This window comes from Hansschlegelia plantiphila (genome assembly GCF_027922265.1).
Classification (GTDB): domain Bacteria; phylum Pseudomonadota; class Alphaproteobacteria; order Rhizobiales; family Methylopilaceae; genus Methylopila; species Methylopila plantiphila.
Genome location: NZ_BSFI01000008.1, coordinates 140,001 through 196,437, shown reverse-complemented (window position 1 = coordinate 196,437; position 56,437 = coordinate 140,001). Strand labels below are relative to the sequence as shown.

49 protein-coding genes (2 of these 49 only partly in view) are annotated in these 56,437 nt (G+C 68.1%); 33 read left to right on the top strand and 16 right to left on the bottom strand.

Annotated elements, in window-relative coordinates:
* The 3 genes from PKE75_RS10720 to PKE75_RS10710 all read right to left on the bottom strand — a co-directional run.
* Positions 1–703 carry the 5' end (the start) of an acyl-CoA dehydrogenase C-terminal domain-containing protein gene (locus PKE75_RS10720; RefSeq protein WP_271168721.1) on the bottom strand. Its footprint begins 1,082 nt before the window's first position, so the window shows 703 of its 1,785 coding nt (coding positions 1–703); its start codon is at positions 701–703; its stop codon lies off the left edge, out of view.
* A 135-nt stretch (positions 704–838) separates the two neighbouring features.
* Positions 839–1,489: a CAP domain-containing protein gene (locus PKE75_RS10715; protein WP_271168720.1), complete on the bottom strand. Its 651-nt coding sequence runs from the start codon at positions 1,487–1,489 to the stop codon at positions 839–841.
* A gap of 54 nt (positions 1,490–1,543) precedes the next feature.
* Positions 1,544–4,045, bottom strand: a complete 2,502-nt coding sequence (locus PKE75_RS10710; protein ID WP_271168719.1) for a DUF3772 domain-containing protein — start codon at positions 4,043–4,045, stop codon at positions 1,544–1,546.
* Between the two features lie 337 nt (positions 4,046–4,382).
* Here PKE75_RS10710 and PKE75_RS10705 point away from each other — a divergent pair, with 337 nt between their 5' ends.
* The 3 genes from PKE75_RS10705 to PKE75_RS10695 are packed head-to-tail and all read left to right on the top strand — an operon-like array spanning position 4,383 to position 7,134.
* Positions 4,383–6,320 (top strand): PAS domain-containing sensor histidine kinase, encoded by a 1,938-nt coding sequence (locus PKE75_RS10705; RefSeq protein ID WP_271168718.1) that lies wholly within the window; start codon positions 4,383–4,385, stop codon positions 6,318–6,320.
* Entirely contained in the window at positions 6,317–6,694 is a 378-nt protein-coding gene (locus tag PKE75_RS10700) for a response regulator (RefSeq protein ID WP_271168717.1), read from the top strand. The genes PKE75_RS10705 and PKE75_RS10700 overlap by 4 nt, the downstream gene beginning before the upstream one ends.
* A gap of 20 nt (positions 6,695–6,714) precedes the next feature.
* Complete coding sequence (locus PKE75_RS10695; protein ID WP_271168716.1) at positions 6,715–7,134, top strand: VOC family protein; 420 nt, start codon at positions 6,715–6,717, stop codon at positions 7,132–7,134.
* A 7-nt stretch (positions 7,135–7,141) separates the two neighbouring features.
* On the opposite strand, the gene PKE75_RS10690 is transcribed toward PKE75_RS10695, so the two are convergent.
* Positions 7,142–7,702: a NifU family protein gene (locus PKE75_RS10690; protein WP_271168715.1), complete on the bottom strand. Its 561-nt coding sequence runs from the start codon at positions 7,700–7,702 to the stop codon at positions 7,142–7,144.
* A 225-nt stretch (positions 7,703–7,927) separates the two neighbouring features.
* Between PKE75_RS10690 and PKE75_RS10685 the strand changes: the two genes are divergently transcribed.
* Positions 7,928–8,176 (top strand): DUF2798 domain-containing protein, encoded by a 249-nt coding sequence (locus PKE75_RS10685; RefSeq protein WP_271168714.1) that lies wholly within the window; start codon positions 7,928–7,930, stop codon positions 8,174–8,176.
* Between the two features lie 3 nt (positions 8,177–8,179).
* Here PKE75_RS10685 and PKE75_RS10680 read toward each other — a convergent pair whose 3' ends face one another.
* Together PKE75_RS10680 and trpS are read right to left on the bottom strand one after the other, a co-directional pair.
* Positions 8,180–8,671 (bottom strand): universal stress protein, encoded by a 492-nt coding sequence (locus tag PKE75_RS10680; RefSeq protein ID WP_271168713.1) that lies wholly within the window; start codon positions 8,669–8,671, stop codon positions 8,180–8,182.
* Between the two features lie 47 nt (positions 8,672–8,718).
* Positions 8,719–9,756, bottom strand: a complete 1,038-nt coding sequence (gene trpS / locus PKE75_RS10675) for a tryptophan--tRNA ligase (RefSeq protein ID WP_271168712.1) — start codon at positions 9,754–9,756, stop codon at positions 8,719–8,721.
* Positions 9,757–9,849: 93 nt separating this feature from the next.
* Here trpS and PKE75_RS10670 point away from each other — a divergent pair, with 93 nt between their 5' ends.
* The 6 genes from PKE75_RS10670 to pgm all read left to right on the top strand — a co-directional run bounded on the left by PKE75_RS10670 (position 9,850) and on the right by pgm (position 17,525).
* Positions 9,850–10,851 (top strand): adenosine kinase, encoded by a 1,002-nt coding sequence (locus PKE75_RS10670; RefSeq protein WP_271168711.1) that lies wholly within the window; start codon positions 9,850–9,852, stop codon positions 10,849–10,851.
* Between the two features lie 202 nt (positions 10,852–11,053).
* Positions 11,054–12,121: a dipeptidase gene (locus tag PKE75_RS10665; RefSeq protein ID WP_271168710.1), complete on the top strand. Its 1,068-nt coding sequence runs from the start codon at positions 11,054–11,056 to the stop codon at positions 12,119–12,121.
* 154 nt (positions 12,122–12,275) lie between these two features.
* On the top strand, positions 12,276–13,184 hold the full coding sequence (gene cysD, locus PKE75_RS10660; RefSeq protein ID WP_271168709.1) for a sulfate adenylyltransferase subunit CysD: 909 nt from the start codon (positions 12,276–12,278) through the stop codon (positions 13,182–13,184).
* A gap of 112 nt (positions 13,185–13,296) precedes the next feature.
* Positions 13,297–15,198, top strand: a complete 1,902-nt coding sequence (gene cysN / locus PKE75_RS10655) for a sulfate adenylyltransferase subunit CysN (RefSeq protein WP_271168708.1) — start codon at positions 13,297–13,299, stop codon at positions 15,196–15,198.
* Between the two features lie 100 nt (positions 15,199–15,298).
* Positions 15,299–15,790, top strand: a complete 492-nt coding sequence (locus PKE75_RS10650; RefSeq protein WP_271168707.1) for a retropepsin-like aspartic protease family protein — start codon at positions 15,299–15,301, stop codon at positions 15,788–15,790.
* 85 nt (positions 15,791–15,875) lie between these two features.
* Complete coding sequence (gene pgm / locus PKE75_RS10645) at positions 15,876–17,525, top strand: phosphoglucomutase (alpha-D-glucose-1,6-bisphosphate-dependent) (protein ID WP_271168706.1); 1,650 nt, start codon at positions 15,876–15,878, stop codon at positions 17,523–17,525.
* Positions 17,526–17,568: 43 nt separating this feature from the next.
* On the opposite strand, the gene PKE75_RS10640 is transcribed toward pgm, so the two are convergent.
* Together PKE75_RS10640 and PKE75_RS10635 are read right to left on the bottom strand one after the other, a co-directional pair.
* Entirely contained in the window at positions 17,569–20,838 is a 3,270-nt protein-coding gene (locus PKE75_RS10640) for an efflux RND transporter permease subunit (RefSeq protein ID WP_271168705.1), read from the bottom strand.
* 12 nt (positions 20,839–20,850) lie between these two features.
* On the bottom strand, positions 20,851–21,927 hold the full coding sequence (locus PKE75_RS10635) for an efflux RND transporter periplasmic adaptor subunit (protein WP_271168704.1): 1,077 nt from the start codon (positions 21,925–21,927) through the stop codon (positions 20,851–20,853).
* A gap of 388 nt (positions 21,928–22,315) precedes the next feature.
* Here PKE75_RS10635 and cysG point away from each other — a divergent pair, with 388 nt between their 5' ends.
* From cysG to PKE75_RS10610, 5 genes are all read left to right on the top strand, one after another.
* Entirely contained in the window at positions 22,316–23,734 is a 1,419-nt protein-coding gene (gene cysG / locus PKE75_RS10630; protein ID WP_271168703.1) for a siroheme synthase CysG, read from the top strand.
* A gap of 13 nt (positions 23,735–23,747) precedes the next feature.
* Positions 23,748–24,083: a DUF2849 domain-containing protein gene (locus PKE75_RS10625; protein ID WP_271168702.1), complete on the top strand. Its 336-nt coding sequence runs from the start codon at positions 23,748–23,750 to the stop codon at positions 24,081–24,083.
* An 11-nt stretch (positions 24,084–24,094) separates the two neighbouring features.
* A complete protein-coding gene (locus tag PKE75_RS10620) occupies positions 24,095–25,756 on the top strand; it encodes a nitrite/sulfite reductase (protein WP_271168701.1) in 1,662 nt (553 codons plus the stop codon).
* Positions 25,743–26,510: a phosphoadenylyl-sulfate reductase gene (locus tag PKE75_RS10615; protein ID WP_271168700.1), complete on the top strand. Its 768-nt coding sequence runs from the start codon at positions 25,743–25,745 to the stop codon at positions 26,508–26,510. Before PKE75_RS10620 ends, PKE75_RS10615 begins: the two co-directional genes overlap by 14 nt.
* 119 nt (positions 26,511–26,629) lie before the next feature.
* Positions 26,630–27,172, top strand: a complete 543-nt coding sequence (locus PKE75_RS10610) for a DUF934 domain-containing protein (RefSeq protein WP_271168699.1) — start codon at positions 26,630–26,632, stop codon at positions 27,170–27,172.
* A 13-nt stretch (positions 27,173–27,185) separates the two neighbouring features.
* Here PKE75_RS10610 and aroB read toward each other — a convergent pair whose 3' ends face one another.
* Both aroB and PKE75_RS10600 read right to left on the bottom strand, forming a co-directional pair.
* A complete protein-coding gene (gene aroB, locus PKE75_RS10605; protein WP_271168698.1) occupies positions 27,186–28,310 on the bottom strand; it encodes a 3-dehydroquinate synthase in 1,125 nt (374 codons plus the stop codon).
* Positions 28,307–28,957 carry a shikimate kinase gene (locus PKE75_RS10600; protein WP_271168697.1) on the bottom strand — a complete coding sequence of 217 codons (651 nt, stop codon included), beginning with the start codon at positions 28,955–28,957 and terminating at the stop codon, positions 28,307–28,309. The genes aroB and PKE75_RS10600 overlap by 4 nt, the downstream gene beginning before the upstream one ends.
* A 150-nt stretch (positions 28,958–29,107) precedes the next feature.
* Between PKE75_RS10600 and PKE75_RS10595 the strand changes: the two genes are divergently transcribed.
* From PKE75_RS10595 to PKE75_RS10580, 4 genes are all read left to right on the top strand, one after another.
* Positions 29,108–29,332 (top strand): hypothetical protein, encoded by a 225-nt coding sequence (locus PKE75_RS10595; protein WP_271168696.1) that lies wholly within the window; start codon positions 29,108–29,110, stop codon positions 29,330–29,332.
* Positions 29,329–30,273 (top strand): tyrosine recombinase, encoded by a 945-nt coding sequence (locus tag PKE75_RS10590; RefSeq protein WP_271168695.1) that lies wholly within the window; start codon positions 29,329–29,331, stop codon positions 30,271–30,273. Before PKE75_RS10595 ends, PKE75_RS10590 begins: the two co-directional genes overlap by 4 nt.
* Before the next feature lie 102 nt (positions 30,274–30,375).
* On the top strand, positions 30,376–31,329 hold the full coding sequence (locus PKE75_RS10585) for an acetyl-CoA carboxylase carboxyltransferase subunit alpha (RefSeq protein WP_271168694.1): 954 nt from the start codon (positions 30,376–30,378) through the stop codon (positions 31,327–31,329).
* A 99-nt stretch (positions 31,330–31,428) separates the two neighbouring features.
* Entirely contained in the window at positions 31,429–32,898 is a 1,470-nt protein-coding gene (locus tag PKE75_RS10580; protein ID WP_271168693.1) for a L,D-transpeptidase family protein, read from the top strand.
* Between the two features lie 218 nt (positions 32,899–33,116).
* Here the strand turns inward: PKE75_RS10580 and secA are convergent, their stop codons facing one another.
* Positions 33,117–35,840, bottom strand: coding sequence for a preprotein translocase subunit SecA (secA, locus tag PKE75_RS10575; protein WP_271168692.1), 2,724 nt, complete (start codon positions 35,838–35,840; stop codon positions 33,117–33,119).
* A 237-nt stretch (positions 35,841–36,077) separates the two neighbouring features.
* On the opposite strand from secA, the gene PKE75_RS10570 reads away from it, so the two are divergent.
* The 4 genes from PKE75_RS10570 (at position 36,078) to PKE75_RS10555 (ending at position 39,083) form a co-directional block, all read left to right on the top strand.
* Complete coding sequence (locus PKE75_RS10570) at positions 36,078–37,034, top strand: peptidylprolyl isomerase (protein WP_271168691.1); 957 nt, start codon at positions 36,078–36,080, stop codon at positions 37,032–37,034.
* 115 nt (positions 37,035–37,149) lie between these two features.
* Positions 37,150–38,382 (top strand): bifunctional glutamate N-acetyltransferase/amino-acid acetyltransferase ArgJ, encoded by a 1,233-nt coding sequence (gene argJ, locus PKE75_RS10565; RefSeq protein WP_271168690.1) that lies wholly within the window; start codon positions 37,150–37,152, stop codon positions 38,380–38,382.
* Positions 38,383–38,422: 40 nt separating this feature from the next.
* Positions 38,423–38,842, top strand: a complete 420-nt coding sequence (locus tag PKE75_RS10560) for a (deoxy)nucleoside triphosphate pyrophosphohydrolase (RefSeq protein WP_271168689.1) — start codon at positions 38,423–38,425, stop codon at positions 38,840–38,842.
* Between the two features lie 43 nt (positions 38,843–38,885).
* Complete coding sequence (locus PKE75_RS10555; protein ID WP_271168688.1) at positions 38,886–39,083, top strand: Flp family type IVb pilin; 198 nt, start codon at positions 38,886–38,888, stop codon at positions 39,081–39,083.
* Here the strand turns inward: PKE75_RS10555 and PKE75_RS10550 are convergent.
* Together PKE75_RS10550 and PKE75_RS10545 are read right to left on the bottom strand one after the other, a co-directional pair.
* Positions 39,055–39,957 (bottom strand): methyltransferase domain-containing protein, encoded by a 903-nt coding sequence (locus PKE75_RS10550; protein WP_271168687.1) that lies wholly within the window; start codon positions 39,955–39,957, stop codon positions 39,055–39,057. The genes PKE75_RS10555 and PKE75_RS10550 overlap by 29 nt on opposite strands.
* An 18-nt stretch (positions 39,958–39,975) precedes the next feature.
* Positions 39,976–41,214, bottom strand: a complete 1,239-nt coding sequence (locus PKE75_RS10545; RefSeq protein WP_271168686.1) for an SAM-dependent methyltransferase — start codon at positions 41,212–41,214, stop codon at positions 39,976–39,978.
* 67 nt (positions 41,215–41,281) lie between these two features.
* On the opposite strand from PKE75_RS10545, the gene PKE75_RS10540 reads away from it, so the two are divergent.
* The 4 genes from PKE75_RS10540 to PKE75_RS10525 are packed head-to-tail and all read left to right on the top strand — an operon-like array spanning position 41,282 to position 43,710.
* Positions 41,282–42,064: a ComF family protein gene (locus PKE75_RS10540; RefSeq protein WP_428979139.1), complete on the top strand. Its 783-nt coding sequence runs from the start codon at positions 41,282–41,284 to the stop codon at positions 42,062–42,064.
* Positions 42,065–42,108: 44 nt separating this feature from the next.
* A complete protein-coding gene (gene grxC / locus PKE75_RS10535) occupies positions 42,109–42,366 on the top strand; it encodes a glutaredoxin 3 (protein ID WP_271168684.1) in 258 nt (85 codons plus the stop codon).
* A complete protein-coding gene (locus tag PKE75_RS10530; protein ID WP_271168683.1) occupies positions 42,363–43,238 on the top strand; it encodes a carbon-nitrogen hydrolase family protein in 876 nt (291 codons plus the stop codon). Before grxC ends, PKE75_RS10530 begins: the two co-directional genes overlap by 4 nt.
* Positions 43,239–43,248: 10 nt before the next feature.
* The gene (locus PKE75_RS10525) at positions 43,249–43,710 is read left to right on the top strand and encodes a DUF1178 family protein (RefSeq protein WP_271168682.1); all 462 of its coding nucleotides are present in this window, start codon (positions 43,249–43,251) and stop codon (positions 43,708–43,710) included.
* A gap of 26 nt (positions 43,711–43,736) precedes the next feature.
* Here PKE75_RS10525 and ubiG read toward each other — a convergent pair whose 3' ends face one another.
* On the bottom strand, positions 43,737–44,483 hold the full coding sequence (gene ubiG / locus PKE75_RS10520; RefSeq protein WP_271169175.1) for a bifunctional 2-polyprenyl-6-hydroxyphenol methylase/3-demethylubiquinol 3-O-methyltransferase UbiG: 747 nt from the start codon (positions 44,481–44,483) through the stop codon (positions 43,737–43,739).
* A gap of 123 nt (positions 44,484–44,606) precedes the next feature.
* Here ubiG and PKE75_RS10515 point away from each other — a divergent pair, with 123 nt between their 5' ends.
* From PKE75_RS10515 to PKE75_RS10495, 5 genes are all read left to right on the top strand, one after another.
* A complete protein-coding gene (locus PKE75_RS10515) occupies positions 44,607–45,860 on the top strand; it encodes an aspartate kinase (RefSeq protein ID WP_271168681.1) in 1,254 nt (417 codons plus the stop codon).
* Between the two features lie 91 nt (positions 45,861–45,951).
* A complete protein-coding gene (gene ptsP, locus PKE75_RS10510; RefSeq protein ID WP_271168680.1) occupies positions 45,952–48,225 on the top strand; it encodes a phosphoenolpyruvate--protein phosphotransferase in 2,274 nt (757 codons plus the stop codon).
* Positions 48,226–48,257: 32 nt separating this feature from the next.
* Positions 48,258–49,310, top strand: coding sequence for a peptide chain release factor 1 (gene prfA, locus PKE75_RS10505; RefSeq protein WP_428979131.1), 1,053 nt, complete (start codon positions 48,258–48,260; stop codon positions 49,308–49,310).
* Entirely contained in the window at positions 49,307–50,170 is an 864-nt protein-coding gene (gene prmC / locus PKE75_RS10500) for a peptide chain release factor N(5)-glutamine methyltransferase (protein ID WP_271168678.1), read from the top strand. Before prfA ends, prmC begins: the two co-directional genes overlap by 4 nt.
* A gap of 371 nt (positions 50,171–50,541) precedes the next feature.
* The gene (locus PKE75_RS10495; protein ID WP_271168677.1) at positions 50,542–51,471 is read left to right on the top strand and encodes a DUF4167 domain-containing protein; all 930 of its coding nucleotides are present in this window, start codon (positions 50,542–50,544) and stop codon (positions 51,469–51,471) included.
* 95 nt (positions 51,472–51,566) lie between these two features.
* Here the strand turns inward: PKE75_RS10495 and PKE75_RS10490 are convergent, their stop codons facing one another.
* Positions 51,567–52,337: an MOSC domain-containing protein gene (locus tag PKE75_RS10490; RefSeq protein ID WP_271168676.1), complete on the bottom strand. Its 771-nt coding sequence runs from the start codon at positions 52,335–52,337 to the stop codon at positions 51,567–51,569.
* Positions 52,338–52,562: 225 nt separating this feature from the next.
* Here PKE75_RS10490 and clpB point away from each other — a divergent pair, with 225 nt between their 5' ends.
* Positions 52,563–55,163 carry an ATP-dependent chaperone ClpB gene (clpB, locus tag PKE75_RS10485; RefSeq protein WP_271168675.1) on the top strand — a complete coding sequence of 867 codons (2,601 nt, stop codon included), beginning with the start codon at positions 52,563–52,565 and terminating at the stop codon, positions 55,161–55,163.
* A gap of 194 nt (positions 55,164–55,357) precedes the next feature.
* On the opposite strand, the gene PKE75_RS10480 is transcribed toward clpB, so the two are convergent.
* Positions 55,358–56,437 carry the 3' portion of a M23 family metallopeptidase gene (locus PKE75_RS10480; RefSeq protein ID WP_271168674.1) on the bottom strand. It continues 915 nt past the right edge of the window, so 1,080 of the gene's 1,995 nt are visible here — the last part of the coding sequence; its start codon lies beyond the right edge, outside the window; its stop codon occupies positions 55,358–55,360.

The following is a 56,437-nucleotide window of genomic DNA, read 5'->3' as shown; positions in this document are numbered from 1 at the left end:
TCTTCGGCACGACGAACAGCGAGATGCCCTTGGTGCCATCCGGCGCCCCCTCGATGCGGGCCAGGACGAGGTGGACGATGTTCTCCGCCAGATCGTGCTCGCCCGCGGATATGAAGATCTTCGTGCCGGCGATGCGGTAGGAGCCGTCGGCCTGGGGGGCCGCCCTGGTCCTGATCAGCCCGAGGTCGGTGCCGCAATGCGGCTCGGTCAGGTTCATCGTGCCGGTCCATGTCCCGGCGACGAGGTTCGGCAGGTAGGCGCGCTTCTGCTCGTCCGAGCCGTGCAGCGTCAGCGCCGCGATCGCCCCTTGCGTCAGGCCCGGATACATCCCGAAGGCCATGTTGGCGGAGGAGATGAATTCGTTGACGGCGGTCGAGATGACGTGGGGCAGCCCCTGGCCGCCATACTGCGGATCGGCCGAAAGCCCGCCCCAGCCGGCGTCGGTCAGCGCCTTGTAGGCTTGCCTGAAGCCGTTCGGCGTCACGACGTCGCCGTTGGCGAGCCGCGTGCAGCCCTGCAGGTCGCCCGGCGCGTTGAGCGGCTGAAGCACGGTCTCGGAGAACTTCGCGGCCTCCGTCAGCACCGCGGAGACCAGGTCGCGGCTCAGTTCGGAGAAGCCGGGGAGGTTCGCGCGCCGCTCGACGCCGAGCACGTCGTAGAGCAGGAACAGCGTGTCGTCGACAGGCGCCCGATAACTCGGCATTCCGGATCCGGGTTGCGATCGTGTGCCTGCACAAGTGACACAGAACGAGCCGCCGGGAAACCGCGGCGCGCGGTTCTTGGTTACTCCTTCCGCAGGGGGTCGGCGGCGCGACGAGCCCACGGGAAGGACCAGGATTCAGCGCATTCCGCCGACATAGATGCCCGCCGGCGACGCGCCGATCGGGAAGGGCGGAATCGAATTGTTGATCTGCGCGGCCGTGACCGCCGGCCGGTCGGCCGAGGCCATCGGGCGCGGGTCGTTCGAGTTCGAAAGCTCCATCGCCCAGAACACCTCGTAGCGCGAGCCCGGCGCCCGGACCGCGGCGATGCCGACGCGGTCGGCCTTGGGCTGCAGCATGTTCTTCATGTGCGGAGGCGAGGAGCGCCAGCCGGTGAAGGCGTCGGCCAGATTGTCGTGGCCCGCGCCGATGTTCTCGTAAAAGCCGCCATTGCGGATGCCCGACGCCGCGATGCGTGATTTGAGCGAGCCGGCGACGTCGTGGCTGAGCTTGCCGGACGCCGCCATCGCGGAGGCCTGAGCCTCGGCGAAGCGGTTGAGCGACGCGTCGAGCGTCACCGGCGGCAGGCCCCGGCCGCGGCGGAATTCGCTCACCATGTCGGCTGCGGCCTGCTTGTCGAGCCGGGCCCCCGGCGCGGTCTGGCTCTGATAGACGCTGGGCGTGCCGCCGGGACGCGGGGCGGGGGCCTGCGAGGAGCAGCCGGCGAGCGCCGCCGCCGCGCCGAGAAGGCCGCAGCGCAGGGCGCGAAGCGTCGTCGAAGAAGTCATGAACGCAGGGTCTCCGGGTCTCGCGACAGGCGCCGACAATGCGCCTCCCTCTGGTTAACGCTTCGTTGACAGGAACCCCTGCGGCTCGGGCGGCGGCGGCTCGACGAGCGGGGCGTCCGCCGGATCGTGGGCGGGGGGCGCCGCCGGGCCGGCCTTCGTCGGCGGGGCGCCCCATTGCCTGAGCGCCTCGGCGACGCGGTCGACCGCGTCCGCCATGCTGGGCTCGCCCGGACCGCCGAGCGGCACCTGCGCCTCGGCGAACGCCTTCACCAGCGCGAAGTTCAGGTCGCTCTTCACGCTCGACGCCTGGCGGGGGCTCTGCACGCTGCAGAACAGCGCGAAGACGTTTTCGGCGTTGCCGAGCGTGTTGAACAGCAGCTGCGGCTCGGGAAAAGCGAGCACCGCCGGGTGGGCCTTGGCGGTGTCGATCGCGATGCGCCTCACCTCGGCGGGGTCGACCGCCGATGACACCGTGAGCTCGATCTGGACGCGGCCCATCGGCGAGCCATGGGTGACGTTCTTCACGCTCTTGGTGATGAAGTCGGAGTTCGGCACGATCAGCGTCGAGCGGTCGAAAAGCTCGATCTCGGTCGAGCGCACCGAGATCCGCCGCACATTGCCCTGATCGGTTCCGATCACGATCCAGTCGCCGGCCTTGATAGGCCGCTCGGCCAACAGAATCAGCCCCGAGACGAAGTTCGAGATGATCGCCTGCAGCCCGAAGCCGATGCCGACCGAGAGCGCGCCGGCGACGATGGCGAGGCGGTCGAGGCTGAAGCCCAGATAGGCGAGGGCGAGCACGATGACGGTTATGCCGCCGAGATAGCCGACGCCGGTGGAGATCGAGGCCTTCAGCCCCTGGTCCATCCGGGTCTTCGGCAGCAGGTCGCGATCAAGCCAGCGCTGGACGGCGCGGGTCAGCCCGACGCCGATCACGACCAGCGCGATCGCGCCGACGACGCCCGCCACCGAAACGGTGATGCCGCCGAGCTGGACGCCGTTGACGCCATAGCGGAGCCAGCCGAACACGTCGGTCGACTCCACCCCCCACGGCGCAAGGATGAACGACGCCGCGACGCCGATCATCATCACCCGGACGACCCCGGACAGCACGACGCCGATCTGCTCCAGCGATTCCGGCCGCACGCCGATCGCCTCGCTGACCGAGCGGCCGAACTTCGTCTCCGCCGAGAGGCCGGAGGTCAGCAGGTCGTCGACCACGATCAGCAGCAGCCAGGCGAGCGACACCACCGAGGTGATCCAGATCACCTGATTGGCGAGGAACTGGCCGAGCGCGACGTAGCCCGAGCCGACCGCGACCAGCACGATCCCGATCGCGATCCACGCCATCATCCGCGCGAGGCCGAGCAGCGGACGCGACGGGCTCTCGCCGCCCGACGCTTCCGCCGCCTCCACATGGCGCGCGGCGCGCACCCGGCGGAGCGCGACCGCATAGGCCGCGGCGTTCAGCGTCGCGAACACGCCGGCGGTGGCGATCGAGGCCGAGAGGCTCGCCACGATCGCGCCGTTGAAGCGCTCGGTGAGGTGGCCGAGCACGAAGATCGCCATGCACCAGAGCGGCTGGTTCTTGATCTCGGCGATCGCGGCGTCCGACATGTCGGACAACCGCCATGACGACCGTCCCGGGGCGAGCAGGGCCCGCATCATGCCTTGTGCGAAACCGAGGAAGCCGGCCGCCCACACAGCGCCGACGAAGATCGGCTCCAGCCTGGCGGGCATCCAGCCCGCGATCTTGAAGCTCCAGTACAAGGCGAGCGCCGCCAGCAGCGGCGCGAGCGTCGTCGCGGCCAGCCGGAACAGAGCGGTCGCCGACCGCTTCAGCCGCGATTTCGGCGTCTGCCGGGCGACGAGCCGCTCCCCGACGGTCGCGACCCAGTGGCGTATCGGGAACAGAAGAGCCCAGGCGGCGATCGCGGCGGCTGCGACCACGCCGATCGAGCCCGGACCCGAATTACGCGAGATCACGTTCGCCCAGTTCGCGCCGAGGGCCTGGATGCTGGCGAAATCGCGCGGCGCCTCCTCGACGAGGTCGATCCAGAGTGTCGGGTCGAGCAGCGAGCGGGAGCGTTCGAACAGGCGCTGGGCGAGCAGCGAGCGCCGGCGCTGGACGATCTCGTCGCCGGTCTGCGCCGCTTCCACCTGAAGCAGCCGGCCACGCTTGATGGCCTCGTCAATCTTCTGCCGGGCCGCGGTCTGCGCGTCGCGCTCGCGGCTGACGTCGGCGCTTTCCGGCGCGTCGTCCGCAGACGGCTTCGGCCCGATCTGCGCCAGCCGCTGGTCGGCGGCGTCGAGCTGAGGACTCAGCGTCGCGATCGCGGCGTCGATCGAGGCCGACAGCGGGTCAATGCGTTCACGCAGGGCGGCGAGATCGCGATCGTTGATGGCGGGATCGGCGAGCCGCGCCTCGATCTTGTCGAGCTCCGCGCGTGCGGCGTCGATCGCGCCGGTCGTCGTGTCGTCCTGCGCGAAGGCGGGCGCGAGCGCCCAGACCAGCGCGAAGGCGAACAGAAGGCAGCGGAGCGGCAGTCGGAACATTGGGCGGCGGCTCGATTTGAACGGGGCGGGCGTTTCATCTGCGAACAATGCGGCCAAGCGCAGGCGAGGGGGGCTTAAGAGCCCGTCCGAGCCGGCGACGGTATTAGGGCGCCCCGCATTCGGAACTTCGCAAGACCACCGGCAAAAAAAGCCGTCGCGGGGGAGCAACTCGCCCCTCCGCCCCCTGTACGAGACGCCGAGCCTGCCCATAACTCCCCGCGAGAGCGGTCGCCAGCCCGAAAGCGCTGGCGGCGCGTGTCCTGGGTCCCGCGTCGCCCAAGCGGGGCTCCTGAACTTCAGTGAATGGGGAACGGGGCTGTTCACCGGCGGCGGAGAAATGGCGGCGCGCCTGCAGGCGTTCAGCTGGGCGGACCATCCGCTCGGTCCGCCGGAGGCTTGGCCCAGCACGCTGAAGGTCGCGCTCGGAATCTGCCTGCATTCCAGCATGCCCACCGCGATCCACTGGGGACCGGAGCTCAGGCTGCTCTACAACGACGCGTGGATGCCGGTGCCCGCCGATCGGCACCCGGCGGCGATCGGCGAGCCGACAGCTCAGGTCTGGCGCGACATCTGGCCGATGGTAGGCCCGCAGTTCGACCGTGTCGTAAGCGAGGGCAAGGGCGTCTCCACCACCGACCAGATGCTCGCCCTCACGCGGCGGGACGTCGTGGAGCAGACCTACTGGAGCTACAGCCTGACCCCGATCCTCGACGACGACGGCAAGGTGGTCGGCGTCTTCAACCAGGGTCAGGAGACGACCGACCAGGTCGTCAAGTCGCGCAACCAGACGTTTCTTCTTCAGATCGGCGACCAGCTCCGCGACCTCGCCTCCGGCCAGTCCGGCCGCGCCGAGACGCTGTCCGCGGTGCTGGAGGCGATCGGACGGCATCTCGGTCTGGTTCGCACCGGCTATTCGGAGATCGAGGGCGAGGGAGTCGGGCGGGTGGTGGGCTGGTGGAGCCTCTCCGCGCCGGGCGACGCGCCGTCCGAACGTTTCACGCTCGCCGAGTTCGGCGCGCGGCCCATGGCCGAGATGCTGGCGGGCGGCGTGCTTTCGAGCGAGGCGGTCGGATCGGACCCGCTTTACACGGCCGAAGAGGCGAAGCGGCTCGCCGATTACGGGGTGGTCGCGCAGCTCATCGCGCCGGTCGTGCGCCAGGGCCGCACGATCGGCTTCCTGTTCCTCAACGCCGACCGCCCCCGCCGCTGGTCGGACCACGACCGCGACCTCGCGCGCGAAGCCGTCGAGCGGATCTGGCTCGCGCTCGACCGCGCCGACGCCGCGGCGCGGCTGCGCGAGAGCGAGCGCCGCTTCTCCGTGATCTTCGAGCAGGCCTCGGTCGGTCTTTCCGAGGTCGACCTCGATGGCCGTTTCGTGCGGGTCAACGAGAGCATGGGCCGCCTTCTCGCGCGTCCTCCCGCCGAGATCGTCGGGCTCAGCGTCTCCGAGATCACCCATCAGGAGGACGTCGCCGAGACCAGCCGGCGCGAGCTCGAGGCGGCTTCTGACGACGAGGATTCCTATACGCTGGAGAAGCGCTACCTCCGGCCGGACGGTTCGGCGGTCTGGGCCGTCACCAACGTGACGCGGATCGTCGACGAGGCGGGCGAGCCCGCGGGCTTCTTCAGCGTGACCACCGACGTCAGCGAGCGCGTCGAGCAGGAGCGCATCAGAGGCTGGCTCCTCGCCGAGCTCAACCACCGCGTCAGGAACAATCTCGCGACCGTGCAGGCGCTCGCCCATCAGACCCGGCTCGCGACCTCTTCGTCGGAAGAGTTCGAGGCGGTGTTCAACGCCCGATTGATGGCGCTGTCGCGCGCCCATGACGTGCTGACGCGCGAAACCTGGACGTCCGCCGGGCTCTCCGACCTCGTCAGCGGAACGCTCGCGCCCTATGTCGTCGAGGGGAAGGATCGAATCCGGATCACAGGCCCGGAGATCCGGCTGTCGCCGACGGCCGCCGTAACGCTCAACCTCGCGTTCCACGAACTCGCAACCAACGCTGCGAAGTTCGGCGCGCTGTCGAGTCCCGAGGGAAGGGTCGCCGTGACGTGGACCGTCGACGGCGCTCGCCCGGGGGGAGCGCTGCAGCTCGAATGGCGGGAGACCAACGGGCCGCCGGTGGGGCCGCCGGGCCGAAGGGGATTCGGCCTCCGCCTGATCGAGCGCGGCGCCCCGCGCGAGCTTGGCGGCGTCGCGACGCTCGCCTTCGATCCCGGCGGGATCGCATGCGCCTTCCAGCTGCCTCTCTCCCAGAAGATCATGACGCCATGACCGACGCCCCACTGACCGGCCTGAAGATTCTCGTGGTCGAGGACGAGGCGATGATCGCGATGCTGTTCGAGGACATGCTGCTCGACGGCGGGGCGGCGGTCGTCGGTCCGGCGAGCGGCGTGAAGGCCGCGCTCGCGGCGATTGCGGCCGAGCGCATCGACGGCGCGCTGCTCGACGTCAATCTCGGCGGAGAGCAGAGTTTCGAGGTTGCGGACGCGCTCGCGGCGCGCGGCGTTCCCTTCGTGTTCGTGACAGGCTATGGCGAGGCCGGCGTGCGCGATCGCTTCCCGGACGCGCCGACGCTGCAGAAGCCCTTTGTGACCGGCGACCTCCTGCGCGCGCTGTCGCAACTCGCCGCCGCCGCGCGGGCCTGAAGCTCCGAGACCTCAATCCCATGCGCCCATTCCACCTCGCCTTTCCCGTCTCCGACCTCGAAGCCACGCGGCGCTTCTATGGCGAGGTGATGGGATGCCGGATCGGCCGGGAGAGCCCCGGCGAATGGATCGACTTCGAGCTGTTCGGCCATCAGCTGTCGGCGCATCTGCGTCCCGCGGCCGCCGCGCCGGAAGTCTGCGGCGGCGTCGACGGCGACGCGGTGCCGATCCCGCACTTCGGCGTCGTGCTGACGATGGACGACTGGCGCGTTCTCGCGCGCCGGCTGGAGGCCGATCCTGCGACGGTGTGGCGGCTGAGGCCCAAGGTCCGCTTCGAGGGCCAGCCCGGCGAGCAGGCGACGATGTTCGTCGCCGACCCTTCGGGCAACGCGCTCGAGTTCAAGGGCTTCGCCGACGATTCCGGAATATTCGCGACGTAAGCGCCGCTCAGACCGGGCGGACTTCCTCGACTTCCGGAACGAAGTGGCGGAGCAGGTTCTCGATGCCCTGCTTCAGCGTCGCGGTCGACGACGGGCAGCCGGAGCACGAGCCCTTCATGTTGAGATAGACGACGCCTTCCCGGAAGCCGCGGAAGGTGATGTCGCCCCCGTCCTGCGCGACCGCCGGGCGCACCCGGGTCTCGAGCAGCTCCTTGATCGTGTCGACGGTCTCCGCGTCCGCCTCCTCGAAGAACTCGTCGTCGTCGGCGTTCGCCGGCGCCGCCTCGCCGCCGACGAGCGGCTCGCCCGTCAGGTAATGCTCCATGATCGCGCCGAGGATGGCGGGCTTCAGGTGCTGCCACTCGGGGCCGGCCTTGGTGACGGTGATGAAGTCCGAGCCGTAGAACACGCCCGTCACGCCGTCGATCGCGAACAGCTTCTGCGCGAGCGGCGAGTTGGCGGCGTCGGCCGGCGCCTTCATCTCCAGCGTGCCGCCGGGCAGCACGTCGCGGCCGGGCAGGAACTTCAGCGTCGCTGGGTTCGGGGTGGCTTCGGTCTGGATGAACATCGGGCAAAACCTTTCAGGCTCGCCCAAGAGATGGGGGTTTAGACCGGAACGGTCAATCGCGCTGCGGCGCCGCGTGCTCCGGAAGCCGGCGTTGCGGCCTCCGGGACGCGACGCTAGAACCGCGCCTGAAGCCGTGGGATTCGGCGGTTTCCGTAGGCGTTAACGTGACGCAACGCTTCTGACCGCAGGCCGCCCAAGGGGCGGCTGGGTTTGCCGAGACGCGCCATGTCGACTGTTCGAAAACTGCCCGCCTGCTTCAACGGCGTGGTGACTCCCTTCCTGCTGTCCCTTCTGATGTGCTTCATCGTCTCCGGCATCTCGACCGGGCGGGGGATCGGACTTGCGCCCGATCTTCCGGAACAGTGGCTGCGCGCCTGGGGACTCTCCTGGGTCATCGCGTTTCCGACGTTGCTGGTCGTCCTTCCGGCGGTGCGGCGCCTCGCTGGCCTCATCGTGGAGCAGCCGGGAAAGTGACGCCTAGGTGAGCGCGTCGATCTCGGCGTCGGTGAGATGCGCCGGCACGATCGCGATCGGGATCGGGAAATCGGCGATCGCCCTGCCGGCGATAGCGGCGACGAGCGGGCCGGGGCCGTCGGAGCCGGAGCTCGCGGCGAGCACCAGCAGGGCGATGTCCTCGTCCTCCGCGATCAGGGCCGCGATCTCCTCGGCCTCGACGCCCTGCCTCACCACCGGCTCTGCCTCGACCGCGATATCCCGGGCGCGGGCCACGAAGCGGGCGAGACGGGCGCGGGCCTCCGCCTCGGCCTCCTCGCGCATCACCTCGCCGACGCCGAACCAGTGCTGGAACTCGCCCGGCGCGATGGTCGCGAGCAGCGTGACGGTCGCGCCGACGCGGGACGCCCGCCGCGCCGCGAAATAGAGCGCGCGGTCGGCCTCCTCGCTGTCGTCGACCACGACGAGGAACTTGGGCCGGTGGCCGGCCTCGTAGCAGCGGCGGGGGGCGTTCATGGAGGCGAGGATGCGGGAGGAGGGCGCCGCCCGCAATACGCCTGGCCTCAGCGCCGGACGAAGCCGACGATGTCCTTCACCGCGTTCATCGTCTCGCGCGCGATCGTCTCGGCGCGCTCCGCGCCCTTGGCGAGCGTCGCGTCGATGTGCGCGGGGTCGGCGACCAGGCGCTTCATCTCGGCCGTGATCGGCGCGAGCTTCTCGACGGTGAGGTCGACCAGCGCCTGCTTGAACTGCGAGAACTGCGCGCCGCCATGGGCGTCGAGCACGCCGGCCGCGTCGGTGTCGGCGAGGGCTGCGTAGATGCCGACGAGGTTGTCGGCCTCGGGCCGCGCCTTGAGCGCCTCGACGGTCTCGGGCAGCGGGAACGGATCGGTCTTGGCGCGCCGGATCTTGTTCGCGATCTGGTCGGCGTCGTCGGTCAGGTTGATGCGGGAGGCGTCGGAGGGCTCGGACTTCGACATCTTCTTCGAGCCGTCGCGAAGGCTCATCACCCGCGTCGCGGGTCCCGCTATCAGCGGCTCCGGCAGCGGAAAGAACTTCTCCTCGAAGCCGTTCGTCGCGATCGACTGGGAAAAATCATTGTTGAACTTCTGCGCGATGTCGCGGGCGAGCTCGAGATGCTGCTTCTGGTCCTCGCCGACCGGCACATGGGTGGCGCGGTAGGCCAGGATGTCGGCCGCCATCAGGTCGGGATAGACGTAGAGGCCGACCGAGGCGTTCTCGCGGTCCTTGCCGGCCTTCTCCTTGAACTGCGTCATGCGGTTCAGCCAGCCGAGCCGGGCCACGCAGTTCAGCACCCAGGCGAGCTCGGCGTGGACCGAGACCTGGGACTGGTTGAAGACGATGTGGCGATCGCCGTCGACGCCGGCTGCAAGAAACGCCGCCGCCACCTCGCGGATCGACTTCTTGAGCTCCACGGGGTCCTGCCACACGGTGATCGCATGCAGGTCGACCACGCAGTAGATGCACTCGAAGCGGTCCTGCAGCTCGACGAAGCGCTTGATCGCGCCGAGATAGTTGCCGAGGTGCAGATTCCCGGTCGGCTGCACGCCGGAGAACACCCGCTGGGAAACGCTCGTCATCGTGTTCGATTGCCTCATGAAGGACGGCGCGTTATGGCGTCCACCTGACGGCCGCGCAAGGGCCGGCCCTTGTCCCCGTCAGGAGCCTTCCAAATGAGCGAAGCGAAGTACGACGTCGTCGGCATCGGCAACGCCATCGTCGACGTGATCGCCAAGACCGACGAGGCGTTCCTCGCCCGCGAAGGGCTCGCGAAAGGGTCGATGACGCTGATCGACGAGGCCCGCGCCGAGTCGCTCTACGGCATGATGGGCCCGGCGATCGAGGCCTCGGGCGGATCCGCCGCCAACACGCTCGCGGGCCTCGGCTCGTTCGGCGGCAAGGCCGCCTTCGTCGGCAAGGTGCGGGCCGACGCGCTGGGCGAGATCTTCCGCCACGACATCACCACCATCGGCGTCGATTTCGCGACCCGGGCCTCCTCCGACGGCGTCTCGACGGCGCGCTGTTTCGTGCTCGTGACGCCGGACGGCGAGCGCACAATGTCGACCTATCTCGGCGCCTGCCAGGGGCTCGGCGAGGGCGACATCGATCCCGAGGTGATCAAGTCGGCCAAGGTGGTCTATCTCGAAGGCTATCTCTGGGATCCGCCCGCGGCGAAGGACGCCTTCCGCAAGGCCGCGAAGGCCGCCCACGAGGCCGGCCGCAAGGTCGCGCTGTCGCTGTCGGATTCCTTCTGCGTGGACCGGTTCCGCCCCGAATTCCTCGCGCTGATGCGCGACGGCGACGTCGACATCCTGTTCGCCAACGACAGCGAGCTGAAGTCGCTCTACGAGACCTCGGACATCGAGGCCGCGATCTCGGCGGTGGCGTCGGACGCGAAGCTCGCGGCGGTGACGCTCGGCGCCGAGGGCTGCGTGGTGATCCAGGGCCCCGAGCGCATTCGCGTCCCCGCGGCTCCGGTCGACGGCGACATCGTCGACAAGACCGGCGCCGGCGATCTGTTCGCGGCGGGCTTCCTCTACGGCTACACGCAAGGGTTCGACCTCAAGCGCTCGGCCGAGCTCGGCTCGCTCGCGGCGGCGGAGGTGATCTCCCATGTCGGCGCGCGTCCGCAGGTCGACCTGAAGGGCCTCGCCGAGCAGCGCGGCCTCATCTGATCGGCCCCGTTCCGGGGAGAAGAGGCGCGAAGCGGGCGGATGAGGGGTCGCCTGGCGCGGAGCTCCGCATCTCCGATCGGCGCTTCCTTCTGAAGCGACCCCTCGCCCCGGGCCTCTCCCGCTGCGGGATAGGGGGACGTGCAGCGTCGCGCCTGCAATTCGGTCCATTGCGCCTCGCCCGGCCGGCTGCTCTGCTCACGCCATGACCGCGCCCATCCCCGTCTTCGACGGCCACAACGACGTCCTGCTCCGCCTGCGCGAGCGGCGGGACGACGACGACGGCGTCAGATCCTTCCTAGAGGGCGGCGGGGGCGGGCAGCTCGACCTGCCGCGGGCGCGGGAGGGCGGGCTGTTCGGCGGGCTGTTCGCGATCTTCGTGCCGTCGCGCCAGCTCGGCGTCGACTATGTCGCGATGATGCGGGCGGCGACCTACGACGTGCCGCTGCCCGCGCCTTTGCCGCTCGGCGAGGCGCAAGGAGCGACGCTGCACATGGCGTCGATCCTGCTCAGGATCGCGCGCGCCTCCGGCGGCGAGGTCGCCGTCTGCCGCAGCGTTTCCGAGATCCTCGCCGCGAAGGATGCGGGACGACTGGCCACGGTGCTGCACATCGAGGGCGCCGAGGCGATCGCGCCCGACCTCGACATGCTGCACGTGCTCCACGCCGCGGGTCTGCGCTCGATCGGGCCGGTCTGGAGCCGGCCCAACGTGTTCGCCCATGGCGCGCCGTTCCGGTTTCCCTCCTCGCCCGACATCGGCCCGGGGCTGACGTCGGCCGGCCGCGACCTCGTCCGCGAATGCGACGCGCTGAAAATCCTGATCGACCTCAGCCATCTCAACGAGGCCGGGTTCTGGGACGTCGCGAAGCTCAGCCGCGCGCCGCTGGTCGCGACCCATTCCAACGCCCACGCCGTGACGCCGCACGCCCGCAACCTGACCGACCGCCAGCTCGACGCGATCCGCGACACCGGCGGGCTCGTCGGCCTCAACTTCGCGACCTGTTTCCTGCGCGAAGACGGCCGCATGCGCGCCGACACGCCGCTCGAGACCATGGCGCGCCACCTCGACCACCTGATCGGCCGGCTCGGCGTCGACCATGTCGGCTTCGGCTCCGACTTCGACGGCGCGATCGTGCCGGAGGCGATCAGCGACGCCGCCGGCCTGCCGCGGCTGATGGAGTCGCTGCGCGCGCATGGTTTCGACGACGCGACGCTCGAAAGGCTCGCGTGGAAGAACTGGCTCGGCGCGCTGGAGCGGGCGTGGGGCGCGTGAGACCGCGCCGCCGTCATCGCGCCTGGAGAGTTCTCCCGTTGCAGACCTGCTCATCCCCGCTCGCCTTGCGGGGGCATGGGGAAACGTTTATGCGCACGCCAGATGTAAGTTCATCACTAAATACAAGATTTAACAGTTAAATATCGGCGCACCGATGTCCACGCCCTTGTCGACCCACCTGAAGCGGCTCGAAGCGGAGTCGATCCACATCCTTCGGGAGGTGGCGTCCGAGTTCAAGAACCCGGTCATGCTGTACTCGATCGGCAAGGACTCGTCGGTGATGCTTCATCTCGCGATGAAGGCGTTCTACCCGGCGAAGCCGCCGTTCCCGCTGCTCCATGTCGACACCACGTGGAAGTTTCGCGAGATGATCCGGTTCCGCGACGAGACGGCGAAGCGCCTCGGCGTCGATCTGATCGTGCATGTCAACGAGGATGGCGTGCGCCGCGGCGTCTCGCCGGTGGCGTCCGGCTCCAACGTCCACACTCAGGTGATGAAGACCGAGGGGCTCCGTCAGGCGCTCGACAAATACGGCTTCGACGCGGCCTTCGGCGGCGCCCGGCGCGACGAGGAGAAGAGCCGGGCCAAGGAGCGCGTGTTCTCCTTCCGCTCCGAGAACCACGCCTGGGACCCGCGCAACCAGCGGCCGGAGCTCTGGAGCCTCTACAACACGCGCATCCGGCCGGGCGAGTCGATCCGCGTGTTCCCGCTGTCGAACTGGACCGAGCTCGACGTCTGGCAGTACATCCTCGCCGAGGACATCCCGGTCGTGCCGCTCTATTTCGCCGACGTCCGCCCGGTGGTCGAGCGCGACGGGGCGCTGATCATGCGCGACGACGAGCGCCTGCCGCTCAATCCCGACGAGACGCCGGAGCTGCGCCGGGTCCGCTTCCGGACGCTCGGCTGCTATCCTCTGACCGGCGCGATCGAGAGCGACGCGACCAGCCTCGAGGACATTATCGCCGAGATGCTCGCCTCCACCACCTCCGAGCGCCAGGGCCGCCTGATCGACTCCGACGAGGCCGGATCGATGGAGAAGAAGAAACGCGAGGGCTATTTCTGATGATGCTCTCGCGCCGTCATGCCCGCCTTCGCGGGCATCCACGACTTTGCTCCGCGCACTCGACGTCCAGGTCGTGGATCCCCGGCTTCGCCGGGCATGACGGAGATTTCCGGTGAGCCAGCTCTTCGCCACGGCCCCTTCGACCGCCGCCCTCGCCGACGCCGTCTCGCGCAAGACGCTGCTGCGCTTCATCACCTGCGGGTCGGTCGACGACGGCAAGTCGACGCTGATCGGGCGGCTGCTCTACGACACCAAGCTGATCTTCGACGACCAGCTCGCGGCGATCGAGAAGGACTCGAAGAAGTACGGCACGACCGGGCCGGGGATCGACCTCGCGCTGCTGGTCGACGGACTGGAGGCCGAGCGCGAGCAGGGCATCACGATCGACGTCGCCTATCGCTATTTCGCGACGGACAAGCGCACGTTCATCGTCGCCGACACGCCGGGCCACGAGCAGTACACCCGCAACATGGCGACCGGCGCCTCGACGGCGGATCTCGCCGTCATCCTGATCGACGCCCGCAAAGGCGTGCTGACGCAGACCCGGCGGCACAGCTTCATCTGCTCGCTGCTCGGCATCCGCCACGTCGTGGTCGCGGTGAACAAGATCGACCTCGTCGGCTACAGCCACGTCGTGTTCGCCGAGATCGAGCAGGCCTACCGGGAGTTCGCGGCCCGCCTGAACTTCGCGTCCATCACCACGATCCCGATGTCTGCGCTCACCGGCGCGAACGTCACCGCGCCGTCGACCGACCTGCCGTGGTATCGCGGGCCGACGCTGCTGCAGCATCTCGAAGGCGTCGAGGTCGAGGCCGACCGGCGCGCGCAGCCGATGCGCTTTCCCGTGCAGTGGGTCAACCGGCCGAACCTCGACTTCCGCGGCTTCGCGGGCACGCTCGCCTCCGGCCAGGTCCGGCCCGGCGACGAGGTCACGGTCGCGGCGTCCGGCCGCTCGACCCGCATAGCCCGGATCGTGACGATGGACGGCGACCTCGATCTGGCCGAGGCCGGCGACAGCGTGACGCTGACGCTGGAGGACGAGGTCGACATCGCCCGCGGCGACGTGCTGGCGCCGGCCGCGAGCCGGCCGGAGGTGGCGAACCAGTTCGCCGCCAACATCATCTGGATGGAGCAGGAGCCGCTGATCCCCGGCCGGTCCTACCTGCTCAAGCTCGCGACCCGCACGACGCCCGCCACCGTCACCGCGCTCAAATACAAGATCGACGTCAACACGCTCGACCAGCTCGCGGCGAAGACCCTCAAGCTGAACGAGATCGCCGAGGTCAACGTCGAAACCAGCTCCGCGCTCGCCTTCGACCCCTACGCCGAGAACCGTGAGACCGGCGCCTTCATCCTGATCGACCGCGAGACCAACGGGACCGCCGCCGCCGGCATGGTCCTTCACGGCCTCCGGCGCGCGACCAACATCCACCGCCACGCCTCGACCGTCGACCGCGCGGCGCGCTCCGCGCTCAAGCGGCAGAAGCCGGCGGTGCTCTGGTTCACCGGGCTCTCGGCCTCGGGCAAGTCGACGGTCGCGAACCTCGTCGAGCAGAAGCTCGCGGTGCGCGGCCAGCACACCATGCTTCTCGACGGCGACAACGTCCGTTTCGGCCTGAACAAGGATCTCGGCTTCACCGACGCCGACCGCGTCGAGAACGTCCGCCGGGTCGGCGAGGTGGCGAAGCTCTTCGTGGAGTCCGGCACGCTGGTGCTCTGCTGCTTCATCTCGCCGTTCGAGGCCGAACGGCGGATGGTGCGCGACCTCGTCGGGGAGGGGGAGTTCGTCGAGATCTTCGTCGACACCCCGCTCGAGACCTGCATCGCGCGCGATCCGAAGGGGCTTTACCGACGCGCGCTGGCGGGCGAGATCCCGAACTTCACCGGCGTGTCGTCGCCCTACGAGGCGCCGAAAAACGCCGAGCTCGTGCTGCGAACCGCAGACGCGCCGATCGACGCTCTGGCCGACCGGGTGATCGACGCCTTGATCGCCCGCGGATTGATCGAGAATTAACGCCCGATTCACCCGGAATCACCCGAAGTTTCCCCGCGTTAACTCCGCCCACAGCCCCGTCCGGCATCCTCGGTGAGGGACCAGAGGCGGGTTTGCGGGCGTGATCAAGATCGTTCTGGCGGCGGCGGCTCTGACGATCGGCGTGAGCTACCTGGCCGCCGGCCTGGTTCCGAAATCCTCGCCTCAGGCCCCCAAGCCGCTCGCGGCGGCGGTCGAGCAGCCCGGCAGCGTCACCCTAAGAGCCGATGACGACGGGCATTTTCGCGTCGACGCCACGATCGGCGGACGCCGCGTGCCGATGCTGGTCGACACCGGCGCGACGGTGGTGGCGCTGTCCTTCGAACAGGCCCAGTCCCTCGGCCTCATCGCCGGCGGCGACCGGTTCGACCTCAGGGTTTCGACCGCGAACGGCCAGGTCGGCGCAAAGCGCGTCGTCCTCCGCGACCTCAGAATCGGCTCCGTCTCCGTTCCCGACGTCGCCGCCGTCGTCCTCGCCCGAGGCGCGATGACCGGGAATCTGCTCGGCATGAGCTTCCTCGGCCGGCTCAAGCGCATGGAGTCGAAGGGCGACCGGCTGGTGCTTGAACGCTGAGGCTGCCCTGTTCCCAACCCCCTGATCCGACCTATCTTCGGCAGCGTCGCCTGCGGTCAGGGCGAATTCTCAGGGGGAACAGCCTGTGTCCGACGATGTGAGTCCGCTCGCCGGCAAGCCGATCGAGCCGTCCCGGCTCGTCGATGTGCCGGGCCTTGTGACGGCCTATTTCTCCAACAGACCCGACATGTCCGACCCCAGCCAGCGGGTCGCCTTCGGCACATCCGGCCACCGCGGCACGTCGTTCGATTCGGTGTTCACCGAGACCCATATCGTGGCCTCCGCCCAGGCCATCTGCCTCTACCGGAAGAAGGCCGGGATCGACGGTCCGATGTTCGTCGGCAAGGACACCCACGCCCTGTCCGAGGCGGCGTTCGCAAGCGCGCTCGAGGTCTTCGCGGGCAATGGCGTCGAGACCCGCATCTCCGCCAACGCCCGCTTCACCCCGACGCCGGTGATCAGCCACGCCGTCATCGGCTACAACCGGGGTCGCGAAGGCGGCTTCGCGGACGGGGTGGTGATAACGCCCTCGCACAATCCGCCCGAGGACGGCGGCTTCAAGTACAACCCGCCAAACGGCGGCCCCGCCGGCGGCGACGCGACCGCCTGGATCGAGAAGACCGCGAACGCCCTGATCGAGGACGGCCTGCGCGACGTGCGCCGCGTCCCCCTGCAGAAGGCGCTCATGGCGCCGGAGACCAAACGCCACGATTTCGTCGGGGCCTATGTCGGCGACCTCGGAAACGTCGTGGACATGGCGGCGATCCGTTCGGCGGGCGTGAGGATCGGCGTCGACCCGCTTGGCGGCTCGGGGCTCGAATACTGGGCGCCGATCGCCGAGACCTACGGCCTTGACCTGACCGTGGTGAACGAGGCCGTCGACCCGACCTTCCGCTTCATGACGGCGGACTGGGACGGCAAGATCCGCATGGATTGCTCGTCCCCCTACGCCATGGAGAAGCTGATCGAGCTCAAGGACCGGTTCGACGTCGCATTCGCCAACGATCCGGACGCGGACCGCCACGGCGTCGTCGCGCCGTCCTGCGGCCTCCTGAACCCGAACCACTATCTGGCCGCGGCGATCTCGTACCTCTATGGCCACCGGCCGAATTGGCCTTCGGGCGCCGCGATCGGCAAGACGCTGGTGTCGAGCTCCATCATCGACCGGCTGGCCGCAACGTTGCAGCTCAAGCTCACCGAGGTGCCGGTCGGTTTCAAATGGTTCGTCGACGGCCTGGTGGACGGCTCGCTCGGCTTCGTCGGCGAGGAGAGCGCGGGCGCCACGTTCCTGCGCCGCGACGGCGGCGTCTGGACCACGGACAAGGACGGACTGATCCTCGGCCTGCTTGCGGCGGAGATGACCGCTGTGCTCGGCAAGGATCCGGGCGTCGTCTATCGCGGCCTCACGGAAAGCCTCGGCGACCCGGTCTACGCCCGCATCGACGCCCCCGCGACGCCCGAGCAGAAGGCGGTGCTGAAGAAGCTCTCGCCGGAGCAGATTCCCGGCGACACGTTGGCGGGCGAGCCGATCCGAGAGCGGCTGACCAAGGCGCCCGGCAACGGCGCCGACTTCGGCGGGGTGAAGGTCGCGACCGAGAACGGCTGGTTCGCGGCGAGGCCGTCGGGGACGGAAAATGTCTACAAGATCTATGCCGAGAGCTTCCTCGGCGCCGATCACTTGAAGCGCATTCAGACTGAGGCGAAGGAGATCGTCTCGCGCGCGCTCGCGGGATGATGCCCCAAGCGGCAGAGGCCGTTTTGGCCTCTGCCGCAAAGGCTCACGCCGGCTGCGGCGCTGGCCCGGAGCCGGCCTTGGGCTCGTCCGACATCGACTTCAGCTTGGCCTCGGCGTCGTCTCCGGAAGGCGTTTTCGGATCGCCGCCCGAACCGCCGTTCCCGTGGCTCCCGCCCGCGGTCGGCCGATCCCCCCGGAAGCGGTTCACCAGCAGCCGGATCGCGACATAGAACACCGGCGTCAGGAACAGGCCGAGGATCGTAACGCCCACCATGCCGGACAGCACGGCCGTGCCGATCGCCTGACGGAGCTCCGAGGCCGCGCCGGTCGCGAAGGCGAGCGGCACCACGCCCAGCGAGAAGGCGAGCGACGTCATGATGATCGGACGCAGACGGTCGCGACACGCGTCGATCGCGGCCTGCATCGGGCTCTCGCCCTCATCCTCGCGCTGACGGGCGAACTCGACGATCAGGATCGCGTTCTTCGCCGCTAGGCCGATCAGAACGATGAAGCCGATCTGCGTCAGGATGTTGTTGTCCGACGCCCTCGCATGCACGCCGAGCAAGGCCGCGAGCAGCGACAACGGCGTGATCAGGATGATGGCGAGCGGCAGGGCCCAGCTCTCGTACTGGGCGGCGAGGAACAGGAACACGAACAGGATCGCCAGCCCGAACACATAGGTCGCCGTGTTGCCCGCCAGCTTCTCCTGATAGGCGAGGTCGACCCATTCGAACTGCACGCCCGGGGGCATGATCTGGGAGAAGAGGTTCTCCATGTAGGCGATCGCCTGGCCGGTCGAGACGCCCGGCGCCGCGTTACCCTGCACCGCGATCGAGTTGTAGATGTTCTCTCGCTCGACCGTGTACGGTCCGGTCTGGTTGCGCGACGTGATCAGCGTTCCGAGCGGCACCAGCGCGCCGTTCGTCGCCGCCACCTTGAACTGGTAGACGTCGTCCAGCTTGACGCGGAAGGGGCCATCGGCCTGCGCGTTCACCTGGAAGGTGCGTCCAAGCGCCGTGAAGTCGTTCACGTAAGCCTGGCCGAGCAGAGTCTGCAGGGCGTCGAACACGCTCTGCAACGGCACGTTGAGCTGCTGGGCCTTGACCCGGTCGATGTCGAGATAGACCTGCGGCGCCCGTGTGTTGAAGGTGGTGAACACGCCCGCCACCTGACCGCTGGCGTTCGCCTTGGCGATCATCTCATTCACAGAGGCTTCGAGGGCTGAGAAGCCGAGGTTGGTCCGGTCCTGAACGTACATCTTGAAGCCGCCGCCCTGGCCGATGCCGCGGACCGTCGGCGGCAGGATGGCGAGCACGAAGGCGTCCTGGATTGCGCCCAATCGCTTCTGCGCCTCGCCGAGAATCGCGGGCGCCAGCTGGCCCGCCCCAAACGCTTTCCGCTTCTCGAACGAGTCGAAGATGATGAAGCTCGTCGCGGCGTTCGACGCCGCCGAGAAGGTGGCGCCGCTGAAGCCGGCGATCGTCACCGCGCTCTTCACGCCGGGCACGCCGCGCGCGATTTCGCTTGCTCGCTGCGCAACGGCATCGGTGCGCTGCAGGTTAGCGCCTTCCGGCAACTGGACCACCAGGATTGCGTACCCCTGGTCGGCCTGCGGGATAAAGCCCTTCGGCACGATCGAGAACATGTAGCCGGCCGCTGCGATCAGCCCGACATAGATGATCAGGAAGATGGAGCGGTGGCCGACCATCCAGCCGACCGTGCGCGAATATTTGTGCGCGCCCTTGTCGAAGTTGCGGTTGAAGGCGTCGCCCGCGCGTGCGAGCAGACCGCGCTTTCCGCCATGATTGTGCGGCTTCAGAAGAAGCGCGCAGAGGGCTGGCGACAGCGTCAGCGACACGATCGCCGACAGGACCGTCGCTGTCGCGATGGTCAGAGCGAACTGCTTGTAGAAGATGCCAGAGATGCCGGGGATGAAGGCGGTCGGCACGAACACGGCGCACAGCACCAGCGCGATGGCGACGACGGCGGTGCCGACCTCGTCCATCGTGGCGTGCGCCGCCTCGCGCGGCGTTTTGCCGAGCGCAATGTTTCGTTCGACGTTCTCCACCACGACGATCGCGTCGTCCACCACGATGCCGATGGCGAGGATGAGGCCGAACAGCGTCAGGAGGTTCAGTGAAAAGCCGAACGCGTCCATCACGAAGAAGGTCGCGATCAGCGACACCGGGATGGCTGCGACCGGCACGATCGCCGCGCGCCAGGACTGCAGGAAGATGAAGACGACGATCACGACCAGCGCGATCGCCTCGTAGATGGTCTCCTCGACCGCCGCGATCGACTCGTTGATGAACTCGGTCGGATTGTATTCGATCCGGTATTCGAGATCCTCCGGGAACGCCTTCTTCAGCGTCTCCATCGCCGACTTGATCTGCTCCGCCGCTTCGGTCGCATTGGTGCCCGGCCGCTGAAATACGCCCATGCCGACAGTGGGATCGCCGGCGAGATAAGAGTTGGACGAGTAGGTCTTCGCGCCGAGCTCGACGCGCGCGACGTCGCCCACCCTGAGCAGTCGGCCGTCGTTCGTCGCCCGAACGATGATCTGCTTGAACTGTTCGGGATCCTGGAAGCGGCCTTGCGTCGTGACGGTGATCTGGCTCGCCGTGCCGGGCGGGGAGGGCGGCGCGCCCAGCGAACCGCCGGACACCTGCACGTTCTGCGCGGAAATCGCGCTCACCACGTCGCTCGAGGCGAGACCATAGGCTGCGAGCCGGTTCGGATCGAGCCAGACGCGCAAGCTGAGCTCGCGCTCGCCGAAGATGCGGATATCGCCGACGCCCTCGATGCGCTTCAACGCATCGACGACGTTCACCGACGCGTAGTTCGACATGTAGAGCGTATCGAGCGACTTCTTGGGCGAGATCAGGTTGACGACCATCAGGAAGTCCGACGACCGCTTGTTCACGGTCACGCCGTTGCGGCGCACAGCTTCCGGCAGGCGGGGATCGGCCTGGGAGACGCGGTTCTGGACCTGGACCTGGGCGATGTCCTGGTTGGTGCCGGGCTGGAAGGTAACGGTCAGCTGCAACTGGCCGTCGCCTGTCGCCAGCGAGTTCATGTAGATCATGCCCTCGACGCCGTTGATCTGCTGCTCGAGCGGAGCTGCGACCGTTTCGGCGATCGTCTCGGCGTTCGCGCCCGGATAGCTTGCCGCCACGACAATCGTCGGCGGCGCGATTTCCGGGTACTGCGCGATCGGCAGGTTCAGCAGGCCGACCGCGCCGAGAATCATCAGCACGATCGATACGACCGACGCGAAGATCGGTCGGTCGACGAAGAAATGTCCGAAACCCATGGTGCGCGCCCCTTACTTGCCGGCTGCGGGGGCGGCGTGCTGCTGGTCGGCCGGCTTCGTGGGATCCACCGGTTGCGGGATGACCTCGGCGCCGGGACGTGCGCGCATGAGGCCGTTGACGATGATCGTATCGGTAGGCGCCAGGCCGGACTTGATGACCCGCAGGCCGTCGTTCAGCTGGCCCAGCGTGACCACCTTGGGCGCGACTTTCTTGTCGGGGCCGACGGTCATGACGATCTTGCGCGTCTGGTCCGACAGGATGGCGTCGTCGGGGATGAGCAAGGCGTCGTATTCCGGGCTCATCTGGATCCGCACCCTGCCGAAGACGCCGGGCGTCAGGAAGCTGTCGAGGTTGGGGATCGTCGCGCGCAGTCGCAACGTGCCCGTCTGCTGATCGAGCTGGTTGTCGCGGAAATCGAGGCGCCCATCGATGTCGAACTTATTCGAATCCGGCAGCGAGACCATGACCGGCGCGCCGTTTTCGTCCTGCTTGATCTCGCCGCCGCGGACGTAATTCATGTAGCGCAGGAAATTTTGCTCATCGATGTCGAAGTAGAAATAGATCGGCTTTACGTTGACGATGGTGGTCAATACGGTCGAGCTGGCCCCAGCGGCGATCAGGTTGCCTTCGGTGACCAGCTTGCGGCCGATGCGGCCGTCGATCGGCGACCGGACGTCGGTCCACTCGAGGTTGAGCTTGGCCGTCGCGACTTGCGCCTGCGCGGACTGCAGGCTCGCCAACGCCTCCTGGTAGGCCTGCGTCCGCTGCTGGGCGACCTGGCCCGAGATGTTGTCGGTCTTGAGCAGATCCTTCGCGCGATCGACGTCGGACTTCGTCAGCTGGATGCGTGTGTTGGCGGTGATCACCGCCGCTTCCGCCGACTGGAGCGCCGCCTCATAGGTGCGCGGATCTATCTTGAAGAGCAGATCGCCCTTCTTGACCTCCGCGCCGTCCTTGAACGCGACCTGCATCAGCTGCCCGCTGACCTGGGCCCGCACCTCGACCAGCGCCGACGCTTCGAATCTGCCAGTGAATTCGGCCACATCCGCGACCTTGCGCTTGATCGGGCTCGCCACCGAGACTGGCATAGGTCCAGGCGCCTGCGCGTTTGCTTCGGAGGCGGTAGCGAGCGCGCCGAGCGAAAGCGTCAGAAATGCGCGGAGGGCAGCGGCCGGAACGACGGACGCAACGTTGCGGAACATATGGAGCCACCTTACGCAAAAAGGACGCGCGCCGCACGCGGCGCGCCAAAGTGTCGATCCGGACGTCCCCGAGCACGGTGATAATGTGCGATGCGGGAAACGGCAACCGGGCTCGATGCAACGACGGCTTGGGTCACTGCACTGTGTGCGGGCCGGCGCGAAATCAGCCCAGGCATATGTCGTCTAAATACACAAATAAATTTTGTTATTTCTGACGCGCTTGCAAAGTTGAATGTAAAATATCATTGTATGGCCGATTGGAGCGGCTGTAATAATGGCTCGTCTTACGTCATTTCCGACCTTTCATAGAGTCGCGGGAAAAGTGGTGCTCGTCGTCGGCTCCGGGAGCGCGGCGGCGGCCAAGGTGCGCCTGCTCGGTGAGACCGAAGCGCGCATTCGCGTCGTCGCTCGCGCGCCCGAAAGAGAAGTCGTAGAGGACGCCGCACGTCTGGGCGCCGACCTCATCTGCGGCGAATTCGACCCGATCCATCTGCAGGACGCGACGCTGGCCTTCGCTGCGACGGAGAATGAAGCAGATGATCGACGGATCGCCGAGGCCGCACGCGCTACCGGCGTGCCGGTCAACGTCGTCGACCGTCCCGAGCTCTGCGACTTCATCACGCCGGCGATTGTCAACAGAGCTCCGCTCGCTGTCGCGATCGGGACGGAGGGCGCCGCGCCCGTGCTCGCGCGTCATGTCCGCGCGAAGATCGAAGCGATGCTGTCCCCTGACATCGGCCGGCTCGCCGCTCTCGCCGACAGCCTTCGTGGAGTCGTTGCTCAGGTCATAACCGGCGGCGAGGCCCGCCGGCGTTTCTGGGCGCGGTTGTTCGACGGACCTGTCGCCGCGCGCGCCTTGGCCGGAGATGTTCCGGGCGCCCGCGCCGAGGCTGTTCGCATGATGGCGGCGGCGCCTGACCTCGCTGGGTTCGTCTGGCTGGTGGGCGCAGGTCCCGGCGCGACCGACCTTTTGACGCTCCGGGCCCAGCGCATCCTGCAGGAAGCGGATGTCATCGTTCACGACAGTCTCGTGCCGTCCGACGTCATCGCCATGGGTCGTCGGGACGCCGAGCGCATTTCGGTGGGCAAGCGCAAGGGCGCTCACGAAGCGACGCAGCACGAGATCGACGCGATCCTGATCCGCGAAGCGCGGGCCGGTCGCCGGGTGGTCCGGCTGAAGAGCGGCGATCCGCTCGTGTTCGGTCGCGCCGGCGAAGAGATGGCGGCGCTTGTGGCCGCAGGGATCCCGTTCGAAGTCGTGCCGGGAGTCACGGCGGCGTTCGCCGGGGCCGCTTCGGCTCGCGTTCCGCTCACCTTGCGCGGCGTGGCGTCGAGCCTGGTGTTCGCGACCGGCCACGATCTCGATGGTCGCACTCTGCCGGAATGGGCGGGGCTTGCGCTTCAAGGCGCGACGGTCGCCGTCTATATGGGACGAACCGTCGCCGGCGCCGTCGCGGGGCGCCTCATGGAGGCCGGTCTGGCCGCCGGCACGCCGGTCGTTGCAATCGAGAACGCTGCCCGCTCGGACGAGCGGGTTCTGTCCGGATACTTGAGAGATTTGCCCGCCTTGGCCGACCGCCACGACGTCACCGGGCCAGTGCTCATCCTGATCGGCGAGGCGCTCGCTCACGCGGCGCTCGAAAATGCCTCGCCTCTTGTCGGCGTCGGGCCGAAGGCGGTCCAGGCCGCCTGAAGAAAGTCACCAGATGTCTGCCCCTATCCAGAAATCCGCGGCCCGAACCAAGGCCGCGATACAGGTCGTCACCGCCAACCGTCTTGATGACGGCGTCGTCGTCTATCTCGATCCGGCCGGCGGCTGGACCGAGCGGCTCGGCGCGGCGGCTCCGCTCGAAGGCCCCGAGGCGCTTGAAGCCGGGCTCGCGGCGGGCAAGAAGGCAGAAACGGACCGCGCCGTCGTTGAGTCTTATGCGATCGACGTCGCGCGCGACGGAGGCGGCCTCCGAGCTCTCCGTCTGCGCGAACGGATTCGCGCCGAGGGCCCGACGATCCATCCAGAGCTTTGGCGGCCGACCGGCGCCTGAGGAGCATCGAAATGTATCGTTACGATGAGTTCGATCGCGACTTCGTCAGTTCCCGGATCGCCCAGTTCCGCGATCAGGTGGAACGGCGGATGTCTGGTGAACTGACCGAAGACCAGTTCAAGCCCCTGCGGCTCATGAACGGCGTCTATCTGCAGCTTCACGCCTACATGCTGCGCATCGCGGTGCCATACGGCACGCTGTCGGCGCGCCAGATGAGGATGCTCGCGCACATCGCGCGGACCTATGACCGCGGCTACGGGCACTTCACGACGCGGCAGAACCTGCAGTTCAACTGGCCGGCCCTGAAGGACATCCCGGCGATTCTCGACGATCTGGCGTCGGTCGAGATGCATGCGCTCCAGACCTCAGGCAATTGCATCCGCAACGTCACGACCGACCATTTCGCCGGCGCAGCCGCCGACGAGATCGCGGATCCGCGCCCCTACGCCGAAATCCTGCGGCAGTGGTCGTCGATCCACCCCGAATTCTCGTTCCTGCCGCGCAAGTTCAAGATCGCGCTGATTGGCTCTCCGCGCGACCGCGCTGCGATCCAGCTCCACGACATCGGCCTCGAGCTGAAGCGGAGCGCCACGGGCAAGATCGGTTTTGCCGTGTTCGTCGGCGGCGGTCAGGGTCGCACGCCGATGATCGCCCATAGGGTCCGGGACTTCCTTCCGGAGGAGGATCTTCTCGCTTACGTCGAGGCGATCATGCGGGTCTACAACCTCCACGGGCGGCGCGACAACAAATACAAGGCGCGGATCAAGATCCTCGTCCATGAGACCGGCGCCGCCGAGATCACCCGCCAGATCGAGGCGGAGTTCGAAGACGTTCGCCAGACCGAGCTGTTGCGGCTTCCCGACGAGGAGATCGAGCGCATCACGGCGTATTTCGCGCCGCCGGCTTTGCCGGAAAAATCTGTTCGGTCCAGCGTCTTCGAGGCCGCGAAGGCCGACAGCCGCGAATTCGCGGCTTTCGCCGAAAACAACGTGTCGGCGCACAAGACGCCAGGCTATGGCGTCGTCACCGTGTCGCTGAAGGCGATCGGCGCCGTGCCCGGCGACGCCTCGGCCGACCAGATGGACGCCGTGGCCGACCTCGCCGAGCGCTACAGCGAAAGCGAGATCCGGGTCAGCCACGAGCAGAACTTGGTGCTGCCGCACGTCGCTCTGGACGACATTCCGGCGCTCTATGCGGCTCTGTCCGAGCATGGCCTCGCGCAAGGCAACGCGGGCCTCGTGACCGACATCATCTGCTGCCCGGGCCTCGACTATTGCGCCTTGGCGAACACCCGTTCGATCCCGCTCGCGCAGGATCTGTCGAAGCGTTTCGGCGCGCCTGAGCGGCAGAAGGAGATCGGCGAGCTCAAGATCAAGATCTCCGGCTGCATCAACGCCTGCGGCCATCACCATGTCGGGCACATCGGCCTGCTTGGCGTCGATAAGAAGGGCGAGGAGGTCTACCAGATCACGCTCGGCGGCTCCGGCGACGAGACCGCGGCCGTGGGCACGCTGGTCGGGCCCGCCTTCAAGGGCGACGAAGTGGCCGAGGCCGTGGAGACGGTGGTCGAAACCTATCTGAAACTCCGTGAAGGGCCTGATGAGACCTTTCTCGCCGCGGTTCGCAGGCTCGGGCAGAGGCCCTTCAAGGAGGCCCTCTATGGAGCGGCCTGACCTGCCCCTCCCCGAGGTGAGCAAGGCGCGGCTCGCCGAACGCGCGACGTCGCTCTCCGCGTATCTCGACCGCCGTCACCGCGGACAGAGCGCGCAGGAGATTCTGAGCGCCGCGATCGGCACGCTGTTCCGCAACCGGGTCGCGATGGTCTCGAGCTTCGGCGCGGACTCCGCCGTGCTGCTCCATCTCGTCTCTGAGATCGATGCGGCTACGCCCGTGCTCTTTATCGACACCGGCCAATTGTTCGAGGAAACGCTGGCCTATCGCGACGTGCTGGTCGGCCGCCTCGGCCTGACGAACGTGCGCACGATCAGGCCCAAGCAGGAGCGCGCACAGCGGTTCGATCCTGAGAACTTCCTCTGGCAGTCGAGCCCGGACCTGTGCTGCCGCATCCGGAAGGTGGAGCCGCTCGCGGAGGCGCTGGCGGATTTTCCCGCATGGATATCCGGCCGAAAGCGCTTCCAAAACGCCCTCAGGGCGGAGCTTCCTTTGTTCGAAGCCGACGGCCACCGGATCAAGATCAATCCGCTCGCGGAATGGACGTCCAGGGACGTTGAGGCGTATCGCGTCGCCCACGACCTTCCGGCGCATCCGCTTGTCAGGTTTGGCTACCTCTCGGTCGGATGCATGCCCTGCACGACTCGCGTGAAGCCGGGCGAGGATCCACGCGCGGGGCGCTGGAGGGGCAGCGACAAGACCGAATGCGGCATTCACATCCACAAGGCTATGGAACATGAGGGCAGCGGCATATGACGTTCTCTCCCCAGCCGCGGCGGATCGACCGCGAGGAAGATCGACTGCAGCGTGGCCGGGCTTTTTCGGCTAACGCTCCGGCCCCGGCGCTTCGCGCCGTGCGCAATGACGGGACCGAGATGACTTCAAACGACGCCGCCGATCTGTCGCTCTGGCGTAACGGGCGCTTCGAGCACGATGAATGGTCTCGCGTCGGCGACGAAGAGGCCGTCGGCGACGGCCCGGCGATCATGCCGCTTGAGCGCTTCCTCGCGGAACGCGACGCGCTGACCGCGCGAAATTCGCCGCTTGGCGTCCTAGTCGAGCCAAGCGAGGCGATTGAGGAGCTTGCGCCGCATCTCGACCGGGTCTCTCTCGTGGTGGTGGCGTTTCCGAAATATTCGGACGGGCGCGGGATGTCGATCGCCCGACTGTTGCGCGAGCGCTACGGCTTCAGGGGCGAAGTCCGCGCCACCGGCGATGTGCTGATCGACCAGATGCCGCTGATGCGCCGCTGCGGCTTCGACGCCTTCGAGGTGGCGAACCCTGTGACGCGCGGTCAGCTCGCGGCCGGGAAATGGCCTGACGTGCCGTTCTATCAGCAGCCGATGGGCTCTTCCATGCAGACCGAGGTTCCCGCGGGCGCACGGCCCTGGATCAGGCGTCCCGCACCGAAATCCTGACTTCGGCGGCGCGTCAGGCGAGCTCGCTTTCCAGAAAAGCCATCACCTGCGCCGCCTCGACGTCGCGGGAGACGAAGCTCTGTCCGACGCCGTGCGCGAGGATGAAGGTCAGCCTGCCCCGCTCGACCTTCTTGTCCTGCTGCATGTGGCGGAACAGCGCCTCGGGCCCGCCGAGCGGGCCGGGCACCGCCTTCGGGCTTGTCGGCAACCCGACCGCCGCGAGATGGGCTTCGACGCGCCGGGCGTCCGCAGGCGCCGCAAGGCCGAGCGCCGCGGAGAATCGGAACGCCATCGCCATGCCGATCGCAACGCCCTCGCCGTGGATCAGGCGCGTGCCGTCATAAGCGACCTCGGCCTCCAGCGCATGGCCGAAGGTGTGGCCGAGATTGAGCAGCGCCCGATCGCCATGCTCGTGCTCGTCCCGTGCGACAACACCCGCCTTCGCGCGGCAGCTCGTCGCGATCGCGCGGGTCCGCGCAGGCCCGCCTGCGAACACCTCAGCGTGGTTCGCCTCGAGCCAGCCGAAAAAGGCTTCGTCGTCGATCAGCCCGTATTTCGCGACCTCGGCGTAGCCCGCGCGGAATTCGCGGGGCGGGAGCGTGTCGAGCGCGCTGGTGTCCGCGAGGACGAGGCTCGGCTGGTGAAAGGCCCCGATCAGGTTCTTGCCACGCGGCGAATTAATGCCGGTCTTTCCCCCGACGGAGCTGTCGACCTGGGCGAGCAGGCTGGTTGGCGCCTGAACGCAGCGCACACCGCGCCGCAGGATCGCCGCGGCGAAGCCCGCGAGATCGCCGACGACCCCGCCGCCCAGCGCCAGCACCACGTCGCCGCGCTCCACGCGGGCGGCGATCAGGCCGTCGACGACGAAGCCGAGCGTCTCGAACGATTTCGACTTCTCGCCGGCCGGAACGATCACGGTCTCCACCGTCAGGCCGTGACGGCGGAGCGATGCGGCGACCGCCGGCAGATGGATCGCGGCGACGTTTTCATCCGTGACGACGCCGATCGTCCGCGCGCCGAGCGCTGCGACATGCGCGCCGGCCTCGGCCAGCAGATCGCGGCCGATCAGGATGTCGTAGGAGCGATCAGCGAGCGCGACGCGGACGCGCTCGTCGTCGGCGACATGGATCGCGGTCATGAGCTCTTCTCCTCGCAAGCCTCGCCGATCAGCCGCCGATGAAGCGCGGCGATCAACTCCGCGACCACGTGGTCGTGCGGGGTGTCCCGCGAGACGACAGAGAGGTCGGCCAGCGCGTATAGCGGATAACGCGCCCCGGCCAGAGCCCGGAGCGTCGCTTCGGGGTCGGACGCCAGCAAGGGCCGGTTCGCCCGCTTGCGGACCCGCTTCAGCAGGACATCGATCTCGGCCTTAAGCCAGACCGAGACGCCGGCGGCCGCCACCCGCTCCCGCGTCTCAGGATTCATCCAGGCGCCCCCGCCGGTTGCGAGCACCTGCGGACCGCCCTCGAGCAGTCGGGCGATGACCCGGGCTTCGCCTGCGCGGAAATAAGGCTCGCCATGTTTCTCGAACAGTTCGGGGATGGTCATGCCTGCACGCGCCTCGATCTCGGCGTCGGCGTCGACGAATGGCAGATCGAGCGCCAGCGCCAGCCTTCGGCCGACGGAGGTCTTGCCTGCGCCCATCATCCCGACCAGCACAATCGAGCGGGGGCCCAGCGCCTCGCGCAGGCCGGCGGCGCCGCTGGCGAGGGCGCAGGGCTCGGCTCCAGAGCCGCGATCCGGACATCCATCCCCGCCGTCCTCGAAATGTCGCGTCGTGGTCATGGAGCGGGCCAGATAGCGCGGGCGGCGGGGGAAGCGGCGCAACCTATTCCTAAGGTCGCTTGCATACAATCTTCGACAGTTGCCGATGGCGCGCGCCCGTGTTGATTAGTGGACGGGGCGCGCGGCCATGGCCGCGTTGAGAGTGGCGCCATGCCGAGCCTGATGCGTTTCCTCACACTGGTCGCCATCGTCGGCGCGGTCGGGTTCGGCGCGATCTATGCGCTCGCGACCTTTGTCAGCCCGCGGACGCGCGAGATGACGGTGACGATCCCGGCCGCCCGGCTTAAAGGCGCACCGCCGGAAGCGGCCGCGACCGTTCATCCGAAGACGGCGGGGGCCGAGGCGGCCGCCGAAAGCGCGACGTCGACGCGATGAGCGCGCCGTCCTCGGCGTGGCGGCACGTCGAGGCCTTCCTCGAAATGGCGAGCGCCGAACGCGGGGCTGCGAAGAACACGCTGGCGGCCTATTCCCGCGACCTTGAGGACTATGTCTCGTTTCTCGCAGACCGTGGCTCCGATCCGCTTAAGGCCGCGGCTGAGGACGTGCGGGCCCATGTCGCCGATCTCGCAGCCCGCGGCTTCCGGACCTCGTCGGCGGCGCGGAAACTGTCAGCGGTGCGCCAGTTCCACAAGTTTCTCTACGCTGACGCTATCCGCTCCGACGATCCCACCGCCTCGCTCGAAGGCCCACGGCGCGGCCGGCCGCTGCCGAAGTCGCTCGCCGTTTCCGACATGGAGCAGCTGATCGCCGCCGCGGCCGATCCAGGATTCGAGCCCACGCCCCGCGCGCGACTCTCGGCGCTCCGGCTCGCCTGCCTGCTGGAGCTCGCCTACGGGACGGGGTTGCGCGTCTCCGAGTTGGTCGCGCTGCCGCGATCGGCTGCGCGCGCCGAAGCGGCCGCGATCGCAGTGAAGGGCAAGGGCGGCCGCGAGCGGCTCGTGCCTCTGACGCCGCTCGCGAAGCGCGCCATGGGCGAATACCTCGCCGCGCTGGCGGAGTTCGGAGGCGGCGACGGAAGTCCCTGGCTGTTCCCTGGCGGCGGGGAGAGCGGCCATCTCACCCGCCAGGTCTTCGCCCGCGACCTGAAGGCCGCGGCCGCGCGCGCAGGCTTGCCCGCGGCGAAGGTCAGCCCGCACGTGCTGCGCCACGCATTCGCGAGCCATCTCGTGCAGAACGGGGCGGATCTGCGCGCCGTTCAGCAGATGCTCGGTCACGCCGACATCGCGACGACGCAGATCTACACTCATGTGCTGGACGAGCGCGCGCGGGCGATGGTGCGCGATCTGCATCCGCTGGGCGACGCCGAGCCGCCATAACGATCGGGCGATGTTGACTTTTGGGCCTCGCACGACCAACTGTGCGCGCGCTCTGCAGGACCACCGCCACCCTCCCGGCGTCGACGGCGCAGAACAAGGCGCATGAAAAGCTATCTCGATTTCGAAAAGCCGGTCGCGGAGCTGCAGGCCAAGATCGCGGAACTCCGTACGCTCGGAGAAAACGGCGACGCCGTCGGCATCGACGAGGAGGTGCGCCGGCTGGAGACCAAGTCCCGGCAGGCGCTGAAGGAGCTCTACGCCTCGCTCACGCCGTGGCAGAAGACGCTCGTAGCCCGGCATCCGAACCGCCCGCATTTCATCGATTTCGTGAAGGGCCTGATCGAGGACTTCACCCCGCTCGCCGGCGATCGCCTGTTCGGCGAGGACGAGGCGATCATGGGAGGTCCCGGCAGGTTCCGCGGTCGGCCGGTGATGGTGATCGGCCAAGAGAAGGGCGCCGACACCGAGACCCGGTTGAAGCACAATTTTGGAATGGCGCGGCCGGAAGGCTACCGCAAGGCGATCCGCCTGATGGAGATGGCCGACCGTTTCGGCCTTCCGATCATCGCGCTGGTCGACACAGCGGGCGCTTTCCCCGGCATCGAGGCGGAGCAGCGCGGCCAGGCCGAGGCGATCGCCCGCTCGACCGAGACATGCCTCAACCTGACGGTTCCCAACATCGCCGTGATCATCGGCGAGGGCGGCTCCGGCGGCGCGATCGCGATCGCGACGGCGAACGCCGTGCTGATGCTCGAGCACGCGATCTACAGCGTGATCTCGCCGGAAGGCGCAGCCTCGATCCTTTGGCGGGACGCCGCCAAGGCTCAGGACGCCGCCACCGCCATGAAGATCACCTCGAGCGACCTGATGAGGCTCGGCGTGGTGGACGGCGTCGTGTCTGAGCCGCTCGGCGGCGCCCACCGCGCCCCCGACGCCGCGATCAAGGCGACGGGCGAGGCGATCGACGGCGCGCTCGCGCGATTCTCGAAAATGGAGCCCGCCGCGATTCGCGCGGAGCGTCGCCGGAAATTCCTGACGATCGGGCGCAGTCTCTGAGCGGTGCGGCAAGCTCGCCTCGCTTGCGGTAACCATTGAGTAATAGTATCGATCTTAGCTATGCTGGACGCACGTCCTCGACGGTTCCGGAGGCTTTCCATGCCCGCAGCACGCCCAGCGCTTGCAGGGGCTGCTCTAGCGACCGCGCTTGCGCTTGCTGGCTGCAAGTCCGAGCAGGCCCCGGCCGCCCGGAGCATCCAGCCGCTTTCGGCGGAAACCGTCGCGCTGATGACCGAGAAGGGCATGGGCCGTCAGGATCCGATCCTGCTGCGGATCTACAAGGAAGATTCCAAGGCCGAGGTCTGGAAGAAGCGCAAGGCGGACGGCCGCTATGCGCTGCTGAAGACCTACGACATCTGCCGCTTCTCGGGAAAGCTCGGCCCCAAGATCAAGGAGGGCGACAAGCAGGCGCCCGAGGGGTTCTATTCCGTGTCGCCGGCGCAGATGAACCCGCGCTCGAACTACTATCTCTCGTTCAACATCGGCTATCCCAACGCCTATGACCGCGCGCTCGGCCGCACCGGCCAGCATGTGATGATGCATGGCGACTGCCTTTCGGCGGGCTGCTACGCGATGACCGACGCGCAGATCGGCGAAATTTACACGCTGGCCCGCGAGGCGTTCAGCGGCGGTCAGAAGGCGTTCCAGGTGCAGGCGCTGCCGTTCCGGATGACGCCGCAGAACATGGCGCGCCGTCGCGACAACCCGAACATCGCCTTCTGGAAGAACCTGAAGCAGGGCTCAGACAACTTCGAGGTGACGAAGCTCGAGCCGAAGGTGGACGCCTGCGGCAAGAAATACGTCTTCAACGCCACTCCGAGCGCCTTCTCGACCTTCGAGCCGACGGCGCAGTGCCCGACCTATCAGGTGCAGCCGGAGATTGCGAAGGCGGTCGCCGCCAAGGAGCGCGCAGACAACATCATCATCGCGCAGCTCAGCAAGCAGGAGCCGCCGGCGCCGGAATACGTCGCCCAGAACGGCCGCATGCGCCGCTCGCTCGACGAGCCGCTCGTGCAGGTGGCCGCGGCTACGCCGATGACGTCGCCGGCCCAGCCTTACGCTGCGGCGGAGGCCGAGCCGCAGCTCGCTTCGGTCGGCTCGGTGCGTCCCGCCCGCGAGACGGTTTCGGTCGCCAGCGCCACGCCCGTGGGTCTGAAGACGTCCCCGATCGCGACCGAGATGGGCGCGCCGTCGGAGGAGGCGCCCATGGCCACCAAGGTCGAGAGCGGTGGGCAATCCGCGCGTGCGACTCAAGTCGCCCCGGCGGTCGCTATGCGCAGGCCGTCTGCCCCGGCCGCCCGTGAAGTGGCGCCGGATCAGGCGCCTGTGATGGCGTCTTCAATCGCGCCGCCTGCGCAGGCGGCGAAGCCCGCGCCTTCAGGCATCGGCGGCTGGATCAAGGGCGTGTTCGGAGCGTCCGAGCCTGCGCCTGTGGTCCCGGCGTCCGCCGAACCCGCTCCGGAGGCCGAGCCCGCATTGACCCCTAAGCCGCGGAACCGTTCGGCAAGCGTCGCGCCGGCTGCGAAGCCCAATCGACAGGTCGCCTCGGCCTTCTCTTCCTTCCAGTGAAGGAAACTGACGCCGGGCGCTGAATCCTCTGAGAGAGGTCGCGGCGCAACGTCAGCCAGGTCCGGAAACACAGGCGCCACGCCCGCAGACCGCGGACGTGGCGCTTTTTGTTCATCCCGCCACAAAAACCCGTGGGGTATTCGGACCACGGATTGATCCGATCCAGATCTTCTCTGATTAGACGCCCAATGCCGCCCGGCCATGCGGCAAGTCCGCTGTCACGCGAACTTGCCGTGGCAGTGCTTGAACTTTTTGCCGGAGCCGCAAGGGCACGAGGCGTTGCGCGGCGTGCGCGACCAGGTCGTGGGATCGTTCGGGTCGACGCCCGCCGCCTGATAGACGGAGTCCGCCGTGGCCGCCGCGGCGGGCGCCTCTTCGGCGAAGGCGAACTCGTTCTCGCCGGTCTGCGGGTCGAAGTGCGTGGCCTGCATGTCCGGAAGCCCCTCGTCGGCGAGCGGGGGCGGGGAGGTCACAAGCTCCACCCGCATCAGCTGGGCCGTCACCGTCTCGCGCAGCCGCGTCAGCATCGCCTGGAACAGCTCGAACGCCTCTGACTTGTATTCGTTGAGCGGGTCGCGCTGGGCGTAGCCGCGCAGGCCGATCACTTGGCGGAGATGGTCGAGCGTCGCGAGATGTTCGCGCCAGAGATGATCGAGGGTCTGCAGCAGCACCGCCTTCTCGACCTGCGCCGTGACGTCCGGGCCGAAACGCGCCGCGCGGTCCGCCGCGGCTTCGTCCGCCGCCTTGGTGAGGCGCGCGCGGATTTCCTCGTCTGCGATGCCCTCTTCCGCGGCCCAGGCGACGATCGGAAGATCGAGGTTCAGCAGCTCGCGCACCTCCTCCTCGAGCCCCGCCGAATCCCACTGCTCGGGATAGGCGTTCTCGGGGATGTGGCGCGCGACGATGTCCTCGATGACGTCGTGGCGCATCTCCTCGATCGGCGCCGAGATCGACTCCGCCTGGAGGAATTCGAGCCGCTGCTCGAACACCGCCTTGCGCTGGTCGTTCATGACGTTGTCGTATTTCAGCAGGTTCTTACGGATGTCGAAGTTGCGCGCCTCGACCTTCTTCTGAGCCTTCTCCAGCGCCTTGTTCACCCAGGGGTGGACGATCGCCTCGCCTTCCTGGATGCCGAGCTTCTGCAGCATGCCGTCGATGCGGGCGGATCCGAAGATGCGCATCAAATCGTCTTCGAGCGACAGGAAGAAGTGCGAACGGCCCGGATCGCCCTGGCGGCCGGAGCGGCCGCGGAGCTGGTTGTCGATGCGCCGGCTCTCGTGGCGCTCGGTGCCGACGACGAACAGGCCGCCAGCCGCAAGAGCGACCTGCTTCTTGGCCGCGATGTCGGCCTTGATCTCGGCGACGCGGGCCTCGCGCTCCGGGCCTTCCTCCATGTCGGCGAGATCGCGCTCGATGCGCATTTCGAGGTTGCCGCCGAGCTGAATGTCCGTGCCGCGGCCCGCCATGTTGGTCGCGATCGTCACCGCGCCGGGGACGCCGGCCTCGGCCACGATGAACGCCTCCTGCTCGTGATAGCGGGCGTTCAGCACCTGGTGCGGGATCTTGGCTTTCTGCAGCGCTTCGGCGAGCTGCTCGGATTTCTCGATCGACGTAGTGCCGACAAGAATCGGCTGCTGCCGCTCGCGGCACTCGCGGATCAGCTCGATGATCGCCTTCTGCTTCTCGGCCGCGGTCCGGTAGACCTCGTCATGGTCGTCCTTGCGGGCGACCGGCAGGTTGGTCGGCATCTCGACGACCTCGAGGCCGTAGATGTCGAGCAGCTCGTCGGCCTCGGTCAGCGCCGTGCCGGTCATGCCGGACAGCTTGTAGTACATGCGGAAATAGTTCTGGAACGTGATCGAGGCGAGCGTCTGGTTCTCGGGCTGGATCTTCGCCCGCTCCTTCGCCTCGAGCGCCTGATGCAGGCCTTCCGAATAGCGGCGGCCCGGCATCATGCGGCCGGTGAACTCGTCGATGATCACCACCTCGTCGCCGCGGACGATGTAGTCCTTGTCCTTCTGGAACAGCTTGTGGGCGCGCAGCGCCTGATTGACGTGATGGACGACCGTGACGTTCTCAACGTCGTAGAGATTGTCGCCCTTGAGCAGCCCGGCCTCTTCCAGAAGGCGCTCGATGTGTTCGTTGCCCGCCTCGGTCAGGGTCGCAGTGCGCTGCTTCTCGTCGACCTCGTAATCCTCGTCGAGGAGCTGCGGGACGATCGCGTCCACCGCGACATAAAGATCGGAGCGGTCCTCCATCGGCCCGGAGATGATGAGCGGCGTGCGCGCCTCGTCGACCAGGATCGAGTCCACCTCGTCGATGATCGCGTAGGCGTGGCCGCGTTGGACCATCGCGCGGACATCGTACTTCATGTTGTCGCGCAGATAGTCGAAGCCGAGCTCGTTGTTGGTCGCGTAGGTGATGTCGCAGGCGTAGGCGTCGCGGCGCTCGTCGTCGTCGAGGCCGTGGACGATGACCCCGACCGACAGGCCCAGGAACCCGTGGACGCGCCCCATCCAGCCCGAGTCGCGCTGCGCGAGGTAGTCGTTGACGGTGACGACGTGGACGCCCTTGCCGGAGAGCGCGTTGAGATAGGCCGCGAGCGTCGAGACCAGCGTCTTGCCTTCGCCGGTCTTCATCTCGGCGATCCGGCCTTCATGCAGCGTCATGCCGCCCATCAACTGCACGTCGAAATGGCGCTGGCCGAGCACGCGCTTGGCCGCCTCCCGGACCACCGCGAATGCTGGCACGAGCAGGTCGTCGAGCGAGGCGCCGGCCGCGATCTGCTCGCGGAACTCGGACGTCTTGGCCCTGAGCTGCTCGTCGGTAAGCGCGGAGATTTCGGGCTCCAGCGCGTTGATCGCGGCGACGCGACCGCGCAGCGCCTTCACGCGGCGTTCGTTGGATGAGCCGAACAGGCGTCGGGCGAGGCCGCCAAACATGAAGAAACCTTTCTCGATGACGCGGACTTTAACCGGTCGCGGGCGTCAGCCCGCTCTGCGTGGGCCATCGGGGACCCGGCGCAACGCCCAGAAATTCGTTCTTTTCCGAGGCGCTTCTCGCGCAGCATAGGCCAGCGATCGAGATAAGAGGGGGGCGAAGGGTTGTCAATCCGAGGCCTTTCGGACACATTCCCGCGCCGATCGGGGGCGCCTGGACGCTCAAAACGGATGGTCTCCATGACATTTTCTGCCTTGCGGAGCCGGCGCTACGCTGCGCTTGGAGCGACGCTCGCTCTGTCCCTGGCCGCTGCGACGCCGTCCTTAGCCCAGACTCCGCCGCCGCCAGCCGCCGCTCCGCAGGCCGCGCCCGCCCAGGATCCCTCGACGGTTCTCGCGACCATCGACGGCGCCCCTATCACCGCTGGCGACGTCGCGGTGGCGAGCGAGGATCTCGAGCAGTCGATGGCTTCGATGACCGAGCCTCAGCGCAAGGACTACGCGCTGAACTATCTGATCGATCTGAAACTTGCGGCGCGCGCCGCCGAGAAGGACAAGCTCGGCGAGACCGAGGCCTTCAAGAAGCGCGTCGCCTATCTCACCGATCGCGCGTTGATGGAGGAGCTTCTTCAGCGGGAGGCAAAATCGGCCGTAACCGACGAGCGGCTTCACAAGCTCTACGACGAGACCGCGAAGAACATTAAGCCCGAGGAGGAGGTGCACGCCCGCCATATCCTCGTGAGGACTGAGGACGAGGCGAAGAAGGTCGAGGACCGGCTTTCGAAGGGCGAGGACTTCGCCAAGATCGCGAACGAGGTCTCGATCGATCCGGGCTCGGCCAAGCGCGGCGGAGACCTCGGCTTCTTCCAGCGCGGACAGATGGTGCCGGAGTTCGACGACGCGGCGTTCAAGCTCGAACCGGGCAAGGTCTCCGAGCCCGTGAAGACGCAGTTCGGCTACCACGTCATCAAGGTCGACGAGAAGCGTACGCGGCCGGTTCCACCCTTCGATCAGGTCCGCCCGCAAATCGAGAACTATGTGGTGCGCACGGCCCAGCAGGATCTCGTCCTGAAGCTGCGCAACGACGCCAAGGTCGAGCGCACAGAAGCCGGCAAGCCTTCCGCTCCTCCCGTGCCGCTGCCGGACGCCGGCGGCGATCCGAGCGTCACCCCGGAAGCGCCCACCGCACCCAAGTAAGCGCGTCCGCCGCCGGACCGGCGGCCTCCCGCACGACCGTCACGGCGGCCGCGTCGCGGCTTGTGAGCCGCGGCGCGGCCGCCGTTCAACCACTGGACCGCGGACCAAGCCGACCATGTCGATCGCCGTTTCGCCGCTCGCGCCGAAATCTCTTCCGGCGCTTCCTCCCATCGCTGGCGTCAGGATGGCGACGGCGGCGGCCGGCATCCGCTACGCCGGCCGCACCGACGTGCTGCTCGCGACCTTTACGCCGGGCGCCTCGGTCGCCGGCGTATTCACCCGCTCGCGCTGCCCGTCCGCGCCTGTCGAATGGTGCCGCGAGCGGGTCGGCGGCGGAACGATAAGGGCGCTGGTCGTCAACTCCGGCAACGCCAACGCCTTCACGGGGGCGAGCGGCCGCGCCGCGACGAGGCTCACGGCGGAGCTGGCGGCCAAGGCCGTCGGCTGTTCCGAGGACGAGGTCTTCCTCGCCTCCACCGGGGTCATAGGCGAGCCGCTCGACGCCTCGAAATTTGCGGGCGTGATGGACGGACTCGTCGCCGCGAATGCGGGAGACGGCTGGGAAGCGGCCGCCCGCGCGATCATGACGACCGACACCTTCCCCAAGCTTGCGACGCGACAGACGTCGATCGGGGGGCGGACGGTCACGATCAACGGGATTGCAAAGGGCTCGGGCATGATCGCGCCGGACATGGCGACCATGCTGTCCTTCGTGGCGACCGATGCGGCGATATCCGCCGGCGCGCTGCAGCAGATCGTTTCCAGCGCCGTCACCCGAACCTTCAACTGCGTGACGGTCGACGGAGACACCTCGACCTCCGACACGCTGCTCGCCTTCGCGACCGGTCAGGCGGGCAACACGCCGATCGCCGACCCCGCCGATCCGGCGCTCGGCGCGTTCGCGGCGGCCTTCGAGGACCTGCTCGCCGAGCTCGCCCAGCTCGTCGCGCGGGACGGCGAGGGCGCGCGCAAATTCGTCACCGTCGAGGTCGAAGGCGCGGAGAGCGACGCCTCCGCGCACAGGATCGCGCTGTCGATCGCCAACTCCCCGCTGGTGAAGACGGCGATCGCCGGCGAGGACGCCAACTGGGGCCGCGTCGTCATGGCGGTCGGCAAGGCGGGCGAGCCGGCGGACCGCGATCTTCTCACGATCCGGTTCGGGCATGTCCGCGTCGCTCATCGCGGCGCGCGCGACCCGGATTACGACGAGGCTGTCGCCTCGGCCTACATGAAGAACGAAAACATCCTGGTCGCGGTGGACATCGGCCTCGGGCGAGGGTCCGCCCGGGTCTGGACCTGCGACCTGACCGAAGGCTACATCGCGATCAACGCGGACTACCGGTCGTGACGATCTTCCTTAAACCCGTCGTTAACGTGCGCCCCCGATCATGACGGTTGCGGACGCGAGGCCAAAGCTCGTCCTGGTCGTCGCCTGCGCCCTCGTCGACGCCGACGGCCGCGTGCTCATCGCGCAGCGTCCGGAAGGCAAGACGCTGGCGGGGCTCTGGGAGTTTCCAGGCGGGAAGGTCGAGGCCGGCGAGCGTCCGGAAGAAACCTTGATCCGGGAACTGGCCGAAGAACTCGGCATCAGGGTCGAGGAGCCCTGTCTTGCTCCGCTTACCTTCGCAAGCCACGCCTACGAGACGTTCCATCTGTTGATGCCGCTTTATGTGTGCCGGCGCTGGACGGGGCTCGTGACGGGTCTTGAAGGCCAGGCGACGCGCTGGGTGCGCCCGGAACGGCTCCGCGACTTCCCGATGCCGCCGGCCGACGAGCCGCTGATCGCGCACCTCGTCGACTTGCTCTGACGCTGAAAGTCTCCTGAAACCGCGGCCTCCGCGAAGGACGAAGATGTCGAAGCAGGGCGGGCAGGCGCGGTGGATCATCCGGGCCTTCATACGAAACGAACGCGGCGCCACCGCAATCGAATACGCCATGATCGCCGTGGGGCTGGCCTGCGCCGTGGCGGCCACGGTGTTTGGAACCGGCGGTTCGCTCAACACAAACTACTACAGCAAGGTCAACGCGGCGTTTCCGGCGAACCCTTAGGCCGAACTTCTCCTTCCAGCACGCCGAGGGCGTCCGCCAGCCTCGCCTCGGCGCTGCCGGGTTTCAGCGGCTTCTGTTGATCCGGATGCGGCGCCCAGCCTGATAGCCAGATGATTTCAAACGTCGCGCGGACGCGGCCGTCGGGGTCCGAATAACGCTGCGCGTAGATGTCCAGAGCGCGCGCGAGCGTCGCGCGGCGCAGCGGCGTCCGCCGCCGTTCTACAAGGGTGTTGGTCGCGCCCCATGCGCGCAGATCCGCCATCAGCCCGAACGGGCTGTCGTAACGCACCGTGACGCGGTCGACGTCCGTGACTGGCAGGGTGAAGCCCGCACGCTGGAGCAGACCGCCGAGCGCCCTCACATCTGCGAAAGGCAGGACCCGCGGGCTGACGCCGCCCTCGATCTCGACCTCCGCGGCGGCGAAGGCGTTTCTCAGTTCGACGAGCGTGTCTCCGCCGAGCAGGGCCGCCATGAACAGCCCGTCTGGCCGGAGCGCCCGCCGGATTTGGGCGAAGACGCCCGGCAGATCGTCCACGAACTGCAGCGCGAGGCTCGAGACGACGAGATCGAGACGATCGGCCGCGAAAGGCAGGGCTTCGAGATCGCAGACCAGCGCCCCGCCGTCGCGTTCGCGGGGAGTCGCGCGGAAGGTCGTCGCGCCAGGTGCCCGGCCATCGAGAACCCTGCGGACATCCAGGCCCGGCGAAGCGAGGTCGAGCGCGACCGGGAAGACTCGCAGCGTCGCGGCCAGCCTGTCCGCGACGTCTTCTGCCACGCGCGCGCGCAGGAAATCGGGGCCGCCGCCTGAGCGCGCCGCCCGAGCGAGGCGGAGGCCGAGCGCGCGGCGGTCGATAAAGCGCAGCGGCTCGCTCATTGGTCTATGCAGCCGGGGTCATGCCGGAGGCGCCGAGACGGTCTCGCCGTCCTGCAGCCGTCGCTCGGCTTCCGTGATGTAGTCGCGGGCGAGCGGCAGCGTGTCGACGTTCTTGGTGAGCTGGATGTGGAAGACCATGTGCTTGCCGTAGCGGAAGCTGAACTCGCTGATCAGGAGATAGAACTCCCACATCCGGCAGAAGCGCTCGCCGAGCAGGGCCGCCGCCTTGTCGCGGTTGGCGGCGAAGCGGCCGCCCCAGGCGAGCAGCGTCTCTGCGTAGTGCAGCCGCCAGATCTCGACGTCCGTGACCCAGAGCTTCGCCTGCTCGATCGCCGTCATCGTCTCGGAGAGCGCTGGCGCGTAGCCGCCGGGGAAGATGTACTTCTTCACCCAGGCGCCGGTTGAGCCTGGGCCGCCCTTGCGCCCGATCGAGTGCAGCAGCGCGACGCCGTCGTCGGTCAGCAGCTGGCGCACTTTCGTGAAGAAGGGCGCGAGGTTCGCGAGCCCGACATGCTCGAACATGCCGACCGAGACGATGCGGTCGAACCGGCCCTCCACCTCCCGGTAGTCCCGCAACTCGAAGCGCACGCGGTCCGAAAGCCCGGCTTCCGCGGCGCGCTGGGTCGCGAGCGCGTGCTGCTGCGTCGACAGCGTGACGCCCAGCACCTCCACGTCGCAAGCCCGCGCCAGATAGATCGCCATCGAGCCCCAGCCGCAGCCGATGTCGAGGATCTTCTGTCCAGGCTTCAGGTCGAGCTTCGCCGCGATGTGCCTGAGCTTGTTGACCTGCGCCGCCTCAAGCGTGTCGTCCGGCGATCGGTAATAGGCGCAGGAGTAGTTGAGGCCTTCGTCGAGGAAGAGCCGGTACATCTCGTTCGACAGGTCGTAATGCGCCTCGACGTTCTTCTTGGAGCGCTTGACGTCGTTTTTGGGCGCGAGGCCGCGCAGCCGCTTCACCCACGCCCGCATGGTCTTCTGGATCGGCTGCGCGCGCAGGCTGGTGCGGTTCAGGCCGTAGAGCGTGAGCAGGTCGCGAAGCGTGCCCTGTTCGATGGTGAGCCTGCCGTCCATATAGGCCTCGCCCGTATAGAGCTCGGGCTTCAGCAGCAGCTGCCTGTGAAGCTTGGTGTCATGTAGCCGGATCGTGACGGTCGGTCCCGGTGCGCCGGCGAGCACGTGCCTCCGGCCCTTGGCGTCGATGATCGTCAGCGAACCGACGCGGATGAAGTCGCCGAGAATCTTGTTCAGCACTGGCATTGACTGCTCCGGAGCGGCATGCGGACAATCCGTTTAGTCCAGCGCGAGCCGAGTTGCGATGCTCTTCGTGGCGCCTCCGTTCATCGATCGTTTCGACGGCTGGATCGCTGGCGCGAGGCGCGCCGCGAACGTCGCGGGACGCGCCCTGCTCGATTTTGCGCTGCCGCCGCAATGCCTGGCCTGCGCCAAGCCCGTGACGGAGGCGGGCGGCCTTTGCGTGGCCTGCTGGAGCGGGCTGAGGTTGATCGAGCGGCCGTATTGCGAGCGGCTCGGCGCGCCGTTCCCGGCGGATTACGGACCCGGTCTGCTGTCGCCGGCGGCGATCGCCAATCCGCCGGCCTATGACAGGGCCCGCGCCGTCGCGCGGTTCGATGGCGCGGCTCGGGAGCTCGTCCATCGGCTGAAATACGCCGACGGCGTCCACCTCGCCAGACCGCTCGGTGCGATGATGGCGCGGGCTGGCCACGAACTGCTGACTCCCGAGACGCTCGTCCTGCCGGTCCCGCTGCATCGCGGACGGCTGTGGAGGAGGCGGTTCAACCAGGCGGCGTTGCTCGCCAGGGAGGCCGCGCGTGCGACCAAGGCCGAGCTTCGCGCCGATCTCCTCCTTCGCGTCAAGGCGACGCGGCCGCAGGTCGGGCTGACCGCAGCCCAACGAGCTGAGAACCTCGCGGGCGCCTTCCGCATCGCCGACGGAGCGGCCGCCGCGCTTCGAGGGCGGCGGGTGGTTCTGGTCGACGACGTGCTGACCACGGGCGCGACCGTCGACCGTCTGTCGCGGCTGGTCAGGCGGGCGGGCGCTAGTTCGGTCGACGTGCTGGTGTTCGCGCTTGTTGTGAAGGACGGCTGACCTTCTATATCGTCGGTGATCCGATCATCTCGCCGAGGATGCCAATGCCGTCCGTGACGATCTTCACGCGGTCCACCTGTCCCTACTGCGACATGGCTAAGGACCTGCTCGGCCGGAAAGGCGTCGTCTTCGAGGAGATCGACATCGGCCGCGATCCGGGTCGCCGGGCCGAAATGATCGAGCGGGCGGAGGGACGCACCACCGTGCCCCAAATCTTCATCGACGGCCGGCATGTCGGCGGCTGCGACGACCTATACGCCCTCGATCGAGCCGGCGGCCTCGATCCCTTGCTCGCCGCATGACGGCGACTGGCCGCACATTCGTCGCCGCCTGCGTGCAGATGCGGTCGGGCCGGACCATCTCGAAGAATGTCGACGAAGCCGCGCGGCTGGTCCGCGAGGCCGCCGACGCGGGCGCCGCCTACGTCCAGACGCCGGAGATGACCAACATTCTGGTGCGCTCCCGCGCCGAGCTGTTCGCCGCGATCATGCCGGAAGACGTCTGTCCTGCGCTTGCGGCCTTCCAGGAGCTCGCCCGCGCCACCGGCGTCTGGCTGCATATCGGGTCGCTCGCCGTAAGGCTCGAAGGCGAGCGTGCCGCCAACCGCAGCTATGTGATCGATCCGCAGGGCGAGATCGTCGCGCGCTACGACAAGATCCACATGTTCGACGTCGACCTTCCCGATGGCGAGACGTGGCGGGAATCGGAGACCTACCGCGCCGGCGAGCAGGCCGTGACCGTCCAGCTTCCCTGGGGCCGGCTCGGGCTGACCATCTGCTACGACGTGCGGTTCCCGACGCTCCACCGGGCGCTCGCGGAGAACGGCGCCGAAATTCTGGCCTCGCCTGCAGCCTTCACCAAGCAGACCGGCGCGGCGCACTGGCACGTGCTGCTGCGCGCCCGGGCGGTCGAGACCGGCTCCTTCGTGGTGGCGGCGGCGCAAGGCGGAGCGCATGAAGACGGACGCGAGACCTACGGGCACAGCCTGATCGTCGATCCCTGGGGGCGGGTGCTCGCGGAGGCCGACGACGCGCCGGGGGTCATCCTCGCCGAGATCGATCTGGCGAAGTCGCCCGAGATCCGCCGCCGCATTCCTGCGCTCGAGAACGGCAGACGCTTCGGCGTGCAGCCGCTTCCGAGCGAACCGACCGCGCTTCGCGACGTCGGCGCCTGAGCGCACGCACATGATTCGCTACGACCTGCTCTGCGACGCCGGCCATGGCTTCGACGTCTGGTTCCGCTCCTCGTCGGATTACGACGTCCAGGCGGAGCGAGGCCTGCTGTCCTGCCCGGTCTGCGGCGTTGGTCGCGTCCGCAAGGCGCTGATGGCGCCGGCGCTTTCCAGTGGCTCGACCCCGGCGGCTGACAGAGCCGAGCCGTCGGCGCCGGACGGTTCGGGAGAGGTCGCGCTTGTGCAGGAGACGGATCAGAAGCTCCGCACCCTGCTCCGCGAGCTCCGCCGGCATGTGAACGAAACCTCGGAGGACGTCGGTGAGCGCTTTCCGGAGGTCGCGCGGAAGATGCACTCGGAAGAGATCGAGCGCCGTTCGATCCGCGGCCGGGCTTCGGCCGAGGAGGCGAGAGCGCTTGTCGAGGAAGGCGTGGCGATCCAGCCGCTGCCGCAGTTTCCCGACGACGTGAACTGATCACGCCGGCTCCGCGGTCGCTCCCCTCAACCGGCTCTTGCGGCGGCGAGCGTATAGTTCACGGCGGTGTCGTCGCTCGTCCGCCAGACGTTCCTGAGCGGGTCGAACTTGATGCCCCGGAGGTCTGTGGGCTCAAGTCCTGCTCTCACGCATGCGTCGTTGAGTTCGGCCGGGGTGACGAACTTGTCGTAGGAGTGGGTTCCGCGCGGCAGCCAGCGCAGCACGTATTCAGCGCTGATGATGACGAGCGCATGGGCGGCCAGCGTCCGGTTGATCGTCGAGAACAGCGCGAGTCCGCCGGGCCGGACCAGCCGGCCGATCGTTGCGACGAAGTCCGGCGCATCGACGACGTGCTCGACCACTTCCGACGCCACAACGACATCGAACGATGCGCCTTCGGCGACGAGCGTCTCCGCCGCCGCCGCACGATAGAAAATACTGAGAGCCTGATCCCTTGCGTGGCGTTCCGCCACCGCTACGAGCTCCGGCGCGGGATCGATCCCCGTGACCTCGGCTCCTAACCGGGCGAGCGGCTCCGACAGCACGCCCGCGCCGCAGCCGACGTCGAGGACGCGCAGTCCTTCGAGCGGCCGCATGCTGCGGGCGTCGAGCGAAAACCGCGCGGAGATCGCGTCGCGGAAGATCGCGACTCGCGCCGGATTGAAGCGGTGCAGCGGCTTCATCGGGCCGTCGAGATCCCACCAGCGCGACGCGAGCGCATCGAAGCGTGCGACCTCCTCCGCGTCGAGGCTTGCGGTCGCTTTGTCGGACATCGCCATGTCGCGCCTTCCTCCGGCGTTGTGTCGGGCTCGACCCGCGGGCTATATAGCCGCGTTTTCGCCCGGCGGTTCACCCGCGGGGCGCGTCAGTAACGCCCGAAAGCCGCATTTTCCCCCATGTCCCGTATCGTCATGAAGTTCGGCGGCACGTCTGTCGCGACCGTCGAGCGCATCCGCAACGTTGCGGCGCATGTGAAGCGCGAGGTCGACGCCGGCCACGAGGTGGCTGTCGTCGTCTCGGCGATGGCGGGCGCCACCAACCAGCTCGTCGCGTGGACGCGCGAGGCTTCGCCGCTGCATGACGCGCGGGAGTATGACGCCATCGTCGCCTCCGGCGAGCAGATCACCTCGGGCCTGCTCGCGATCGTGCTGCAGAGCATGGGCGTCGCCGCCCGCTCGTTCCAGGGCTGGCAGATACCGCTGCGCACTGACGAGGCGCATGGTTCGGCCCGCATCGCCTCGATCGACGGCGAGACGCTGATCTCGCGCATGACGGACGCGCAGGTGCCGGTCATCGCTGGGTTCCAGGGCATCGCGCCGAACAACCGGATCGCAACGCTCGGACGCGGCGGCTCGGACACCAGCGCGGTCGCTGTCGCCGCCGCCGTGAACGCCGACCGATGCGACATCTATACGGATGTCGACGGGGTCTATACGACGGATCCGCGCATCGTGCCGCAGGCGCGCCGGCTGGACCGCATCGCGTTCGAGGAGATGCTGGAGATGGCGTCGCTCGGCGCCAAGGTTCTCCAAGTGCGCTCCGTCGAGATGGCTATGGTGCACAAGGTGCGCGTGTTCGTACGGTCGAGCTTCGACGCGCCGGACGCTCCCCAGGGTCAGGCGGGCGGTCTTCCGCCCGGAACTCTCATCTGCGACGAGGACGAGATCGTGGAACATCAGGTCGTCACTGGCATCGCCTACACCAAGGACGAAGCGCAGATCACCCTGCGCCGCGTCCAGGACCGTCCCGGCGTCGCAGCCGGCGTTTTCGGGCCGCTGGCGGACGCCGCGATCAATGTCGACATGATCGTCCAGAACATCTCCGAGGACGGCAAGACGACGGACATCACCTTCACGCTGCCGACCTCCGACCAGCCGCGCGCGCTCGAAATCCTGAACGCCAAGCAGAACGAGATCGGTTTCGCCGCCCTCAACACCGAGGCTGACGCCTGCAAGGTCTCGGTGATCGGCATCGGCATGCGCAGCCACGCCGGCGTCGCGGCGCAAGCCTTCGAGGCGCTGGCGAAGCGCGGCGTCAACATCCGTGCGATCACGACGTCGGAGATCAAGATCTCGGTGCTGATCGACACGGCCTATGCCGAACTTGCCGTCAGAACGCTGCATTCGGTATACGGGCTCGACAAGGCCTGACGCGGCGGGCCTTTCGGGCGGGCGACCGCGGGTCACACTCAGCAGACGCGAATGAACGCGGGGGAACGTCCCCCGATCCGGAGAGCGGAAGATGCGAGGCGCGTATGGCGGCCCGCGCGTGCTTTTGCGCCGGCTGCGCGAGGTCATGGCGGAGCCGGTTACGGCCCAGGAGCGCCTCGACCGCATTGTCTTCCTGATCGCGGGCAACATGGTCGCCGAGGTCTGCTCGGTCTATGTGCTGCGCGCGGGCGGCGACCTTGAGCTCTACGCCACCGAAGGCCTCAACCGCTCGGCCGTCCACAGGACGTTGATGCGCAAGGGCGAGGGCCTCGTCGGCCTCGTCGCGGACGAGGCCGAGCCGGTCAATCTCTCGGACGCGCAGTCGCATCCCTCCTTCTCCTACAAGCCGGAGACGGGCGAAGAGATCTATCACTCGTTCCTTGGCGTCCCGATCCTGCGGTCGGGCAACACGCTCGGCGTGCTCGTCGTCCAGAACAAGTCGCACCGGACTTATTCGGACGAGGAGATCGAGGCGCTCCAGACCACCGCCATGGTGATCGCCGAGATGATCGCGAGCGGCGAGCTCGCCGGCCCCGAAGATCCTGGACCGATCGGAAATCGGCCGGCGCACGCGACCGGAGTGGCTTTGTCGGAGGGCATCGGTCTCGGCCATGTCGTGCTGCACGAGCCGCGGGTCGTCGTGAAGAAGCTGATCGCAGAGGATTCCGCGACCGAACTGCAGCGGCTTGAATCGGCGCTCGCGGGGCTGCGCGCGTCGCTCGACGTGTTGATCGATGACGGCGACGTCGCCAGGGCCGGCGAGCACCGCGACGTGCTCGAGGCCTTTCGCATGTTCGCCAATGACCGGGGCTGGGGGCGGCGTCTGCAGGAGGCTGTCCTGACGGGCCTGACCGCTGAGGCGGCGGTTGAGCGCGTTCAATCGGACACCCGCGCGCGGATGCAGCGACAGACCGATCCCTATCTCCGTGAGCGGCTGCACGATCTCGACGATCTCGCGAACCGCCTGCTTCGCGAATTGGTGTCGCCCGGCAAGGGCATGGCGCCTGAGATGAAGGAGCTGCCGGAGAACGCGATCGTGGTCGCGCGCTCGATGGGTCCCGCGGCGTTGCTTGACTATGATCGCACCCGCCTTCGCGGCCTTGTTCTGGAGGAGGGGTCGGCTTCGAGCCATGTGGTGATCGTGGCGCGGGCGCTCGGCATTGCGGCGGTCGGCCAGATCGAGAACGCCACCGGTCTCGTCGAGAGCGGCGACGCCATCATCGTGGACGGCGTCTCCGGCGACATCCATATCCGCCCGCCCGGCGACGTCGAGCGCTCCTACGTCGACAAGGTCCGGTTCCGGGCCCGCAAGCAGGAGCAGTATCGCGCGTTGCGCGACCGGCCGTCGAAGACGCGCGACGGCGCCGACGTCGCGCTAATGCTGAACGCCGGCCTGCTCGTCGACCTGCCTCACATCCGGGAGACCGGCGCGGCCGGCGTCGGCCTGTTCCGCACCGAGCTGCAGTTCATGGTCGCGTCATCGATGCCGCGCACGGCCGCTCAGCAGCAGCTTTACCGCGCGGTGCTGGACGCAGCTGACGGCAAGCCTGTGACCTTCCGCACGCTGGACGTCGGCGGCGACAAGATTCTTCCCTACATGCGGGCCGAGGCCGAGGAAAATCCGGCGCTCGGCTGGCGTGCGATCAGGCTTGGTCTCGATCGGCCGGCGCTGCTGCGCACCCAGATCAGGGCGCTGCTGAACGCCGCCGGCGGCCGGGATCTGCGGATCATGTTTCCGATGGTCGCGTGTGTCTCGGAATTCGACGCAGCCCGCGATTTCGTGCGGAAGGAGCACGCCAGGCTTGTGAAGCACGGCCATCCGCTGCCGTCCTCGCTCCAGCTCGGCGTCATGATCGAGGTGCCGTCGCTGCTTTTCCAGCTCGACGAGATCCTTGCGCGCGCCGATTTCGTCTCGGTCGGCTCGAACGACCTGATGCAGTTCCTGTTCGCAGTCGACCGCGGCAACGCGCGCGTCGCGACGCGGTTCGACCCGTTGAGCCCCGGTTTTCTCCGCGCGCTCGCTCACGTCGTCGGGAGGGCGCGGGAAGCCGGCACGCCTGTGACGCTGTGCGGCGAAATCGGTTCACGCCCGCTCGAGGCGATGGCGCTTCTCGGGATCGGCTATCGGTCGCTGTCGATGTCGCCGGCCTCGATCGGACCCGTCAAGGCCGCTCTGCTCGACGCTGATGCGGCGGAGCTCGCGGCGTTCATCGAGCCGTTGCTGGCGCGCGCCGACGGCGCCTGCTCGATCCGCCCGGAATTGAAGGCCTTCGCCGCCAAGCGAGGACTGCAGGTCGAGCCGTGAGCCCCGGACTTCCAGCGGACCGACTCGATTCCGTGCTCGAACGCTTTGCGGCGGTCGAACACGCGCTCGGGCAGACGACTGAAGGCGACGCGCTCGCGCGGCTCGGGCGTGAACGCGCCGAGCTTGAGCCCGTCGTCGAGGCCATCAACGCGCTCCGGGCGACGGAGACGGAGATCGCGGACCTCGACGGGCTGATCGGCGACGCGGGCTCCGACGCTGAGATGCGGGCGCTCGCCGAGGCCGAGCGGGAGGAGGCCCGCGCGCGGCGCAACGCGGCCGTCGAGGCGTTGCAGATCGAACTGCTGCCGAAAGATGCCGCCGACGCCCGCGGCGTCATTCTCGAGGTGCGCGCGGGCACGGGAGGGGACGAGGCCGCGCTGTTCGCGGGCGCACTGTTCCGGATGTATCAGCGATACGCCGAGGCGCAGGGCTGGCGGGTCGAGATCCTCAGCGTCAGCGAAGGCGCGGTCGGCGGCTTCAAGGAGATCATCGCCCAGATCGACGGTGCGAACGTCTACGCTCGGCTTAAGTTCGAATCAGGCGTCCACCGCGTCCAGCGGGTGCCGGCGACGGAGGGCTCCGGCCGCATCCACACCTCGGCTGCGACAGTGGCGGTGCTTCCCGAGGCCGAAGAGGTCGACGTCGAACTCGACGAGTCCGAGCTTCGCTTCGACGTGTTCCGCGCGTCCGGGGCCGGCGGGCAGCACGTGAACAAGACGGAATCGGCGGTGCGGATAACGCATCTGCCGACAGGAATAGCCGTCGCGGTACAGGACGAGCGCTCCCAGCACCGCAATAAGGCGCGCGCGCTCGGACTGCTGCGCGCCAAGCTGTTCGACATCGAGCGCGAGCGCCTCGACGGCGCGCGAGCCGACGCAAGGCGTGGGCAGGTCGGCTCCGGCGACAGGTCCGAACGCATCCGCACCTACAATTTCCCGCAAGGCCGGGTCACCGATCACCGCATCGGCCTGACGCTCTACAAGCTCGACGCCGTTATGGAGGGCGCCGCTCTCGGCGAGATCGTCGACGCGCTGTCCGCCGAGCAGCGCGCCCGTCTGCTCGCAGCCGAAGACGCCGCGGCGTGACGCGGCGCGAAGCGGTCCGCCGGGCCGCGGCGCGGCTGGCGGCGGCCGACGTCGCCAGTCCCCAACTCGACGCCCGTCTGCTGGCGCTGGAGGCGTTCGGAATCGACCACGCCATACTGCTCGCCGATGGAAACGTGCCGATTGCCCTGGGCGATTCCGACTGTCTCGATAGGCTGGTCGAGAGGCGGATCGCGGGCGAACCGGTTGCCCGCATCACGGGCCGGCGTGAGTTCTGGGGGCTGGACTTCGCGCTGGCGCCCGAGACCCTTGTCCCGCGACCAGACACCGAGACGGTGGTGGAAGCGGCGCTCGCCGAAGTCGGCGACCCGGATCGTCCGCTTCGGGTTCTCGACCTCGGAACGGGCAGCGGATGCCTGCTCCTCGCCGTGATGAGCGAACTTCCGGAAGCGTTCGGGGTGGGCGTCGATCTTTCGCCCGTCGCCGCGGCGACGGCGCGAGCGAATGCGCAGGCGCTTGGTCTTGGCGGCCGAACCGGGTTCGTGGTCGGCGACTGGTCGGCGTCGATCAGCGGCTCTTTCGACCTTGTGGTGTCGAACCCGCCCTACATCGTCAGCGGCGAAATAGCCGAGCTCGACAAGGACGTTCGCGACCACGATCCCAGACTTGCGCTCGACGGCGGACCGGATGGTCTGCACCACTACCGCGAAATCCTTGGCCAGGCGGCCCCGCTGTTGTCGCCGGGCGCGGCGATGGTTCTCGAGCTCGGCGCCGGGCAGGGGCCGGAGGTGTCCGGATTGGCGCTCGATGCAGGTCTCAAGATCCGCCGTATCGTTCCCGACCTCGCCGGGGTTCCCCGCGCCTTGGTGGCGGGGCGCGGACCGATGTCGGGTAATCGGTAAAAAAGCCTTGGAATCTCCGGGGGCGATGTCTATGTTCGTAACAGGAATCGTCTGACGCCCGCTCGATCCTCACGAGGCGAGCCAGTGAGCGACGGATGAATGGTTTCGGGACGTTCGCCGGTTTCGACAGACGGTCGCGGTGGGCTCCGAAAGATCGACGCAAAGCTTCGATCAAGCCGGATCTCCTCTCGGAGCTTTACGCTCCGGTGAGGGAGAAGCGCGACGCTCGGGTTTCGGGCGGCTGAGAGGCCGGCGAACCTCGGCCGCTGCGCCCGGCGGATCGGTCACGCGCGATCGCTCCCGGTCTTAGGGCCATCACAGCAAGACGAGTGTTGATCTTGAACCCTATGAGGCAAGGACAGTCGAAGCGGATGCGTGGGCGCAGCCGTGGCGGCGGTGGTGGTGGCGGCGGTAACGGCGGCGGCGGCGGTGGCGGCAAGGGCCCGAACCCGCTGACCCGGTCCTACGAGTCCAACGGGCCGGATGTGAAGATTCGGGGCACGGCCGGCACGATCGCCGACAAGTACGTGCAACTGTCCCGGGACGCGCTGACCTCGGGCGATCCGGTCGCGGCGGAGAATTATCTCCAGCACGCCGAGCATTATTACCGGCTGCTGGCCGCCGCCCAGGCGCAGTACCAGCCGAACCAGACCTTCGTGCGCGCCGACTCCGAAGATTATAACGACGGCGAGTACGACGAGGACAATCCGGACGCCGGCGAGCCGAACGGCCAAGCCTATATGCAGCAGAATGCGGCGGCCCAGCAGAATGCTGGCGGGCAGCCCAATCAGCAGCGCTTCAACGGCAACAACAACAACAATCAGCAGCGGCCGAACGCCTACAGTCAGAACGGTCGCGACGGCGAGCAGCGGCGGCCGGATCGCAACGACAGGCCGCGGCAGGACAGCCGTCCCGAGCGCGCAGATCGGGCGGACAACCGCAACGATCGCCCTCAGGAACGCAGCGATCGCAACGACCGCGCGCCGCGCCCGGAGCGGACCGACGAGCAGCCGTTCATCGGCGATCTGCCGGCCTTCATCACCGGTGAGCCAGCTCCGGCGCGCCCCGCGCCCGAGGCTCCGGCGTTCGCTCCGGCCCCGGTCTCGCCCGCTCCGGCGATCACGAGCGAGCCCGACGCCGCTCCGGCGGCTGAGGCCGACGCGATGAACGAGGACGGGACGAAGGCTCCCGCGCCGCGTGGTCGGCGGCGTCGCTACGGTCGGTTCGGCCGCGGGGCCGCGGGCGAAGAGGGCGGCGCGGACGACGCGCCGGCGCCGACGCCCGAGCCCGCCTCGGAGTGAACGCATCGGCGACGCCGGTTAATCCGGGATGATTCCGGGTTAATCCGGCGGGTGTTTGATGAAAGCCGGAGCGCTCGCCGCTCCGGCTTTTTTCGTCAGACGAGCGCGACCGGCGCGCCGACCTCGATCAGGCCGCCAGCGACGACCTCGCCATAGACGCCGCAATCGGCGTGGCCGAGCGTCTTCATGAGCGTCGCGGGAATCTTCATGTCGCGCTCGGCCGTGACCGGGTCGACGTTGGTCGCCGCGCAGCGGACCGTCCGTTTGACGATCTTCATCCGGACGGCGCCGACGATGAGCTCCCGACCGACCCAGTCGAGCTCCTCCCAAGGCCCGAAGCCTTCGATCTCGATGTTGCCGCGGAACCGCAGCGGATCAACCGGTCGTCCGACCATGTCCTCGACGGCGGCGACGCTCGCGCGGTTGATGATCGAGACCACCCCGAGCGCGGTGTCGGAGAAGGTGTGCTCGCCGGGCGCGGGCAGAACCTTGAGCGGCCCGTTCAGCTCCTCTCCCATGAACTCGGAAAACCACGCCCCGACGGCCCGCCTGCCGTCGTCCGACCGGAGGTCGGCCTCGAGCGCCACCTCGCCGTCGCGGCGGACGGTCAGAAGACCGGAGGCCGGATCGAACGAGGTCGCCAGGCTCGCGAGCCGCTCGTTCTTCATCAGGCAGAGAAACTTGAACTTCGGGATGAAGGCCGGGCTTTCCGGATCGAAACCGGAGGGGCCGTTCTCGATGGCGAAGGCGCGGTCGCCCTCGATCTGCTTTCCGGCCTCGACCGCGACCGCCGAAAGCGGTTCCGGCGATAGCCCCTTCACAGGGAAACGGCGCAGGGCGACGATGCGGCCGGTGGGATGAGTCATGGACCTCTTGACCGATATCAATGTTTTGCACTCGGGAGGAGGTAGCTTCCCCTTCCGTGGCGAAATGGCAACACCCATATCGTCGCTGGGGAGGCCGCCAGACGGGGCCTTCCAGCCGCCCCACGGGGCGGTTCGTCATGGAGGCGCTGACCGGCGAGCGATCGCCGGCCGCGGAGGCCGGTCAACGGCAGCGGCGACGTCGGCGCGCTCGAAAGGGGAGTGGGCATGAATCCGGAAATCTACACCGAACGCGTTCGCGGCTTTCTTCAGGCCGCCCAGACCGCGGCGACCAACGCAGGCCATCAGCAGCTTCTGCCGGAGCATGTGCTGAAGGTGCTGCTCGACGATCCGGAAGGCCTTGCCTCCGGACTGATCGACCGTGCGGGCGGCCGCTCGGCGGACGCGCGCGCCGCCGTCGAAGCGTCGCTTCGCAAGGTCGCCAAGGTCGGCGGCTCGGGCGCCGGCAATCTCTATCTCGCGCCCGCCACCGCGCGGGTCTTCACCACCGCCGAGGATCTGGCGAAGAAGGCGGGCGACCAGTTCGTCACCGCCGAGCGCCTGCTCACCGCCTTCGCGGTCGAGAAGGATTCGGAGGCCGGCAAGGCGCTGGCCGCCGCCGGCGTCACCGCGCAGTCGCTGAACACGGCGATCGAGGAGCTCCGCAAGGGCCGCACCGCGGATTCGGCGACGGCCGAGAACAGCTATGACGCGCTGAAGAAATACGCCCGCGACCTCACCGAGGTGGCGCGCGACGGCAAGCTCGATCCGGTGATCGGCCGCGACGAGGAGATCCGCCGCACGATCCAGGTGCTGTCGCGCCGCACCAAGAACAACCCGGTGCTGATCGGCGAGCCCGGCGTCGGCAAGACGGCGATCGTCGAGGGGCTCGCGCTTCGGATCGTCAATGGCGACGTGCCCGAGTCTCTCAAGGACAAACGGCTGCTCGCCCTCGACCTCGGCGCGCTGATCGCGGGCGCGAAGTATCGCGGCGAATTCGAGGAGCGCCTGAAGGCCGTGCTCTCCGAGGTCACCGCGGCGGCCGGCGGCGTCATCCTGTTCATCGACGAGATGCACACGCTGGTCGGCGCGGGAAAGGCCGACGGGGCGATGGACGCCTCCAATCTGCTGAAGCCCGCGCTCGCGCGCGGCGAGCTGCACTGCGTCGGCGCGACCACGCTCGAGGAGTACCGCAAGCACGTCGAGAAGGACGCGGCGCTCGCCCGTCGCTTCCAGCCGGTGTTCGTCTCCGAGCCGACCGTCGAGGACACGATCTCGATCCTGCGCGGCATCAAGGAGAAGTATGAGCTGCACCACGGCGTGCGGATCGCCGACTCGGCGCTCGTCGCCGCGGCGACGCTGTCGAACCGCTACATCACGGACCGCTTCCTTCCCGACAAGGCGATCGACCTCGTCGACGAGGCCTCCGCGCGGTTGCGCATGCAGGTCGATTCGAAGCCCGAGGCGCTCGACGAGCTCGACCGGCGCATCATCCAGCTCAAGATCGAGCGGGAGGCGCTGAAGAAGGAGACCGACGACGCCTCCAAGGACCGGCTCGTGCGGCTCGAGGAGGAGCTCGCAAATCTTCAGGAGGAGGCCGACGGCCTCACGGCCCGCTGGCAGACCGAGAAGGACAAGCTCGGCCGCGCCCAGAAGCTGAAGGAGAACCTCGACCAGGCCCGCATCGAGCTCGAGCAGGCGCAACGGCAGGGCAACCTCGCCCGCGCCGGCGAGCTCGCCTATGGCGTGATCCCGAAGCTCGAGAGCGAGCTCAAGGAGACCGAGGCCGCCGAGGCGGGGGCCGGCTCTATGGTCGAGGAGGTCGTGACCGCGGACCGCATCGCCCAGATCGTGTCGCGCTGGACCGGCGTGCCGGTCGACCGGATGCTCGAGGGCGAGCGCGCCAAGCTGCTCCGCATGGAGGACGAACTGGCGAAGCGCGTGGTGGGCCAAGGCGAGGCGGTGCAGGCGGTCTCGACCGCGGTGCGCCGGGCGAGGGCTGGTCTCCAGGACCCGAACCGGCCGATCGGCTCCTTCATGTTTCTGGGGCCGACCGGCGTCGGCAAGACCGAGCTGACCAAGGCGCTCGCGTCGTTCCTGTTCGACGACGACCAGGCGATGGTGCGCATCGACATGTCGGAATACATGGAGAAGCACTCCGTCAGCAGGCTGATCGGCGCGCCTCCCGGCTATGTCGGCTACGAGGAGGGCGGCGCGCTGACCGAGGCCGTCCGGCGCCGGCCCTATCAGGTCGTGCTGTTCGACGAGATCGAGAAGGCGCATCCGGATGTGTTCAACATCCTGCTGCAGGTTCTCGACGACGGCCGGCTGACCGACGGGCAGGGGCGCACCGTCGACTTCCGCAACGTGCTGCTGATCATGACCTCAAACCTCGGGTCCGAGTATCTGGTCAACCAGCCCGAGGGCGAGGACACCGACGCCGTGCGCGATCAGGTGATGGCCGTGGTGCGTCAGCACTTCCGGCCGGAGTTCCTGAACCGGGTCGACGACATCGTGCTGTTCCACCGCCTGAAGCGGGACCAGATGGGCGCGATCGTGGACATCCAGCTCCAGCGGCTGAAGACCCTGCTCGACGACCGCAAGATCACGCTCGACCTCGACGACAGCGCGCGCCTCTGGCTCGCCGAGAAGGGCTACGACCCGGCCTACGGGGCGCGGCCGCTGAAGCGGGTGATTCAGAAATACGTGCAGGATCCGCTCGCGGAGGCGATCCTGTCCGGCGCGATCAAGGACGGCGAGCGCGTGCCCGTGACGGCGACGGGCTCCGGGCTGGTCGTCGGGCGGCGGACCGTGTCGGCCGCCGCGTGACGAACAAGACGGGCGGCCCAAGGGCCGCCCGTTTTCATTCGAAACAACCCCGCCGTCGTCCTCCGGCCTGACCGGAGGACCCATGTTTCCCGCAGCGCTCGACGCCCGAGATGGGTGGTCCGGTCGAGCCGGACCACGACGGCGCTGTGGTTTGAGACGGTGAACGTGTCGGCGCTTTGTTTTGCGGGGGCGGCCTAGCCGCCGTTGTCCGTTCCGCCCGCCTTCGCGGCGGTGGTCGGCCCGCGGCCGAGAAGGCCGTCGATGCGCTCGCGCTCCTTCTCGAAGGCGGCGAGGGTTTCGCCGTCGAGTTCGCGGCCGCGCGGGAGCTTGATCGTCATAGGGTTCACGAAGCGGCCGTTGATCAGCACCTCGTAGTGGAGATGCGATCCGGTCGACAGGCCGGTCGAGCCGACGAAGCCGACGATCTGACCCTGCTTGACCGTGGCGCCGGGGGCGACGCCGCGGCCGATGCCGGACATGTGGTTGTAGGTGGTCTCGTAGCCGTTCGAGTGCTGCAGGCGGACCTGGCGGCCGTAGCCGTTGACCCAGCCGGCCTTCTCGACCGTGCCGTTGCCCGAGGCCACGATCGGCGTGCCGGTGGGGGCGGCCCAGTCGACGCCGGTGTGCATCTTGGAGTAGCCGAGCACCGGATGGCGGCGGAAGCCGAAGCCGGAGCGCATGACGCCGCCGTTCATCGGCTTGCGCATCAGGAACTTTTTCGCCGACTTGCCGGCGTCGTCGTAATAGTCGGTGAAGCCGTCGTCCTCGGTCTCGAAGCGATAGAAGCGGCGCTGCTCGCCGCCGATCCTGAGCGACATGAAGGCGACCTCGCCGTCGCCGCCCGGCTCGTTCGGATCGCAGTAGAACACCTCGAAATCGTCGGTCGGGCCGACCGGCTTGTTGAAGTCGATGTCGTAGGCGACGATCCGCACCATCTCGTCGATGACCGGCTTCGGCACGCTGTTGCGCAGCGCGGCTTCGTAAAGGCCGTTGTAGAGCCGCATCCGGCCGCCGCCGGCGGCCGCGGGCTCCGCGTCGTCGCCGCCGTCCTCGTCGCCGACCGGTTCGTCGGAGAGGTCGCTGAGCTCGGCCACCGCCACATAGTCGCCCATGTCGGACAGCGCGACCGAGCCGATATGGCCTCCCTCCGCGTCGAGCAGGCTGACGCGCACCGGTTGGAGACGGTTGAGGCCCGGCGCCGCCGAGCGGCCCATCAGCACGCGAAGCCGCTGGCCCGCCATCACCGAGGCGATTCCATAGCCGTCGCGACCCGC

Bases quoted from the DNA above. Each gene is read 5' to 3' on its own strand.
- secA (WP_271168692.1), bottom strand. From the start codon at position 35,840: ATGTTTGGCGGCCTCGCCCGACGCCTGTTCGGCTCATCCAACGAACGC.
- PKE75_RS10515 (WP_271168681.1), top strand. From the start codon at position 44,607: ATGTCCCGTATCGTCATGAAGTTCGGCGGCACGTCTGTCGCGACCGTC.
- grxC (WP_271168684.1), top strand. From the start codon at position 42,109: ATGCCGTCCGTGACGATCTTCACGCGGTCCACCTGTCCCTACTGCGAC.
- PKE75_RS10495 (WP_271168677.1), top strand. From the start codon at position 50,542: ATGCGTGGGCGCAGCCGTGGCGGCGGTGGTGGTGGCGGCGGTAACGGC.
- PKE75_RS10680 (WP_271168713.1), bottom strand. From the start codon at position 8,671: ATGAACGCCCCCCGCCGCTGCTACGAGGCCGGCCACCGGCCCAAGTTC.
- PKE75_RS10640 (WP_271168705.1), bottom strand. From the start codon at position 20,838: ATGGGTTTCGGACATTTCTTCGTCGACCGACCGATCTTCGCGTCGGTC.
- PKE75_RS10525 (WP_271168682.1), top strand. From the start codon at position 43,249: ATGATTCGCTACGACCTGCTCTGCGACGCCGGCCATGGCTTCGACGTC.
- clpB (WP_271168675.1), top strand. From the start codon at position 52,563: ATGAATCCGGAAATCTACACCGAACGCGTTCGCGGCTTTCTTCAGGCC.
- aroB (WP_271168698.1), bottom strand. From the start codon at position 28,310: ATGACCGCGATCCATGTCGCCGACGACGAGCGCGTCCGCGTCGCGCTC.
- PKE75_RS10560 (WP_271168689.1), top strand. From the start codon at position 38,423: ATGACGGTTGCGGACGCGAGGCCAAAGCTCGTCCTGGTCGTCGCCTGC.
- PKE75_RS10555 (WP_271168688.1), top strand. From the start codon at position 38,886: ATGTCGAAGCAGGGCGGGCAGGCGCGGTGGATCATCCGGGCCTTCATA.
- PKE75_RS10550 (WP_271168687.1), bottom strand. From the start codon at position 39,957: ATGAGCGAGCCGCTGCGCTTTATCGACCGCCGCGCGCTCGGCCTCCGC.
- PKE75_RS10570 (WP_271168691.1), top strand. From the start codon at position 36,078: ATGACATTTTCTGCCTTGCGGAGCCGGCGCTACGCTGCGCTTGGAGCG.
- PKE75_RS10635 (WP_271168704.1), bottom strand. From the start codon at position 21,927: ATGCCAGTCTCGGTGGCGAGCCCGATCAAGCGCAAGGTCGCGGATGTG.
- PKE75_RS10545 (WP_271168686.1), bottom strand. From the start codon at position 41,214: ATGCCAGTGCTGAACAAGATTCTCGGCGACTTCATCCGCGTCGGTTCG.
- PKE75_RS10490 (WP_271168676.1), bottom strand. From the start codon at position 52,337: ATGACTCATCCCACCGGCCGCATCGTCGCCCTGCGCCGTTTCCCTGTG.
- PKE75_RS10615 (WP_271168700.1), top strand. From the start codon at position 25,743: ATGGAGCGGCCTGACCTGCCCCTCCCCGAGGTGAGCAAGGCGCGGCTC.
- PKE75_RS10600 (WP_271168697.1), bottom strand. From the start codon at position 28,957: ATGACCACGACGCGACATTTCGAGGACGGCGGGGATGGATGTCCGGAT.
- PKE75_RS10695 (WP_271168716.1), top strand. From the start codon at position 6,715: ATGCGCCCATTCCACCTCGCCTTTCCCGTCTCCGACCTCGAAGCCACG.
- PKE75_RS10690 (WP_271168715.1), bottom strand. From the start codon at position 7,702: ATGTTCATCCAGACCGAAGCCACCCCGAACCCAGCGACGCTGAAGTTC.
- cysG (WP_271168703.1), top strand. From the start codon at position 22,316: ATGGCTCGTCTTACGTCATTTCCGACCTTTCATAGAGTCGCGGGAAAA.
- PKE75_RS10620 (WP_271168701.1), top strand. From the start codon at position 24,095: ATGTATCGTTACGATGAGTTCGATCGCGACTTCGTCAGTTCCCGGATC.
- PKE75_RS10585 (WP_271168694.1), top strand. From the start codon at position 30,376: ATGAAAAGCTATCTCGATTTCGAAAAGCCGGTCGCGGAGCTGCAGGCC.
- PKE75_RS10670 (WP_271168711.1), top strand. From the start codon at position 9,850: ATGAGCGAAGCGAAGTACGACGTCGTCGGCATCGGCAACGCCATCGTC.
- PKE75_RS10705 (WP_271168718.1), top strand. From the start codon at position 4,383: ATGGCGGCGCGCCTGCAGGCGTTCAGCTGGGCGGACCATCCGCTCGGT.
- PKE75_RS10685 (WP_271168714.1), top strand. From the start codon at position 7,928: ATGTCGACTGTTCGAAAACTGCCCGCCTGCTTCAACGGCGTGGTGACT.
- PKE75_RS10715 (WP_271168720.1), bottom strand. From the start codon at position 1,489: ATGACTTCTTCGACGACGCTTCGCGCCCTGCGCTGCGGCCTTCTCGGC.
- PKE75_RS10610 (WP_271168699.1), top strand. From the start codon at position 26,630: ATGACTTCAAACGACGCCGCCGATCTGTCGCTCTGGCGTAACGGGCGC.
- PKE75_RS10665 (WP_271168710.1), top strand. From the start codon at position 11,054: ATGACCGCGCCCATCCCCGTCTTCGACGGCCACAACGACGTCCTGCTC.
- PKE75_RS10700 (WP_271168717.1), top strand. From the start codon at position 6,317: ATGACCGACGCCCCACTGACCGGCCTGAAGATTCTCGTGGTCGAGGAC.
- PKE75_RS10595 (WP_271168696.1), top strand. From the start codon at position 29,108: ATGCCGAGCCTGATGCGTTTCCTCACACTGGTCGCCATCGTCGGCGCG.
- cysD (WP_271168709.1), top strand. From the start codon at position 12,276: ATGTCCACGCCCTTGTCGACCCACCTGAAGCGGCTCGAAGCGGAGTCG.
- PKE75_RS10625 (WP_271168702.1), top strand. From the start codon at position 23,748: ATGTCTGCCCCTATCCAGAAATCCGCGGCCCGAACCAAGGCCGCGATA.
- ptsP (WP_271168680.1), top strand. From the start codon at position 45,952: ATGCGAGGCGCGTATGGCGGCCCGCGCGTGCTTTTGCGCCGGCTGCGC.
- argJ (WP_271168690.1), top strand. From the start codon at position 37,150: ATGTCGATCGCCGTTTCGCCGCTCGCGCCGAAATCTCTTCCGGCGCTT.
- PKE75_RS10580 (WP_271168693.1), top strand. From the start codon at position 31,429: ATGCCCGCAGCACGCCCAGCGCTTGCAGGGGCTGCTCTAGCGACCGCG.
- trpS (WP_271168712.1), bottom strand. From the start codon at position 9,756: ATGACGAGCGTTTCCCAGCGGGTGTTCTCCGGCGTGCAGCCGACCGGG.
- ubiG (WP_271169175.1), bottom strand. From the start codon at position 44,483: ATGTCCGACAAAGCGACCGCAAGCCTCGACGCGGAGGAGGTCGCACGC.
- PKE75_RS10710 (WP_271168719.1), bottom strand. From the start codon at position 4,045: ATGTTCCGACTGCCGCTCCGCTGCCTTCTGTTCGCCTTCGCGCTGGTC.
- PKE75_RS10530 (WP_271168683.1), top strand. From the start codon at position 42,363: ATGACGGCGACTGGCCGCACATTCGTCGCCGCCTGCGTGCAGATGCGG.
- PKE75_RS10590 (WP_271168695.1), top strand. From the start codon at position 29,329: ATGAGCGCGCCGTCCTCGGCGTGGCGGCACGTCGAGGCCTTCCTCGAA.